This is a genomic window from Thalassotalea atypica, from assembly GCF_030295975.1.
GTDB lineage: Bacteria > Pseudomonadota > Gammaproteobacteria > Enterobacterales > Alteromonadaceae > Thalassotalea_F > Thalassotalea_F atypica.
The window spans coordinates 2595215-2652885 of record NZ_AP027364.1 but is presented as its reverse complement, the minus strand read 5'-3'; the positions used below and the strand labels follow the sequence as shown (position 1 = coordinate 2652885).

Sequence of the window (57671 nt, the reverse complement as noted above, 5' to 3'; positions counted from 1 at the left end):
TTTTAGGACTTTAAATTTTGCACCATTAGATAAGGAAAAGCCGAAGTAAGCATCGGTGAGACTCCTATACTCAGCTTCATTATTAAGATCAAAATCAGCTTCTAGGTGGAACATGAATTGTTGACTCAAGTGAGCCTTAAATCCAAATCGGAAACGACGCCAAGTACTATCATCATATGAGTTTTCATCGACCCATACCGCATCACTTTGTAATCGGCCAGAAAGCACGAGCTTTTGATCTCCTTGCTGGTATAAGGTGGCATTTTGCCAAAGAGAATCAATATCATATTTTTTATGCTCTTGGCTTGTGGCATAAGGTGTAAAAGCACTCACTAACGTGAGCAACACTGTTGAAATAGCAAATGTAGTTTTGTTCATTTTTATCGACAACTTAACTAAAAAATAAATATAAGCGCTAACATTGGTCTACGCTGTTTAGTAAAAAGTGATGACGGAATTATTATAAGACACGCATACTTTTGAGAGTGAGGAGCTTAAGGGGGATATGTGAAAGTTTTATGACAATACATGCTGAACATGGCCTCTATAAAGTATCAATTTGTAATCGGTACGATTCACTGGCGAATATTATTCCAGGAATAAGTACAGCTTTTAACGATTTACTCATTGAAAAAGGCTTTGTTTTTCGAGCGGGGAGTGGGACTACATATTGTAAAGTGACAATGCATTAATAAATCAGAATTAGAAAAAAGCGCCCATACGAGCGCTTATTTTCTAATGCTTTAAAGGTTTAAAACTAAATGCTGTTGGTCACATCAACCGACAGCTTTAACATTTGACCAGGCTGAAGATAGTTTTTACGACTCAAACTGTTCCATTTCTCGATGTCACTGATGCGGACATTAAATTTATCCGCAATACGCGCAAAGGAATCGCCACGACGTACTTTATATCGGATATTGCGCATCACGATTTGTTCAACTGGGCTAGCCGATGATTGTGTCATTTTGGCTTTTTGCCAGATCACGAGCTTCTGTCCTGGCTTGATATAGTCCCTTGGCGCCATGCCATTCCATTTCGCGATACTTTTTGTGCTGACTTTATAGACACGGCTGATATCCCATAGGGTGTCGCCATTTTTCACAAGATGGGTCAACTTAACGCCGCTTCTTTCTCTGCTTTGTGTTTTAGCTAACCGCTTATCTTGGGACAATATGTAATCATCAAGCGCCTGTGCGGCAACAGGGATCAATAAATGTTTGCCGGCACGTATGTTGGTGCCCTTGACATTATTTACCTTGGCAACAAGCTCTGGTGTGGTGTGAAATTTATTGGCAATCTTAATTAAGCTATCACCATTTTTAATTTTGTAGCGTTGCCAAGATAAACGATCTTTGTCAGACAGCTTTGCCAATCCAGTGGTAAATTGTTCAATTTTAGATGTTGGTAATAGTAAATAATGTGGCCCATCTGGATCAGTTGCCCAGCGATTAAAACCTGGGTTTAAACGTTGAATTTCTGCTAATGATAATTCAGCAAGGCGAGCCGCTTTGGCTAAGTCTAATTGAGACTTGATATCGACCTTAGTGATGACTTCACGGTTTTCAATTTCGTAAAGCTTTAAGTCGAACTTTTCTGGTTGTTTGACAATTTCTGCCAGTGCTAACAGCTTGGGAACATAGGCGCGAGTTTCTTTAGGTAAATCCAACGACCAAAAGTCAGTAGGCTTATTTTTGCGTGCATTATTTCTCATCGCACGTTTTACGCGGCCTTCGCCGGAATTATAAGCCGCAAGTGCTAATAACCAATCACCGTCAAAATATTTGTGAAGGTATTTTAGGTATTTAACAGCGCCCTGTGTTGATGCGGCAACGTCACGTCGTCCGTCATACCACCAGTTTTGCTTCATGCCAAAGCGTTTTCCTGTTCCCGGAACGAATTGCCACATCCCTGATGCTCTGCCATGCGAGTAGGCAAACGGGTCAAAAGCACTTTCAACGATGGGTAACAAGGTCATTTCTAGAGGCATATCATTGGCCTCTAACTCTTGCACTATATAGTGCATGAAAGGCTCCGCACGTTTTGCCACACGATCCAAGTAATTAGGGTGCTTAACATACCAGTTGCGCTGAGCGTCAATACGTTTGTTACTTGGAATATCAAAGCTTAGATTTTGACGTATATGCTGCCAAATATCGCTTGAGATATGAATGTCATTATTGTCTAGGTCAATGTCAACATCGGCTACAGGGTGAATCACCGCAATAGACTCATCCGCTAAAAGCGCTTGATTGATTTCAATTGGATCCGCTAGATGTTCAGTAGCAACGATTTGAGCTTCCTCTTCAGCTGACGGGAAAGTGGTTGACTGACAACCCAATAATAATAGCGATGCTGAGAGCGAAAGAGATAAATACTTCATATGGTTTCTATTCGGCGAAAAGTTACAAAATTTTACGTGTTTGAAAAATGAATTCAAGTGTTTGCGGTATTTTTGCTGCGATTAAAAATTATCTTTCCATGCTCTAATCGCGGCAAACACTTCAACACTGTTGTTAAGTGTTTGCTGGCTATAGCTATTCGCCGCCATGATTACGTCTTGTTGTTCGCAGCGTAAAAACGGATTGATCGCATTTTCTAACTGTATTGTTGAAGGTAATGTGATTTGATTTTTGGCCCTAAGCGCTATGACCTGCTCAAAGTAATTTTGCAGTGCTTTGTTATTCGGCTCGACGGCGATAGCGAAGTGTAAATTAGCTTGCGTGTATTCATGAGTACAGTAAACAGGGGTGGATGCAGGGAGCACCTTTAGCTTAGCTAATGATTGATGCATTTGTTCGGCAGTTCCTTCAAATAAGCGACCACAACCGCCAGAGAATAAAGTATCGCCACAAAACAATGCTTGCTCATGAACGTAGGCAATATGACCTGAAGTATGACCGGGTAAATCAAGGATGGAAAACTCGATTTCAGTACTTTCGTTTGAGGTAGTGTTCGTAAACGCCAGTGAGACCAAGTCACTTTCTGCTAACTTAATGTCGCACGCAGGAATATTCTCTGTTGCAGGCCCATACACTTTGATGTCATGACCACATGCTTTAGTGTAAGCCTTTAAGGCGACGACGCCACCCGTGTGATCCGGATGGTGATGAGTGATTAAAATTGCGTTTAACGATAAGCCATTTTGCTTTAAATACTCAATGCAAGGCTCAGCTTGGCCTGGGTCAACAAGTGTAACTTCGGCACAACCTTGTGGTTGCAGTGCCCAAATATAATTGTCAGAAAATGCTTTGATTGGCAGTACGTTTAACGGCATAGGGTTTACATTCATCGTTAGGTTTACCATTATTATATATAATAATGCGATTAGCCTGAAACACTAAATGAAACCAGCACTTGCCTTTCGACAACCACATCACCCAAACCATTGGCACGAATTGCCTAATGGAGACGTTATTCGCGCGTATATCGATCAAGCGCTTGCTCCTTGGTTACCAAAGTTTTTTGGGTATCATTTTCTAAAAATAGGTGCACTGAGCAGTCAACTGTCGACGCAAGGTTGCAGCATTAAACATCAGTTTTCTGTCGGCCAGCTTAACGAAAAGCCAAGTGTGATAGCGGACGTTGATGACTTACCTTTTATCGAACACAGCGTTGATGTCTCACTGTTAAGTCACGCCTTGGAATTTTCGGTAGATCCACACCATGTATTACGTGAAGCAAGTAGAGTGCTGATCCCGAATGGCTATCTGGTGGTAACCGGTTTTAATCCAGTAAGTTTAGCTGGACTCAATCGCATAACACCTTTAAGGCGGCACCACCTGCCGTGGAACGAGCACTTTTTTACACCAATGCGAGTTAAAGATTGGTTGCAATTAATGGGTTTTGAAATATTGGATGATATTAGAGGACTCCATACCAATTTAGTGGGTAATGTTGGCGAAGGCGCTATTGGTCAAAAATGGCAGCGTTTTGCCGATAATTATTTAAGACCTTTTGGTAGTGTCTACGTGATTGTTGCTAAAAAGCGTGTTCTACCGCTTACTCCAATCAAGCCTAAATGGAAAGTTAGACCAAGTTTTCAACCTGTTAAGGTAACAACGATGAATGGTGCTAACTTATCTAAACATCAACAAAATGATACTAACGATCATTAAGTATTTCTTATTTATATGATGGTATAAAAAAAGCCGCGTAAGCGGCTTTTTCAATTGCATTAAGTTAGCTAATTTATCATTAGAACTTATATGAAGCTTTTAAGTAAGCAAAACGGCCTTGACCACTATGAACATTGACAACGAAGCCCATGAAGTCATGGTAAGCAAACGGTGGCTCTTCATCAAATAGGTTAGTTGCACCTAATGATAATACCGTGTTTTCAATACCAAAGTAGTTCATCGTTAAATCAACTGTTGTCATTGAATCAACCATGTTAATACCGTTTGAAGGATCGCGTACTGACGCTTCTTGCTCAAACTCATCTATGTAGTTCACTGCAACAGTTGCACTAAAGTCATCTTTAATCCAGTCAGCAGATGTTGTCCAGCGCATTTCAGGTTGTTCGAAACCACCTTCTTCTGTGCCTTTATAATCTTCAAATTTAAGTACGTAGTTTAAGACGTAACCAAATTTGAACTGACCATATTCAGTTTCCAAGTTGTAACGAACATCAACATCTAAACCAGATGTTTTAAGGTCGCCAATGTTTTGGAAGCCATCATTAACTTGAATCACTTCACCTGGATCCCCAGGAATGGCTGTCGGACGACGAACTACAATACTTTGATCTAAACCGAAGTTATCCATTACAAATTGCGTATCTGAATCAATGATGTCTTCAATATCGTAATCGTAGTAATCCACAGAGAAGTTAAGATCATCAGTTACGTTATATACAACACCAAAGTTATAACTTGTTGACTCTTCTGGACCTAGATCAGGGTTACCTTCAAATATCGCCGTGTACTCTTGTGGATCACACGCTCTGTCTTGATCACCAATTGCAGCACAACGCGCAGTATCAACTAAGTTTGGTGACTCATCAGTGCGGCCTAATCCTAGCTGATGTAGTGATGGTGCGCGGAATGCTGTACCGTATGAACCACGTAGGCTTAGGTCTTCAGTAGGCGTCCATAGGAATGAAACCTTAGGATCGGTTGTCGTACCAAAGTCGCTATAGTCTTCGTGACGTACTGCGAATTGGAATTCTAAGGTATCAAGTACAGGAACAATTAACTCACCAAAGATGGCTGTGTTGTCACGTTCGCCGTTTGCTTGAGTTGCCTCTGTACCAAAGACATCACCACGTAAAAATTGATCATCAGGATTATCACTGATCGCTTCTTCACGGTACTCAGCACCAATCGCCATATACATATCGCCATGCTCCATTTCCATGATAGGACCTGAGAACTTGATATCAAATGAACGGTTAGTTGATTTACCGACACGTGTGGTTGTGGTTTCGATGTAGTCTAAAGCTTCTTGAGTGTTGCTAGAAGGCTCGAACGGGTTCCATAAACCTGAATCAATCGCTTCTTGAATACGGCGAGAATTAGGGAAACCATCGACACCTCGTTCAACTGACTCATTCTTAATGTAGCTATATGCTGCTTCCCAGCTCCATGTGTCGATTTCACCACGTAAACCTACAATAGCGCGGTAGTAGTCAGAATCAACACGCTTTTCACGGTTGCCGATATCAACGGTACGACGACGCATGGTTAAGTCTTGCTGGTAGAACTCATGATCTGGCATGTCAGCGAACGGGTGATTAACGTTATCACCATCCATGAACAATTCGTTAAAGCTTGGGCTACCTGCACCTCGAACAATTGATTTAGAGTTCTGGCCGTTTAACTCAGCAAACGCTTCAACGTTGTCGTTAACTGTATATTTGCCCATGTAGTTCCAGCTGAAACGTTCCGCATCAGGGATCATCGTCATATGCGGCGCATAGTCATAACGACATAAGTTATTTGCCGGATCTGAGTCTTCAGGTGAACAAACATCGTTGCCAAAAGTGTCAATCAAACGGTTTGAAGGATCGGCTCTTAATGCGATAGTACCAGGAATACCTGATGAAGAGCGGAAATCTGTGGCATTGGCTCTGCCCGTTAATGCTTGTTGGTTAGCCGATTTTGAATAATCACGATCTGCGTATAAGACTTCTTCACGATCGTAATATTCCATAATAAAGGTATGGCTAGATTTGTCAGTTACGTTACCGAAAACTAAACTAACACTTTGCTCTTCACCACCTTCTTCTGTAGTACCTACTTTACCGGTAAGCTCTACACCTTCAACATCATCACGTAATACCACGTTGATAACACCTGCAACAGCGTCTGAGCCGTATGTTGCAGATGCGCCATCTTTAAGGATATCAACGCGCTTAATTGCAGATAATGGAATGTTGTTGATATCGACAAACGCCGTATCAATGCCTTTAGCGAACGGGCTCACTGATACACGGCGACCGTTCACTAAGATAAGTGTTGAGTCCGCCCCCAAACCACGAAGTGAAACTGAAGAACCACCGTTGGCAGTATCATCACTAGAGTTTGCTTGAGTAGAGAACGTACCTTGACCAGAAATGGGTAGTTTAGTAAATAAACTGATTAGATCGGTTACACCTGTTTTTGAAATATCTTCTTGAGATAAGCTCGTAACGGGTGATGGGCCTTCCATGCTGGTTCTTTTAATATGGGAACCAGTGATTTCAATTCTTTCTATCTCTTCTTCTTCGGCTGCGAATGCATTCATACTTTGAGAGGCAAGTAGTGCGACAGAAATACTAAGCGCGAGAGAATTACGCTTTGAGTTTAACTTTGTCATTTCCATATTTCCTTTTGTTTATAATTATGCGTCAAATCCTAGTTACAACCTCATTAACACGTCGTTAACATTTGCTACTGCGTTGTTATAAAAGGTAAAACATGACCCTAATTTTGTAACAGAAATCAAACGGTTGTGGAACACTTTTTCTGTTTCTAATTTTATGGAATTGTAAATATTTCTATCCGGTTTTTTTTTGGTTAAATCGCTAAGTAATTGATTTAAAAAGAAGATGATACGATTTTTTTCGTAAATAAAGATAAAGTAAAGAAGAATAAATTTGTTTGACTAGATGAAACTTTTTAACCGCGATTACATCTCGAATGTGTGATAATAATGCCAACGCGATTTTTATTGAGTAATTATTATGCAACGTTCTGAATTAGAAGCGTATTTAAATGAAGTGCTGCAACCCCACCTTATTAAAGATTTTTGTCCTAACGGATTGCAAATTCAAGGGAGTGAACAGGTAAATAAAATAGTCACCGGCGTGACAGCAACAGAAGCATTGATTGATGCCGCTATTGAACAGGGAGCAGATACTCTATTGGTGCATCACGGTTATTTTTGGAAAAGTGAAAACCCAACCATTACCGGGATGAAGTACAATCGAATAAAAAAACTCCTTGATCACAATATCAATTTGTTTGCCTACCATTTACCGTTAGATGTGCATCCTGAGCTTGGCAATAATGCCCAACTCGCAAAACGGTTGGAAATTGAAAACGTACTGCCACTAGAGTCAAATAATCCGCAATCGGTTGTTGTGAGAGGTGAGTTAGCCGAGCCAATATCTGCAAGTAAGTTTGCTCAAGTGATTTCCACTTCGCTTGCTCGCTCTTGTTTACATATCTCTTCACCCGATAATAAAGATATAAAAACCGTGGCGTGGTGCACCGGAGGAGGTCAAGGTTATATTGAACTAGCAGCCCAAGCCGGTGTCGATGCTTTTATTAGTGGCGAAGCATCAGAGCAAACCACGCATGTGGCTAGAGAGATGAATATTCACTTTTTCGCTGCTGGCCATCACGCCACTGAGCGGTATGGTGCGAAGGCATTAGGTGAACACCTCAAAACGAAATTTAATCTCAGCGTAGACTTCGTTGATATAGATAATCCGGTGTAAATTTTACCTATTAGTCGTATTTAGTAGGCTATCCATTGCCATGCTCTTCCCATCGCTTCATACCAGGCAATACTTGCCTTATATAGGTTATGACTCGATGGGAAATAGGATAGCCAGTGAATATCTGCATTAGGGTTTTTGACAAAATACCCTGCAGGCGCAGGAATTGCGTTTACCCCTTGAAGTTCAAAGTACTTTATCGCTCTTGGTAAATGGTAAGCATCAGTCACTAACACAACATTTTTACCTTTTACGCGCGGACCAATTAACTCTGCTTCTTCTTGTGTATCTTTCGGGTAATTTTCTGTAATAATTTTTCGGCCATCAATGCCTAAAGCAATGGCAGCCTGTTTGACTTTTTCAGCATTAGATACGGGGTCTTTAATGGAGTGACCAGAAGTGATGATGGTGGCCTCTGGGTGTAGCCTAGAAATTCGTAGGCCTTCGACTAGTCGTTGCAATGAACACGGTTTTAATTGACTTGTGACAGCCAGAGCATCATTTGATTGATGTCCACAACCTAGAATGACGATGTAATCCACGGGTTTGGCCGATAGAGAAAAACTTTCATAATTTTGTTCCATTGGAACGACTAACTGGTTAGAGATCGGCGGAGATGCGGTAACGATCAATAGTACAACGGCGCTAATGAGCGATTTAAATGCGAACTTGGGCTTACGCTTGAAAAATACTAATGAGAGAATTAATAATAAGATTGCCACATTAATTGGCATAACTAGCACGGAGACTAGCTTTTTAAAGATGAAAAAATCCATGGGTTGTGCAGTTATCCGTCTGATTTATTGATATGTGTAGAGTCTAATGAGCGACAAACTATAACAACATCTAGTCGTCAAAACAGTATATTATTCCGTTAATCATAGACAAATATTTCGCTTTGAAAGGTGAGTTGAAAATTTTCTTTTCATAGACGTCTAAAAGTCTATTGAAAAAGGTGCAACATTAAGGTTTAATAACCGCGTTATTAAGTTTTTACTTTATTTTATAAACTTTCTAACACCAGAAGAGGTGCGTTAGCCAGGTAGATAGTTTGAGGAACCACATTCCTATGAAAGCTATTGAGGGGGATCTAGCGCCGAGGAGGCATTTTCGTGTGGCGAAATGCGTCCGGTTGCTAAGGTTGAATCCTTAGGACTGTCACCGCTATTCACCCATACTGATAATATCAGATGTGGGTTAATAGAATTGGGTGGAGAGCTTCTGGCTGAAAATGTTCTTGTGTTTTTTGCTCGCGAAACGTTCAGTCACGCTCTTCCTTGTTGTATAAGCTTTAGGGAGAACCTACCATGAAAAAAATAGACTTTGTCACACCGTATCCGTTAATGAATTGTAGATGCAACTCAAGGAACGCTCATGCCTAATATTACTGTCGCCAAGTTTGGTGGAACCAGTGTCGCTGACTTTGATGCCATGCAGCGTTGTGCTCAGATTATCAAGTCGGATGCTAGCAACCGCGTCATTGTGGTATCGGCCAGTGCAGGCGTAACTAACCATTTAGTGCGGTTAGGGCAACAAAGTGTGCCAGCTGATGAACAAAATGAAATATTGGCGTCAATTGCTGAAATTCAAACGAACATCAGTCAACACCTTGAAAATAAGGTAGCGCTAGACGTCACTATCCATGAGTTTTTAGATCAGCTCGCCACTGTAGCGCATTGCCAGTCCGAGCAATATAACGCTAAGAATGCTGATGAAATATTGTCTTTTGGCGAAAAATTTAGCTCACTTCTATTTACTGAAGTGCTAAATAATGTTGGTTTAAAGGCAGGCTGTTTTGATGTTCGACAAGTGATGAAAACCAACAGTCTTTATGGCAAAGCGGTTGTTGATATCGAGCAATTGAAAGTAAATGCTATCGAGCAACTTGCTCCAAAACTGGACTCAGAAGTTATTGTCACTCAAGGCTTTATCGGTCAAGACGGGCTTGGTCATACGACAACTTTAGGTCGAGGTGGCTCAGACTATAGCGCAGCATTACTCGCTGAAGCGCTTGATGCGAACAATTTGTCTATTTGGACCGATGTCGTTGGTATTTTTACTACAGATCCTAGAATTACCGACCAAGCGCGTGCTATTAATGAAATAAGCTTTGGTGAAGCGGCAGAAATGGCAACCTTTGGCGCAAAAATTCTACACCCTGCGACGTTAATTCCCGCCATGCGTCATAATATCCCTGTCTTTGTCGGCTCGAGTAAAGAGCCAGAAAAAGGCGGCACACGTATTCAGCAAACGGTAGCGTCTAATCCCACTTATCGCTCTATTGCTTTGCGCCGTGAGCAAACACTGGTAACGGTTAAGAGCCCAGCAATGCTGCATGCAAGTGGTTTCCTTGCTAAAGTCTTTAGCATTTTAGCAAAACATGAACTCAGCGTTGATTTGATTACCACCAGTGAAATCAGTGTTGCGCTAACGTTTGATAACCCGACAGGGTCAACCCAATCATTAATTAACAGTTCGGTAGTCAGTGAACTGGAACAATTATGTGAAGTCAGTGTTGAACATGGCTTGTCTTTAGTTGCCGTTATTGGTAACAACTTACATGCCACTAAAGGATTAGGACGGAGCGTGTTCGATAAAATCAATGATTTTAACATTCGTATGATTTGCCATGGGGCTAGCCCAAATAACTTATGTTTTCTTGTGCCAGAAAATGATGCGAATACTGTCGTTGAACAGCTACACAACACCCTGTTTGCCTAATCAATAAACTATAAGCTGAATACAATAAGTGCCTGTTTCGGTCAAGTTGGTATTCAGCTTTGATTAATCTGCTTTATTATTTTTGACACCTTTGCGGCTTTTGTAGACAACCAATGCTATCAGTAAGAAAGCTAAAAAGAACAAACCAATCGTTGAATTACTTCTATCGGCTGCCACTTCGTCTGGGCTCAAGACAACATTGTTTTCATGTTTAAGGTCATAGACTTGATAAAACCCAGTATTGACGGGGATCGCTTTTATACTGACGGCTTTACCTAAAAGTTTCTCCGCATTGTCATCGTTACAATAATCGACTCTGAACTTTATGCTCAAATTATATGTATCTGAGGAGTCCTCCAAGCTAAGTGCTGCGGCACCATTTTGTGGGCAGTGTAATTTATAAATCACACCCTTAATAGTTTTTACATTTGTAAGCTCTTCATATGATTTGGTATCAAACGCACTTTTAAATCCAACGAATAGAAAAAACGCAGCTAACAACAATAGGATCGCTTTAATTGATTTACTCATAGTTATTCAGTTTTTATTTTAGAGCTGAGAATTAACTCTAGCGCATTGTTAAATATAACCACAGTATAATGTAAGTTGGTATAAACATTATTGATTTAGGGCAAGTTGCCGTGATGATAAATCGTTCAATAGCACTTCAATAATTTTCAAGAGTGATACGTATAACGCTATCAATCACTTAAGTTTTTCAACGTTGCGACTGAAAAGTGCAATTGGACAATATGGTTTAAAGCGCAATTATTAATCTACATCAAGTGAAGTGATAGGTTTAATTGATAGTTTTGTAGGAAGTGGTAAAAAATATAAAATCTAATAATGCAAAACCTCCAACAGATCCTAAATCAAGGCTTACAGGCACTCCATAATAATGAATTAATGGCTGCGGAGCAGAAATTCAATGTAGTGTTGACCGCCGTTCCTGGTGAACCTAACGCGCTATTTTTATTGGGCAACATTAGACAGCGGCAAGGGCTATTTGAAGAGGCCGTGGCTTTTTTCAAACGAGCACTAACAAGGCACCCTCAAAAAGCAGATGTTTATAATAGTTTAGGCAATGCAATGGGTAAACTTGCACAACCTGAGCAAGCAATTACATATTATTTGCAAGCGATAAAATCCCGTCCAACATTTGGCCTTGCTTATTTTAATTTAGGTCTGGCCTATTCATCAGCCAAACAACAACCTGAGGCGGTCGCCAGTTTAAAAAGGGCATGTGAGTTAATGCCAGAAAGCGCTAGTGCCTATTCAGCATTAGGCAGCGCATTACAAGCACAAGAATTATTTGATGAAGCACTGATTGCTTTTGATAAAGCGCTTGAAATTCAACCTGATAATCTTAACGTGTTGAACAATAAAGGGGTGCTACTGCGTACTTTACAACGTCCTGAAGAGGCCATTAGTTGTTATCGTCAAGCTATGGACTCAAATGATGATATTCCAGAGCTACATTTTAATATGGCGTGTGCATCTTATGATGCAGGTCACCCAAAGGAAACTGACGTGCATCTGCAAAAAGCGATAAACCTTAAACCGGACTATGTTGCTGCCCACGAAACGTTAAATAAAATGTTTTGGGAGCACGGCGACACTGATAGATTTACACAGTCTTTTCAGCATGCGATTAAGCAGCACGCTGAATGTCCAGAGCTGCGTGTTGCCTACGCCAATCAACTAAAAATGGCTAATCGTACAGAAGAGTCATTACAGGTATTAGTGACAGCAATAAATGAATTGGGAGAATTGCCGTCATTAAGCCATAGTCTTGGCTTGCTTTACGGTCAAACGGGTAATGCGGAATCTGCGGTAGAGCATATTAGCAATGCCGTAAAACAAGCGCCATTTAATGAACGTTTTCGTATTGACGCGGCAAACTTCTTAATTCAAGAACGCGAATACCACCAAGCGATGCAACATCTTGATGTTGCGCAGCGCCTTAACCCATTTGAGCAAGAGATGTGGGCATTTAAAGGTTTATGTTGGCGCTTTACTGGCGATGAACGTGAAGCTTGGCTAAATAACTATGATCAGTTTGTGCAAGCCAAAGTGTTAGACACGCCAGAGGGGTATGATAATTTTGAGCATTTTATTCATGATTTACAAAATGCTTTAATCAAAATGCACCAAACCGTTAAAACGCCATTAGATCAAAGCGTGCGTCACGGTACACAAACCCCCGGTCGATTATTGTACCAGCCAATCAAAGAAGTTATAGCTTATCGCAGCGTACTTGAGCGTAGAATCAAAGAGTACCTTTTAAGTTTACCTGATGATCCAACACATCCCTTTCTTAGCCGAAAAACTCAAGATTTTTATTTTTCGGGCAGTTGGTCCGTAAGGCTGAAAACAGAAGGCTTTCATGTTAATCACGTACATCCGGATGGCTGGTTTTCAGGCCCTACCTATATTGAAGTACCGAATGAAATAAGTGCTGATGATCCTAAAAAGGCAGGATGGGTAACGTTTGGTGAAACGGGAATGAACCTTGGTGAAGACAGAGAGCGAGTAGCCTTGTCTGTTTGTCCTCAGCCGGGGTTATGTGCTTTTTTCCCTTCCTATGTGTGGCATGGAACCAATCCGTTTCATAGCGAAGAGCACCGGATGACAACCCCATGTGATGTATTGCCTAGAATAGCAGTAGGCACATGATCTTGATCAGCTAAACAATTGATTTAAGGCTGGTTGTAAAACAACAAAAGGTGATCGCACAGCAAATAATGACGAGTGTGCATAATCGAGAATTAGCTAGTGTTGATTGATACCGGGCTTGAACCAGTGACTTGGCGCGGGTTGTAAAGAGTAGAAGGTGCTCATACCGTATACATTCGTCGCGATGTTTAGTTTTTAAAGGGATTTAATAGAATAAGTAGTGGTGGACGATACTGGGCTTGAACCAGTGACTTGGCGCGGGCTGTAAAGAGTAGAAGGTGCTCTCACCGTATACATTCGTAGCGATGTTTAGTTTTTAAAGGGATTTAATGGAATAAGTAGTGGTGGACGATACTGGGCTTGAACCAGTGACTTGGCGCGGGCTGTAAAGAGTAGAAGGTGCTCTCACCGTATACATTCGTCGCGATGTTTAGTTTTTAAAGGGATTTAATGGAATAAGTAGTGGTGGACGATACTGGGCTTGAACCAGTGACCCCCGCCTTGTAAGGGCGGTGCTCTCCCAACTGAGCTAATCGTCCATTGAATAACCGATAAACTTACTTTCAATGGAAAAAGTAAGTGGTGGACGATACTGGGCTTGAACCAGTGACCCCCGCCTTGTAAGGGCGGTGCTCTCCCAACTGAGCTAATCGTCCATTGAATAACCGACAAACTTACTTTCAATGGAAAAAGTAAGTGGTGGACGATACTGGGCTTGAACCAGTGACCCCCGCCTTGTAAGGGCGGTGCTCTCCCAACTGAGCTAATCGTCCGAATTTTCATTCGAACAGAGATATGGTGGACGATACTGGGCTTGAACCAGTGACCCCCGCCTTGTAAGGGCGGTGCTCTCCCAACTGAGCTAATCGTCCGTCTCTGTGGGGGCGTATTATAGGGAGATCATAATTACTGTCAACAGAAACAAAGCGTTTTTTTTCAAAAAATTGCAATATTTAATTTGGTTGCTTCAAAACTCGACAGCTTGCTTGAAAAGTAAACTTTATTAGGTCTCAGGAAAGATAATAGGGTGTATTCATCTTCAACGCCTGATAAAATACGCGCCAAATTTTAGACTTCTTTTCGCCATTTACTCTAATACTGAGTCAGTGGCTGTATAACACGAGATATTTATGACTTTAACAACTCGATTTGCACCAAGCCCAACAGGTTATTTGCACGTTGGTGGCGCTCGTACTGCGCTGTATAGCTGGTTATATGCCAAGAAAAATGGTGGTGACTTTATATTACGTATCGAAGACACTGATTTAGAGCGCTCTACGCAGGCATCAGTGGATGCGATCATGGACGGCATGAACTGGTTGCAACTGGAGTGGACACATGGTCCGTATTTCCAAACTGAACGATTTGATCGCTATAAAGAAGTGATTGCTCAATTACTAGAATCTGGTCATGCATACCGTTGTTATTCTACTGCTGAAGAAGTTGAAGCAATGCGTGAAGAAGCTAAAGCTAAAGGTGAAATTGAAAAATACAATGGCTTATGGCGCGATCGCACAGATTACCCAGAAGATAAGCCTTATGTGATCCGCTTTAAAAACCCGCTTGATGGTAACGTAATCATTAAAGACATGGTTAAAGGCGACATTACTATTAGCAATACTCAGCTTGATGATTTGATTATTGCACGTAGTGACGGCACGCCGACTTATAACTTAACGGTTGTAGTAGATGATTGGGACATGAAAGTGTCGCATGTTGTACGTGGTGACGATCATATCTCAAATACGCCTAAGCAAATTAATATTCTTGCAGCTTTAGGTGCAGAGATTCCAGCCTACGCTCATATTCCAATGATATTAGGTGATGATGGTAAGCGTCTATCTAAGCGTCATGGCGCCGTAGGGGTTATGCAATACCGTGATGATGGCTACTTGCCTGAAGCATTATTAAACTATTTAGTGCGTTTAGGTTGGTCTCATGGCGATCAAGAAATTTTCTCACGTGAAGAAATGATTGAACTATTCGACCTTACTGGTTGTAACCGTGCACCGTCAGCGTTCAATACCGAGAAACTAATTTGGGTTAACCAACATTACATGAAGACGATGGATCCTGAATACGTTGCCTCTCATCTTGAGTGGCACATGGCGGATCAAGGAATTGCAACCGATAACGGGCCAGCACTTAGCGAGATTGTAAAAGTACAAGCAGATCGCGTGAAAACCTTAAAAGAAATGGCTGCTATTTCGACTTACTTCTATCACGACTTTACTGAATTTGATGAAAAAGCGGCTAAAAAGCATCTTCGTGGTGTCGCACAAAAACCATTGGAAGTAGTCAAAGCTAAGTTGGCTGAATTATCAGAATGGAAAGCTGAAACAATTCATGAAGCAATTAATTCCACAGCGGAAGAGTTAGAAGTAGGCATGGGTAAAGTGGGGATGCCACTTCGTGTTGCTGTAACTGGCGGTGGTAACTCGCCATCGTTAGATATTACACTAGAGCTATTGCCTAAAGAGAAAGTACTTGCGCGAATAGACATGGCGTTAGCCGTTGTTGCTGAGCGCATTGCAAACAGCTAGTTGTAGTTTCAATTTTTGGATATTAAAAAGCAGCGCATTCGCTGCTTTTTTTATGGCAAAGAAAGCGAGCTTACTATTGTATTAGCTCATTGCGCACCAGTCCGCGACGAATGTTTTTACACAACTTTCCTAATCGCGTGATATCGCCCAGTAATGGCGTTTCACCATGGGCTAATTTACTTTCCCAGTCCGACAACTCTGTGTCTGCAATTTCTAATAGTTTTTTCGGACACCCAACACATTTTCCGGCACAAATTTGTGCTTCAGGTAAGGAAAAGGGAAATTCAGCTCTTACTTGCAATATAAGCGTTTGCATTGCGACGTCAGTAGATGGTTTTTTATGTGGTTGATAAGAGCTTATCATGTCAAAATATCTTAGCTAGTTAGAGTTTATACTCTACACTCTACACTTGTTGTTCAGTTATTACCAAGCCAACATGTTAATAGCTTGTGTTATATCAAAAGAAGTAATCAATTTTCTAGAGTTTTCAGGACAAAATTCGTTAAAAATATAAAACCATTAGCTAATGTCGAACAATTAAAGGTTATAATAGTATGGTTATTATTATTTGTAGACGGAGTAGGCATTGCAATTTTCAGATTTTGGTTTAGACAGAAAACTACTAGCGACCATAGAACATTTAGGTTTTACTGAGCCAACAGAAATCCAACAACATGCTATTCCAGCTGCTTCCGGTGGTCATGATTTAATTGCTTCTTCTAAGACTGGTTCAGGCAAAACCCTTGCTTTTGTCCTGCCAGCCATGCAGCGTTTGCAAACTCAAAGAGCGCTATCTAAAAAAGACCCTCGTGTGGTTATATTAACGCCTACTAGAGAGCTCGCTAAGCAAGTCTTTGCTCAGCTTCGTTTATTTACGGCCAATACTAATTTTAAAGCCGTATTGATTCTTGGTGGTGAGAACTTTAATGATCAAGTAAAGACACTTGAAAAGGATCCACATTTTATCGTCGCGACACCAGGTCGCTTAGCGGATCATTTAAAACAAGGTCATTTCTATCTTAATGGGTTAGAGTTGTTGATCTTAGATGAAGCGGATCGCATGTTAGATTTAGGCTTTGCAGAACAACTAGATGCTATCAATAGTGCAGCGGATCATCGCAAACGCCAAACTTTGTTATTCTCAGCAACTTTAGATCATGCGCAAGTGAATGAATTTGCTATGAAGCTGTTGAAAAGCCCTAAGCGTATTGCGATAAATTATGGTCATACAGAACATGAAGACATCACTAAACGATTTTATTTGTGCGACCATCTTGATCATAAACAAGCCCTACTAGAGCATTTCTTAAATACTGAAACCTATCAACAGGTCATTATATTTACTGCAACTCGCAGTGATACGGAGCGCTTAGCGATAGAGCTTAACAAGCATGCGTTAAATGCCGTTGCGCTTAGTGGCGAGCTGAACCAAAATCAACGTAATCAAATCATGGACAGCTTTAGTCGCGGCCAACAAAAAATATTAATCACAACAGATCTTGCGTCACGTGGCTTGGATTTGGTGAATGTTTCTCACGTGATTAACTTTGATATGCCAAAACACACGGAAGAGTTTGTTCACCGTATCGGTAGAACAGGCCGAGCAGGGAGTAAGGGTGATGCAATTTCTTTGGTGGGACCGAAAGATTGGCTGAGTTTCAAAAATGTTGAAGGGTTCTTGCAGCAAAAAATTAGCTTTGATCAGGTCGAAGGAATGGTCGCAAAGTTTAAAGGCTTAAAACCTAAAAAGGTGACTAAAGCCAAGCCGAGTAATACCAAAATAAAAGCAGAAGGTAAGCAAGGTAATGTTAAGGCTAGACGTATTAATAAGAAAATGATGTTCACGGCGCAAGATGCCGGCGATTTGCCCGTTATGCGTAAGAAAAAGACTGTTCCAATTGATGAAATAGATACGGACAACGAAGGCTAGTTAATATAATGATTGAACAAAAAAAAGAGCTTCAAGTGAAGCTCTTTTTTTTATTCATAGACATTTGATGATGTGTTATTCATCATCAAAATTGAAGTGTCTATCAGAATTTAATTGTTTCGCTTTTTCTCTGATTTCTTCAATATCCATATCATTAGAAAGCATTGCGAAGATCTTAAACACTAACGCCATTTCATAAGCTGTAATGTCTTCTTTGGGCTCAAAATTTTTAGCAACACGTTCAAGTAAGTTGATGCGGTAGCTTTGGTGATCTACTTCATCTTCTTTCTCTCTTAGTAAGGTAAATAAACTCATAACTATTCCTTAAAGTTTTTTGATTATTTTGAATACAAAATAATCAAAAGCAAAAAAAAAATAAAAAGCACTTAGCCAAGGGCTAAGTGCTTTTGTATTACTCTAGTGAGCCTTCAGCTTCAATTTCAGCCAGCTTACGGTACTTAATGCGGTAAATAAGCATGTAGAATACCGGTACAGCAAATAGGATTAAGAAGGTTGCTACTGCTAAACCTACCATCATTGAACCTGCCATCGCAGCAAAGAAAGCATCTTTAAGTAGTGGAATCATACCTAAGATAGCAGCGATTGCTGTTAACGATACTGGACGAACCCTTGATACAGCTCCATCGAAGATAGCTTTGTAAGATTCAGCACCTTGGTTTTGATAAATGGTGATTTGGTCTACCAATACAATACCATTACGACACATCATACCGGTTAAGCTTAGCGCGCCAAGTAACGCCATGAAGGTAAATGGCATATTGAAGGCCAATAAACCACCGACAACACCAATGATAGAAAGCGGTACAACAAACCAGATAACCAAACCTTTCTTCAACGAGTTGAATAGGATTATCGTTAAGATAAACATAATCAAGTAACCAGCAGGAATTGAGCTGAATACTGATTGCTTAGCGTTTGTTGATTTTTCGTGCTTACCACCCCATTCCATTGAGTAGCCAACAGGTAAATTTTTCTCAAACTCTTCAGCTGCTGGTAACATTAACCTACGTACTGATGCCGATGTAGCTTCTGACGTTACGTCGTAGTCAGCCATAACAGTAATCGTACGAACACGGTTACGACGAACAATGAACGGGTCTTCGAATGCTGTTTCGAAGCCATCTACCACTTGTGAAATTGGCACAAAACCTTGTTTCACTGGACTCCAAATGTTTAGCTCACCAAGGTTTGACATTGTTACACGTTGATCAACCGGTGGACGAGCAACAACAGGCATAGTGTTTGTGCCTTCTTTGAACACACCAATAGTGCGACCAGAGAAGTTAGCTAGAATGGTTTGATCTAGGCTTTTCTTCGTGATCCCTAAACGACGAGCTTTCATTTCGTTGAATTGTGGACGAATCACTTTCGAACGTTCTAACCAGTCGTCACGCACTGATTCAGCACCTGGCGCTGCACGCATGAAATCTTTTGCTTGTTCAGCAAGTTGACGCAATACGATTGGGTCTGAGCCGTAGATACGTAATTCAATAGCACCTGGCGTTTGTGGACCAACGGAATAACGCTTAGCCGTCAATTGCAGAGAAGGGAACTTCTCAGGTGCATCTTGACGAATTTTTTTAATCACAGGTACAACATCATCAGGTGTACGAGTCGATATGATTAAGTTAGCGTAGTTGTCGTAGTGTTTTTCAGGCTTGTAAGAAAGCATGAAGCGCACGTGACCACCACCAACAGACGCAGTTGTTTGCGTAATTTCTTCGTATTCCGATAGGAATTCTTCTAGTTCAACTACTTTTTCTTTCATGGTACGAATATCTGTACCAAAGCCATCGCGAACATCAATTTGGAATTGAGCTACAGTTGAAGCAGGGAAGAATTCTGGCTTCACAAGCTTGAATGACTTAGCAGAGATAACCAATGCAACAATCATTAAGATAGTGAATACCCAAGGGAAACGCATACACTTATCTAATAACCATTTGAAGCCAATGAAGATAACACCACCGTATGGGTCGTGGGCTCCGTGTTCTTCGGCGTGGCCATCGAATTCACCGTCTTTGTAGAAGATTTTACAGAAGTAAGGTGTAATGGTTATCGCAGTGATCCAGCTTAAGAATAATGAGTAAAGTAATACCCAGAATAGTGAGCCAACGATTTCACCAGTACTGTCAGGTGATAAGCCAATTGGTGCGAATGCAAGAATCGCAATGACTGTTGCAGACAATAGTGGGTATTGTGTTTGCTTAACAATAGCAATCATCGAGTCCCATTTATTCCGGCCTTTTTCCATGCCTATTATCAGGCCCTCGACTACAACAATTGCATTGTCGATCAACATACCTAGGGCGATAATAAGTGCGCCTAGTGAAATACGTTGTAATTGAATGCCGTGAGCGTCCATTAAGATAAAGGTACCGGAAATAGTAACTACAAGAATGAAGCTGATTAATAGACCTGCTTTACGGCCCATTGTAAATAACAGGGTAAAGAAAATAATGACACAGGCTTCAAGTAAGTTACCTAAAAAGCCAGTAACTGACTTATCTACTTGTGATGGTTGGTCGTAAACAAATTCATATTCAATGCCGTGTGGACGAATTTCTTCTAACTCTTCCATACGTGCTTGAACTGCTTTACCAACAGTTACAACGTTAACGCCAGGCGCAAATGAAATACCCATAGAAATGGCATTCTGACCATTTATAGTGATGATACTAGTTGGCTTATCTTGGAAGCCTCTGTACACGTTAGCGATATCAGAAAGGTATAACAAAGTCTCTGAACCTATTGGTGTAACAATAATGTTCTTAAGGTCATCAAGGGTTTGGAATTCACCAGTTGGGTGGAAACGAATAATTTCTTGACCGATGTGAATGTCTCCGGCCATTGAAATGGTATTTTGTGCTGAAATGGCATTAGCCACATTAGTAAAAGTAATACCTTGATTAGCAATTTTAGAACGATCAATTTCAATGAAAATTTGTTCTTGTTGCTCACCTTTAGTTGCAATTTTACCAACGCCAGGTACAAGCAGTAATTCACGTTTTACAAGTTCAACGTAATCACTTACTTTGTCTAACTCATAGCCATCCGCGTAGACTTGCATCATCATGCCAAAAACGTCACCAAAATCGTCATTAACAAGGGGCTTTTTTGCGCCAGCCGGTAGGTATACAGATGCATCACCTACTTTACGACGTAAGTCATCCCAAAATTGCTGAACGTCTTTCTTTTGAGCATCACGAGGTAAGTTAAACTCGATATAAGATAAACCATTACTTGAGAATGAATTGATGTAGTCAATCATTTTCATGTTTTGTAAACCGGTTTCGATTACATGCGTAACCTCTTCTTCTACTTGTTGAGCAGAAGCACCAGGATAAAGTGTGACAACGACAGCATTTTTAATGGTAAAGTCAGGATCTTCTAACTGACCTAAATTGAAAAAGCTGCTTATACCACCAAATAATAAGATAATCGTAACCATCCATGCGATTACGCCATTTCTCATGAAAAAGCCAGCGACACCGCCACCTTGTTTCTGAGAGACAACCTCTGGAGTATTAGGAGTGCTCATCGACTAGATTCCTCTTTGTTTAGTCCATTGACGAACTTTGGTGTTTTCTATTAGAGAGTGAACACCAGCTGCCGCAATAACATCACCAGCTTTTAAACCACTAGCTACTTTAATGCCTTGATCAGTTAAACCTTCAATGGTGACTGTTTGCTTATGAACGGTCATTGACTCTTGGTCTATTTTCCAAACAGCATATTGCTTGTCTGCTGGGTCTGACGCAGAAGGAGAGAATACTGATTCAACCGGTACTAATGCATATTGGTTTAATCCTTCAAGTACTTGATCTAATTCAATTTCTACATTTGCTGTCATACCCGGTACAACATTGATGTCTTCAGGATTACTCATTGACAATACAACAGTGTATGAACGTGATTTAGGATCAGGCGTGTGGTCCATTTCTTTGAATGTAGCCGTAAATGCTTTATCTTTGTGTGTAGGCGAAGACGTGAAAGTGATTTGCGGCTTGTATTGATTTGCATTTGTTTTAACGCGACTCAAAATAGATTCAGGTAGTTGGAACGTGATATCGATACCATTTTGTGCATGTAAACTAACTACTGGATTAGTCTGTGCAAGTAAATTAGGGATCATTTCACGGTTTTCAAAGTTCACTTTAGACACAACGCCGTCATACGGAGCTTTCAGTACTGTGTACTTAAGGTTGTTTTGAGCTGCTTCAAGTGTTGCTTTTGAAAGTGCCATTTGAGCAAGTGCTAAGTCGTAATCTGCTTGAGATGTGAGTTCAAGATGAAGCATACGTTCTTGACGTTCAAATGTTTTTTGAGCCAAGTCGTAAGAAGCTTGAGCTTCATTGACCTTTACTTTGTAATCCGTCGGGTCAATACGAGCAATGATATCGCCTTTCTTAACAGTATTACCAGCTACAACGTTAATCTCAATTAATTCCCCGCCAACACGAAACGCTAGGTTTGATTCATTAGAAGGTGCAACTAATGCTGGGAAGTTCTGGATATAAGAGCTTGATGCTGATGTTACTGTAAAAAACTGAACTGGCCTTACAACTTCTTTTACCACTTCTTGTTTTTCCTCGCCGCACCCTGTTAGGAATGCCATCGAGACGGCTACTAAAGCCGTTGCAATTCTCGGTGTTGATTTCATTGTTTACCCCAATAAATGTAAAGAAAAATTATATACAACAAAGATAGGTTAAAACGGGGTTTTATTCGATTCGTTCAGCGTAATATTTTGTTATTTTTTGTTTGTTACATTTAGGTCGAATCAATGGATTTTGAAACAATAAAGGGCCTAGATAGTGGTAATAATTCGTCCTGTTCTAGTGTAATTTACGCTCTAAATTAGGCGAAATGTAAAGAGGTTTACTTTTACTATTTGAATAGAGAAATATAGTAATATCTATTTAAGTCTTTGTTTATTTGTTGTTTTCTGTGTGTCCGGGTTTTTCGTATGCTGAATGGCTATTATGTGCCTTCATAGAAAACCTTCCAGATGAAATTGCTTATTTAATCAATTGGTTAAAGCCGACTTTCCCCATTGAGCAGTGTAATTAAGGTCGATAAACTTGTAACCGACTGGTTACAGTTTGGTTCGGGGTTAATTCGTTCGATATTTAGGGGAGGACGGATGAATAATTCAGGCTAAGCTGTTGATTATTATTCGTTTTAAATGTTCCTTGATCTGTATCAAGTAAAGTTCGACTTTTCATTTTCACTTCATTCAGCCGATTGAATTAGTAACAACCTTGCATCTTTGTCAACTGCAAAGGATATTGTTGCTTTAATTGCGTCTGCAAGCACCTTTATTATATGGATGCGCATAATGCCCCTTAGCTGTTAGAATGAGCAAATTATTTTGTTAACTTCTGGTACAAACCACCTTTGCAATCAGTTCAACGTTTATATCAATATCGTAAAAGTATTAGTACTAAGCCATTTAATGCACGCGGAAAGAAAGTTAACCGTTGTGAACATTGTCGTGTTGCTGTAGAAAATTGCATCTGTTGTTTGGTTCATAAATCACATTCAAAAGCCGGTTTTTTGTTGCTGATGTATGATACTGAAGTGTTAAAACCTAGTAATACCGGACGATTGATCGCTGATATATTTGATGATACTTATGCGTTCTTGTGGCAAAGAACGCAGGCTGAAAAAGCACTAACTGATCTTTTAAATGATACGTGCTGGCAGCCAATGATAGTTTTCCCTGGTGAGTATGCAACTTCAGAAGAACAAGTTTTTGTTAATGAATTGCCATGCTTAACTCAAATTGAACGTAACAATGTTGAAACCAGAAAGCGCCCATTGTTCATATTATTAGATGGCAGTTGGCGTGAAGCAAAAAAAATGTATCGAAAAAGCGATTATTTACGAGGTATTCCCGTCGTGTCGTTCGATCCTAAACTGTTACAATCCTCGAGTACTCACAAATATGTTCGTAAATCAGTGAAAGACAACCAATTGGCAACCGCAGAAGTTGCTGCCAATATGCTTGGGTTGTTAGGAGAGAATTATAATGCGAAATTGCTTGCTTTGTGGTTTGATGTATTTAATTACCAATACCAAAAAAGTGTTTGTCAAATCAATCGGGGCAATGTTGGTGCGATAGAAGACTTTACTGACTTTTTAAAGAAGAATAAGTGATGATTAAATCCCTTAGGTTAACGATAAGACCAATTGAAGCTTCGGATTGTGACTTTCTAATAGTGTTGTTGAATGAGCCAGATTTTCTAACTCATATAGGTGATAAAGAGGTGCGAACCACTGAAGATGCGATGCGTTACATGAATGAAGGACCTTTAAATTGCCAACAAGAACATGGGTTTAGTTTAATGACGGTACTGCTTAATGGCGAGCTGCCAATTGGTTTGTGTGGTTTATTAAAGCGTGATGAGTTGGAGTATCCTGATTTGGGCTATGCATTTTTAGAAAAGTATTACCGTCAAGGCTATGCGTATGAAGCAACAAGCGCTGTATTAAAACATTTTCAACACATATCTCCGTTGCTTGCGACAACTGGTGAGACAAATAAAGCATCTCAGTCTTTACTGATCAAACTAGGCTTTGAACAATTAGAGCAAACAGATGAATCGAAAGCACAACAAACAACTACCTTTAAGCTAGTGAGATAACTCGGTTTTGAAACTGACGTTTTTTGAGGGATGATTATGGCGGGTTTAATCGAGATTGGTGTTCTTTTACTAGTAACTTCAAATATTGCCATACGGTATCTACCCGTGACAGCCTCTTTATTTCAGGATGGGTGACCAACCAAAAGCTCCGTTCAATGTTGACGTTATTCGAAAATATTTTAACGAGCTCAGGATCAGTATCGCCAAGGAAACAAGGTAAAACACCTATACCTAGGCCTGATTTTATCGCACTAAATTGACTAACAATGCTTGTGCTTTGAAACTTAGGTTTGATTTCATTATTCACATTTTCACTTAGATCTTTTATGTAAGAAAGCTCTCTTGTAAACAACAATGTATCGACATAACTTACCCAATTGTACTGTGAAAGTGTTTGCACACCAGCGTGTTGATCTATTGTTGCAGCAATTTTTTTATTGGCGTATAGCTGTAGTTTGTAGTCGGTCAGTTTAGTAACAATCATTGAGGTACTTTTAGGCTTTTCTACCGCGATGGCTATTTCAGCTTCATTGCGACTGATTTTCACGTCCCGTGAAAAATGTAATAGATCAATTTGGATGTTTGGTGCTTGCTTAGACAAATTCACTAACTTAGGTGCGATGAAATAATTACCAAATGCCTCTGTAACACCAATTCTGACTTTACCAGAATTGTCAGCATTGTTTTGTTTTATGTTGTCAAAGGCATATTGTGCATCTTGCTCCATTCGTCTTGCGGAAGAAACTAATTGCGCACCATCTTTTGTCAATCGGTGGCCTTCTGTGGTTCTTTCGAATAATTGCGTTGCCAGTTGTTCTTCTAGTTTGTGAAGACGTCTAGAAACAGTCGATGTATCTATTGATAACCGATTTGCTGCTTCAGAAAGTCGCTCAGTACGAGCAACCTCTAAAAATATTTTAATATCATCCCAATTCATCCAATTATTTTAACAGTAAAATCATACTGTTGTAAATTTGCAATATACATTGCGTTAATGCACCTTGTTAATCAAGGCCAGTAATACTAATTTAACGGCATTATTCAGCTTTACCGTCCAAAATTCAGCGGCGGTACTACATGAGGCTAAGCTATGAGCATTAAAGAAATTCCTCTCATTATTAATGGTGAGAAAGTTCAATCTAAATCAACAGAGTGGTTAGATGTATTAAACCCTGCAACACAAGAAGTGGTTGCTCGTGTACCTATGGCAACTAAAGAAGAAGTTGCAGCAGCGGTTTCAGCGGCTCATGAAGCGTTCAAAACATGGTCTAAAGTTTCTTTGACAAATCGGATGCGTATCATGCTTAAATTCCAAGAGCTTGTACGTAATAACGTTGAAGAGATTGGTGCATTGATTACTGAAGAGCACGGTAAAACCTTACCTGACGCGGAAGGTGAAGTAGGTCGAGCGCTAGAAGCGATTGAAAATGCCTGTTCAATAACACGTTTGCAGTTAGGCGAAATGGCTAACAATGCCGCGACAGGTGTTGATACCTACACACTAAATAAACCACTAGGTGTAGGTGTGGGTATTACCGCATTTAACTTCCCTGTAATGTTAGCTGCGTTCATGTTTCCACCGGCCATTGCTTGTGGTAATACTTTTGTATTAAAGCCGTCAGAGCAAGATCCGTCATCTACAATTCGTTTTGTTGAATTAGCGATTGAAGCAGGCTTACCAGCTGGTGTTATCAACGTTGTACACGGTGGTCCTGATTGTGTAAATCAGTTGATTGAAGCTGACGAAGTTAAAGCGGTTTCTTTCATTGGCTCTACTCATGTGGGTACACATGTTTATAACCACGCAAGTAAACATGGTAAACGTTGTCAATCAATGATGGGGGCTAAAAACCATATGGTGATTATGCCTGATGCCAATAAAGATCGTGCAATAAACGACTTGTTAGGCTCTGCGTTTGGTGCTGCTGGTCAACGTTGCATGGCAAATCCTGTGACAATTCTAGTGGGCGAAACACGCAATTGGTTACCTGAAATTGCTGAACGTGCTAAGCAGATGACAGTTGGTCCTGGCACACAACGTGATGCTGATTTAGGTCCGGTGGTTTCACCACAAGCCAAGCAACGTATTATTAAGCTATTAGACTCAGGTGTTGAGCAAGGGGCTACCTTGTTAGTTGATGGTCGCGACTGCGTTGTAGAAGGTTATGAAAAAGGTAATTTTGTCGGCCCAACGATGTTCACTGATGTGAAAACAGACATGGATATTTATACGCAAGAAATTTTTGGCCCTGCATTGTGTGTATTAGAAGCAGAGACATTAGATGAGGCAATCGAAATCATTAATGCAAACCCTAACGGTAACGGCACATCGTTGTTTACCTCTAGTGGCTGGAACGCACGTAAATTTGAAAATGATATCGATGTCGGTCAAATCGGTATCAACGTGCCGATCCCTGTCCCTGTTGCTTATTTCAGCTTTACGGGCTCACGCGCGTCAAAATTAGGTGACTTAGGTCCAAATGGTAAGCAAACTATTAGCTTCTGGACACAAACAAAATCAGTCACCACTCGCTGGTTTGAACCTGATCATCAGGATGGATCAGAAGTACATACGACGATAAGTTTAAAATAACGTAACTGATATCAAGAAAAAAGCGCCAATTGGCGCTTTTTTTATTACTTTAAATAGTGACTAACAGCTATTTTATCTTATTCAGTAACTGTTGAGCTTTGCCTTTCTCTGCAAAGTTGCCTTGCATTCTAAGGATTTTTGTTAACTCAACTTTTGCATCTTCTAATCGACCCATTTTTTGTAATGTGAATCCTAAGTGATACTGAATTAAAGGGTTGTTAGCGTTAATCGCTGTCGCTTGACGTAGTTTGTCTAATGAGCCACTAAAGTCACCATTTAATGACAATACCCAACCGTAAGTATCTAAAATATCAGGGGAGTTTTTTTCTAACGCAAAAGCTCGTTCAATATATGAAAGTGCCTTTTCTACATTACTTTCAGCATAAATATTAGCAATGTTGTTAAGTACATATGCTTGCATTGCAGAAGCTATATTTTCTATCGCTAGGTAGTGCGGTAATGCTTTTTCAGGTTTACCGTTAGCGAGGTAAAAATCAGCGATTAAGTTCTGAATGAATACGTTTTTTGGCTTCGCTTTTGCTATTTTGCTTAGTGTTGATTCAAACGAGTCAATATTTACCCCTTGTTGAGCAAGCATATACATTTTTAGTAGAGCGCCAGTAAAGTTCTCATCAATCCTAAGTGCACTGTTGAATTCCTTATACGCTTTTTTGTATTGTTGTTTTTGAATGAAAAACAGCCCGTATGTATAGCGTAAATTAGCATCATTACTTTGTTGAGATGCTAGAACATCTAATTCAGCTTTTGATTCATCAATTCGATTCAGTGTTAACAATAACTTTGCTTTTTGTAATTTATAAAATCTATTATTAGACTCTTTCTTTATCGCAGCATTAATACTTGACAGCGCATCATTGAAAAAGCCGGCTTCGATTTGCATACTACTTAATTGATAAAAGTCTTGAGCGGATTCCGCAAGTCCCAAAACTTTTCCTAGTTGAACATTTGCTTCTTTGTATCTACCAAGCTTTGTTAATACTTTGGCTTGGTTGGATATGTACTTGCTGACCAAAAAGGAGTTTTTGGTCAATCGCTGTGCTTCTTCAAGCGCCAATGTGTAGTTACCTTGGTTGTAATAGATACCAAATAGAATGTCAGAAGCGATTAGCATCCTAGGTTTTCGTTTTAAGATCTCAGTAAGAATTTCTGTCGCCTTTACATTATCGCCAGTATCTCTTTTTAATTTGGCAAATAAGATTAATAAGTCATTGTTGTTCTCATATGATTGGATCATAGGCGAGATTATGTCTATTGCTTCACTATATTTCCTAAGTGCTGCAAGGGCAGTAGCTTTATTGTATTTTGCTGCAAAATGTTCGTTATTTATGGTCAGTATTTTGTCAAAGTAAGAAATAGCCTCTTGCCATTGTTGCTGTTTAGAAAGTACCACACCTTTAAAAAGTAAATATTGCGTTGCTTTGTCGTCAAGAGTGAGTAACTTGTCTGCAATCGTATTGGCACTTTTATAGTCAGTAATTGATACATACAACTTGGCAAGATTTAGTTCGTAAGCGCCGTTAAACTTGGTTGGACGTTTTTGTTTAAGTAGCTCGATTGCTTCATTGGCTCTCTTGGTCGAAACTAAATAATTTGCTTTTGCTTTCACAATTAAGAGGTTGTTTGAATAATAGCGCTCTAGCTCATTAAGCAGGCTTTTAGCTCTATAAATTTTATTATTCTTGAGGTAGATGTTGTAAAGATTAAGCGCTAGAAATAAATCTTTCTTGATTCTTGGTTCAAACCGCTCTAACAAAGCTTCAACTTTCTCTTGCTGCTTTTGTGATTGATAAATTTCAACCAACATATTAATACCAGATAGATCTTCTGGCCTGGTATTAACATAATAAATGAGATCTTTTTGTGCTTGTTCAAAGTTGCCCTGTAAAAAAGCTGCAGCGCCAGAAACAAAAATAATAGAAGGGTTATTGTTTTTTTGCACGTCAGTCAGTAGCGATAACCTAGAGCTAATTGACTGAAGTAATACTTGTGCCTGTTCATTTTGCTCATTATTAATGAGCAATCGACTTTTTAATAGCTCAGTATAAGTATCAAAAGGGGTTTCTTCTAAAATCTTATTTGCAAAGTTTAGGGCCTCATCTAACTTATTTAACATGGCATACTGATTGGCCAATGAACGCATAACGACTGGATCTGCCGGATTTAGCTCATAAGCTTTTTGAAAGGCATATAATGCTTTTGTTCCTTGTCCTTGAGCGTTGTAAAATTCCCCATTTAGTTGCCATACACGGTTATTTTTAGGTGCAATGCTTAGTGCTTGTTCAAGATACTGGCTAGATTCAATAAATAATCGCTGATTAAGATAATATGACGCCAGTGAAGTGATGGTGCTAAGTCTTTTGGGATTCAAGTTGTATGCGTGTTGTAAAGCCAGTAAGGCATCATTGGGTTTCTCTAATCCTTGATATGCATTATTACTAAGTAATAACATTTTAATTTTGTTCTCAGTATTCAAACCTGAAGATTGAGCTAATGTTAAAACTTGCTCAAATTTATTATGAAACAGTAAAGCTCGAGCCATTTCATAAACAAAAGGATTGATATCTGCACCTAGATCTATCGCATCTCTGAATTCTTCTATCCCTTCATTAAATAGACCTTTGCGCAATAAAACTTTGCCCATTAATATTTTCGCCGGCAAGTTCTCTTGATTTTCTGACAGAGCATTTTTAAGGTGAATATATGAAGCACCTACGTCATTTTTATCGAACGCTATTAGGGCATTTTCATAATAACTTTCAGCGCTTAAAACGCTACTCACGGAAAATAAAAGCGAAAGAAGAAGTATTTTTTTATGCATATATACGGCTATTTAGTGTGTTGATAATGAATGAGGTATAGGTTTAGTATGACTAAAATTAAAAAAGATGGCTATAAGCCATCTTTTTTAAATTCAAACTTTGGAGTATTAAGATTTACGTCGCTTAGCGGACAAGCCAAATAATGCTAACGCTAATATTGCCATTGTTGAAGGCTCAGGAATTGTTGAACCGCCACCGCCACCACCAGGTGACGTAGTAAAGGAAATTCCAGCAAACTTAAAGCCATCGTTATTTGCCGTCGCTCCGCCTACACTACCAAACATTGTATGATAAGCTGACACAACCCATAGTGAAGAGCTGGCATTTACATTTACATCAGCATAATAGTTATTTCTAGAACTGTCATTATCATAATTGATACTCATTCTAGATGAACTAAAATCACTACTACCGGAGCTTGCATTTGGTGTTGATAGTAGACTAGAAAAAGTTTCCCCAGTTAAATCACTTGGGACTTCGTTTTTATCTAAAGCTGCGATAGAAACCTGTGTATCATTTTCATTCCATAACCAGCTAGAATATACATTCTCTAGCTCAACTTCTTGTGCACCAAAATCAAGTACATAAAAGTCATAATCTAGATATGAACCATCAGGAGTATTGTCAGCACTGTGTTCAGGAGAGCCCCCTCCTTCATACTGATTTTGTAAAGACCAACCATTGCCGTTGCGATCGAAATCAGTAGCTCTGCGAATATCGTAACCTGAACCATTATCTATATTAGACCAACCAGATACGTTGACAGTAATACCACCAGCATCAACTGAAAACTGATTAAAATTGGATCCAGGCTCGCCGCTACTGTAGGTCGTTCCGTCAACATTTATTGTGCCAAAAGATGCCGTAGTTGTACCTGCCATCGCCTGCAAAGGCAACATAACCAATCCTGCGATAATCCATTTTTTTGGACTTACAAACATAAATCTCTCCAAAGATTTTTTAATAAACTGCGTTTACCAAATATTTATCACTATATCGCTCAAGAGAGCAAGAAACATACCTTTAATTTTAATCTATTATTTAACAATGTGTTATGCATAGTTATTAATGGTTAAAAAAGGTGAGTGTAAAGAAATTAGACACAGTGTAATTTGTTGTCATTATAATCACAAATCTTGCGCTAGATGGATTCTTTCTTCATTATATTTTTATCAGTCTGGTTTGCGCAATGAATGTTAACTATTATCTATGTTCAATATTTTACTTGAATATCATTGCTGTTAATTAACTTAGTAATATAGCGCAGATTATCAACCGTTTAACGCATCTGGCATTTCTTGAATCAGGGAAGATGATAAAACAGTATTATAGGAAGCTTCTGTATATATAAGTTAAAGGCTTCACAAATTTAAATTGCAAACAGTAATTCAAACCAACATTTTGCTTTCATGCGTTATCACGATAGCGCCTAATAAGAACAAAGGTATAAAAGATGAAAAAATCTCTTACTTCACTGATGCTCACTGCAGCAATTTATGCTTCAGGTGCAACGGCATCAGTTGATACTGATTTATTATCAGGAATTAAAACCCGTAACATTGGTCCCGCTGCAACCAGTGGCCGAATTTCTGATATTGAAGCGGTTATTTCAAACCCCAACATAATATATGCTTCAGCTGCTTCTGGCGGCGTATGGAAGTCTGAAAACGCAGGTTTGAATTGGACCGCTATATTTGAAAATGAAGATTACGCCTCTACAGGTGCTTTGGCTATTAACCAAGCAATTCCTGATATTATTTGGTTAGGTACAGGTGAAGGTAATGTCCGTAATTCAACATCAATTGGTGGCGGCATTTATAAATCAATGGATGCAGGTAAGACTTGGCAGAAAATGGGGTTAGAGTCTACAGAGCGTATTAACAGAATAGCACTACACCCGACTAACCCTGACATTGCTTATGCTGCGGCTATGGGCGAGTTATGGTCGAGCAATGAAGACCGTGGTATCTACAAAACCATTGATGGTGGAAAAACTTGGCAGAAGATTTTGTATGTCGATAACACAACAGGTGCCAGCGATATCAAAATGGATCCAACCAATCCCAATAAACTATATGCTTCAATGTGGCAGTTCAAACGTTGGCCTGATAAGTTTGAATCAGGTGGTCCAGGATCTGGATTATATGTTTCTATCGATGGCGGCGAAACCTGGTCACAAAAAACATCTGCTGACGGCTTACCAGAAGGGGAGTTAGGTCGTATTACCTTGGATATTGCCGAAAGCTCACCGAATACTGTTTATGCGCTAGTTGAAGCAGAAAAAAGTGCTTTAATGCGCTCAGATGATGGCGGTAGCAGCTGGCGCGCTGTCAACAGTGAAGTTGGCGTTGCTGATAGACCTTTCTATTATTCTGAAATAGAAGTGGATCCGAATAATCCAGATATCATTTACAACATCGCGACTATGATCAGACGTTCAATTGATGGCGGTAAAACGTTTACGACTGTTGATAAAGTTAACTGTTGTGCCACAGGCAACACTATTCATATTGATAACCATACTTTATGGATTAACCCTAAAGACTCAGAACATTTAATTTTAGGGAATGATGGTGGTATTGCTGTGACTCAAGACAAAGGTGATAGCTGGCGCTTTGTGCAAAATTTAGCGATTTCTCAGTTTTATCATATTCGTGTCGATGACGCTGTTCCTTATAATATTTATGGTGGCTTACAGGATAACGGTTCATGGCGTGGGCCGTCGGAAGTCTTCCACACAGGCGGTATTCGTAACCTTCATTGGCAAGAAGTCGGCTTTGGTGACGGTTTTGATACCATGCCTTTCCCTGATGATGTCACCAAAGGTTATGTGCAATCTCAAGGTGGGTATTTAAATCGTTATGATCTTAACACCGGTGAGCAAAAACTGATCCGCCCAGCGCCTGCGAACCATGACAGTGAATTGCGTTTTAATTGGAATGCGGGCTTAGCCCAAGACCCGTTCAATGATGATACTATTTATTATGGTAGCCAGTTCGTGCACAAATCCACGGATCGCGGTGAAACATGGGAAATTATTTCAGGTGACTTATCAACAAATAACCCAGATTGGCAGCGCTATAAAGAATCTGGTGGTTTAACGCCGGACGTTACCGCAGCTGAGAATCATACAGCCATAATTGCAATTGCTCCAAGTACCATTAAACAAGGTGTCATTTGGGTTGGTACTGATGATGGACGAATCCATGTTACTCAAGATGGTGGCAAAACATGGAAGAGCGTAGAAAACAAAGCGCGTAAAGTGCCTAAAAACGCCTTTATTCCTCATATTCAACCTTCACTACATAATGCGGATGAAGCGTTTATTGTGTTTGACAACCACCGTCGTGGCGACATGAATCCGTACATCATGAAAGCATCTAAATATGGTAGCAAGTTCACTAACCTAACAAGTAAAGATATCAAAGGTTATGCACTTTCTGTCGTGCAAGATCATGTTGATGAAAATCTACTGTTTCTGGGCACAGAGCTAGGCTTATATGCAACAACTGATGGTGGAGATTCTTGGTTTAAATACGACCAAGGCGTACCAACTGTTTCAGTGATGGATATGGCCATTCAACAGCGCGAGAATGACTTAGTACTCGGTACACATGGTCGTTCAGTGATCGTAATTGATGACTACAGCGCGTTACGTGGTTTAAACAAAAAATCATTTGAGCAATCATTAGCTTTATTGAATACAGGTGATGGTCAGCAATACGTTTCAAGTCGCGCGACGTCTTCACGCTTTTGGGGGGATGCCGCCTACGTCGGTGATAATGAAGTCTACGGTGTTACTGTTAATGTGATGGCGGCAGGAGAACATTTGGCTCACCCGGATGTCGATAAAGAAAAAGCTCGTAAGTTAACCAATGCTGAAAAAGCAAAAGCGAATAAAGATAATGAAAAAGAAGAAAAACCATTGTCTGACAAAGCACGTGTAACGGTTAAAGATGCAGAGGGTAAAATAGTACGCACATTCGTTACTAAACTTAAGCAAGGGGTAAATCGCATTGTTTGGGGATTAGAGTCAGATGGTCGAGGCCGTATGCCAGGACAAGAACCAAAAGAAGACAAGGATATTCTTCCTGCTGGACCGGAAGTGGTACCGGGCACATACACATTGCATATTAAGTTAAATGATCATGAGTTAGAAACAACAGCGAAGGTATTACAAGATCCACGTTATAACGTAACGGCTGCTGATATGCAGATGCGCTATGAAATGGAGCACAAAGCCGTTGGTTTATATGACACCTTAACAAAAGCCGTTCATGCTTTAGTTGATAGCAAAAAAGACGTCGAATTGATTCAAGGCATGGCCAATAAAGCCCTTGAAAGTGTCAAGGAAAGTAAAGACGAGCACCCAGCAAGTAAGTTAGCTAAGTCAGCGGATGAGCTCATTAAGAAAATAGGCGAACTTGATAAAAACTTACGTTCAATCCCAAAAACAAACGGTATTGTTGATGAAAGTTATAAAGTGAGTTCGCATATCTTTATGGCATGGGGATATGCAGGAAGCCGTTACGGTAAACCATCACCGACTGCAGAAATTTATTTAGAAAAGGCAAAGATAGAATTGGGTAAGGGTGTTGGCAACGTAAATACCTTTATTGAGAAAGACTTAGAGGAGTTCAAAAAGCAATATCAAGCGTCAGGCTTAGGACTGCTTTCTACAGCTCAACCAATCACCTTAAACTAGTTAATATGTAAATTGAACACAAAAGCCTGAAACTTGCCTTGCAGTTTTAGGCTTTTTAATAATAAGAGAACAACTAAGGAATAACAGATGAAATTATTACCTTCACTTCTTGCCGCTTCGATTGCGTTCGGGCTTACAACCCCAGCTTTTGCCGCTCAATCAGACAAGAAGGTTGATGCCGAAATATACAAAAATATTAAATTGAGAAACATTGGGCCAGCAGTGACTGGTGGACGTGTCAGTGATTTTGCCTTTAACCCAAATAACCCTGCGCAATATTATGTTGCAACTGCAGCCGGGGGTATTTGGAAAACTGATAATGCAGGCACGACATGGAAGCCCATATTTGATAATGAAACGAGCTTTTCGTTAGGTGATATCACCATGGATCCGAATAATACCCAAGTGATTTGGGCGGGATCAGGTGAAAACAATTCACAGCGCTCAGTAGCCTATGGTGACGGTGTTTATAAGTCAGAAGATGGTGGCAATAGTTGGAATAATGTCGGTTTAAAAAACTCAGAACACATTGGTGAAATTTTAATTGATCCACGCAACTCTGATGTTGTCTACGTTGCAGCGCAAGGACCACTGTGGAATAAAGGCGGTGACCGTGGTCTTTATAAAACTATCGATGGCGGTAAAACTTGGGAAAAATCACTGAATATTAGTGAGCACACAGGCGTCAGTGATATTGCCTTTGATCCACAAAACCCTGATGTAATTTACGCTACTTCTTATCAGCGTCGCCGTCATGTTTGGACGTTAATCAACGGTGGGCCTGAGTCGAGCATTCATAAATCTACCGATGCTGGTAAAACATGGACAAAAATAAACAAAGGACTACCAAGTGTTGAGCTTGGCCGTATAGGCATTGATGTGGCACCAAGTGACGGCAATATTGTTTATGCCATTGTCGAAGCGCAAAAAGGAAAAAGTGGATTCTATCGCTCAATTGACGGTGGTGCGAGCTGGCACAAACAAAGTGACTATGTTTCAGGTAGTCCACAATATTATCAAGAAATTGTTGTTGATCCTAAAAATGCCAATAGAGTTTACTCATTAGACACTTATTTAATGGTCTCTGAAGACGGCGGTAAAACATTTACTAAAGCGGGCGAAGCTGACAAGCATGTTGATAATCATGCTTTATGGATTGACCCTAATAATACTAATCACTTAATTATTGGCAGTGATGGCGGTGTATATGAGTCATGGGATAGGGCTAAGCATTGGACCTTTAAAGACAACATGCCGCTCACTCAATTCTATAAAGTGACTGTAGACAACGACTACCCGTTTTATAACGTTTTTGGCGGTACACAAGACAATGCGTCTTTAGGTGCTCCACATAGAACTACGACCAATTCAGGAATACAAAACAGTGATTGGTTGTTTACCCAGTTTGGTGATGGCTTTAAAACGGTTATCGATCCGAAAAACCCAGATATTATCTATTCGCAATATCAACATGGCGGCCTAGCTCGCTATGATAAAAAATCCGGCGAACGAGTTCAAATGCAGCCTGTGTCACCAGATAAAACCGTAGCGCAACGCTTTAACTGGAACTCACCAATTTTGATCAGTCCTCATAATAATGAGCGACTATACTACGCTTCACAGCAAGTGTTTAAAACGGAAAACAGGGGAGATGACTGGCAAGTGATCAGCGGTGACTTATCAAGAAACACTGATCGCAATAAACTCAAAGTCATGGATAAAGTCTGGAGCGTTGATGCGGTCGCGAAAAACCAATCTACGTCTTTTTACGGTGCGGTGATCGCGTTAACAGAATCTAGCTTACAAGAAGGGTTATTGTACTCAGGTAGCGATGACGGCGTAATGCATGTCACTAAAGATGGCGGTACAGAATGGACTAAGCTAGATTGGCCATCAAAAGTGCCTGACAATTCTTATGTCAGTGATTTAGAAGCGTCGATGTTTGATAAAAATACCGTGTTTGCCACATTTGACAATCACAAACGTGGTGACTTTAAGCCATATGTTTATCGTAGTGATAATAATGGCAAGAGCTGGAAGAATATTACCGGTGACATGCCTACTCGCGGGACGGTTTACACCATCGCGCAAGATCATGTAAATAAAGATTTATTATTCGTCGGCACTGAGTTCGGTGTCTTTTTTACACAAAATGGCGGCAAAAATTGGACCCAGTTAAAATCTGGTATGCCAACAATCACGGTGCGTGATATTGAAATTCAACGTCGAGAGTCTGACTTAGCTATTGCGTCTTTTGGCCGTGGTTTTTTCATCCTTGATGATTATTCGCCACTTCGTGAAAGTGCAACGGATGTTAAAAAGCGAGATGCTACGCTGTTTCCTGTTCGACGCGCCTTTCAATTTATTGAGCATGATCCACTAGGCTTGCCAGGCAAAGCAATGCGGGGTGCTGATTTTTACTTCGCTGATAACCCCGAATATGGTGCGACCTTTAGCTACTTCGTAAATGAAAAATTCACTTCATTAAAGACGCTAAGACATAAGCAAGAGCAGAAGTTGACCAAAGACGGCGACGATGTTTCGTACCCATCTTGGGAGGCATTAAAAGAAGAAGATTACCAGCAGAAATCTGAACTGATTTTTACCGTGCGTGATAGTGAAGGCAACATGGTTCGTCGAATCAAACAGCCGGCAAAACAAGGTTTTAACCGTATTCACTGGGACTTACGTTACCCAGGATTTGAACCCATTAACGCAAGCGGTGACAACGATTCAGGCTGGTTAGTGGTGCCTGGGACTTATCAAGTGTCAATGTCGAAAGTGGTTGATGGCGTAGAAACAAATTACGATCAGAGCCAAAGCTTTGATGTGGTTTCAATTGATAATCGCACTTTCCCAAGTACCGATCGTAAGGCTGATTTAGCGTTTGATATGAAAGCAGGGCGTTTACAACAAGCTGTTTCTGGGGCAAGAAAATACCTAGGCGAGTTGGATAAACGCATTAAGCATATTAACGCAGCAACGACAGAAACGCTGGGTTTAGCGCAAGATACTATTGCATTAGCCCATCAAATGCAGCGTGATTTAAAAGATATTAAATTAACGCTCAATGGTAATACTGTTGTCTCTAAACGCAGCGAGCCAACGCCTACTTCGGTTAGCGGCTATATTGGTTACTTGATGTGGAGTCGTAGTGAAAGCACGAGCCCAGTCAACGAACAACAAAAGCTACGTTTTAAATTGGCCAGTGAAGGTTATAGCGATGTATACCAGCGTATAACCCAGTTGGCGGAGTCAGTTAAACTGACTGAAGACGCGATTGCAAAAGCTGGTGGTAACTGGATGCCAGGCATGATGCCATCGTCTGGGAAATAGCTTTCACGAATTAGTCTACGTTGTTGTTCATGTTACAACGTAGACACAATAGTGAAATGTAAAATAATAAAGCGCCTTAGGGCGCTTTATTATTTTATGGGCAGTTAAAATCATTCATTTTCTACAAAGTTATTGATAAACTCTTTTCGTTTTTAGTTATTCAATGATAAGTCAATGAAATTCAGTCCCCTTGTTCAAGAATTAATAGAGTCTTTTAAGTGTTTACCAGGTGTTGGCGCCAAAACAGCACAGCGCATGGCGTTTCATTTATTAGAGCGTAATCGTCGTGGTGGGGAAAATCTTGCGGAAAAGCTCTCACAAGCGATGGAACATGTAGGCCATTGTCAAAAGTGTCGAAACTTTACTGAACAAGCTTTATGCGATATTTGTTTGAGCCCCAAGCGTCAGCTTTCTGAACTTTTGTGTGTTGTTGAAAGCCCAGCAGATGTGATTGCCATAGAGCAAACCGGTGAATTTATTGGCCGCTATTTTATTTTAATGGGACATTTATCGCCTATTGATGGCATAGGTCCAGACGACTTAGGTTTAGATTTGCTAGCTGCGGAACTAAAACAAGGGCAAATTAAAGAGGTGATTTTAGCTACAAACCCTACTGTAGAAGGTGAAGCGACAGCACACTTTATTGCTGAAATGAGTAAAGATCTTGGTGTGAAAATTTCTCGAATTGCCCATGGCGTGCCAGTCGGTGGAGAGCTAGAGTTTGTTGATGGTAATACATTGTCGCATGCGCTCTCAGGCCGTAAAGATTATTTAAGTTAAACATACTACAATCGTATACTAGAGCGTAACAGAATAATATCCTTGGGGGGCAAGGTAGAACTGTTAGTAAATTAGATAGAGATAGCAGGGTACCTAAGCACGTCTTATCCAAAAAAAATCAGACTTTTTGGATTCACTCCTTTGACTTGCTGCATCCCTTAAATTTCATCAACCATTAGTTGTCGATGTAAATAGGCATTGCTCTTTCGCGCATTACTCTTTTTCTAATCATCGTGAAGAATACTCAATTAAGTTAGCCCCTATAACTGGACAAACTCTACCACTTTATTAACTGTATAGTGTTTGCTATTGATAAGCAGACGTATAAATGTCGTTAGTCACTATTCAGAAACGCCTATTTTAAGGCCGTTAACCCGACCCGTTATTAAAGGAAAAATTCTAACTATCAGCTAATATATAGAGTGAAAAATAATAATTAATTCTACATAACTCGATGCAGATCCTAATGATAAAGGAGAATTGACATGGCTAGTTGTTTTAAGAATTGGTTAAATTGTATGAGAGCGTGTTCACGGCTACCAGGCACTGCAAATCAAATAGCCTGTGCGGCAGACTGTGACCTCGATTTAGCAAGATGTGTAAGAGATTCATTATTTATGTCATCCTCTGCTGATGCACTGGTCTTGGCGCGATCGATAAGATCCGGTTTCCCAATTCCTCTAGAGCTTTTGGTGCAAGATGAAAGCAGTGGTGAGAGTAATACGGAGTTTAATCTTGGCGACATGGTTGATAAAGCGTTTGAAGACAAACCGTTAAGTGAAATTGCCGATGCTTCAGTTTCTGCAATTATGGGGATTTCGGTTGCTGATGCCAAAGTCCTTGAAAAGGCTTTTAATATAAAGACGGTACGGGATTTTGCCAATCATGACTTTGTTCGATATGCGCGCAGTATTGTTGCTCAGGCAGATAACAATGGGTGTTAAGTTACACTTTTAAAGTCAACATAGAGAAAAGCCTAGGGATGCCCTTAGGCTTTTGGGGTTAGTATCAACGCTATGATTCTTGCAGAAGAATAACTAAGGCTTAGAGAATGATTAAATCAACAATGGTTTGAGCAGCAGCGAACGTATATTAAGTTGCTAAGCCTCACCAAAAAAGCCCTATAGATATAAAGGCTCATTTCACCTGAATATCCATTTCATTAAATTTTTTCTTGAATTCAACACCACTATCCCCATATCTGAATTAACTTGCAAACTAGCAGTCGCTAGTTTGCCAAATCAATTTAGTTTATCGTTTATATAGGAGACGTTTCAGATGTCTGAGACAAGTCAAAAAGAAGTTCATGGCTTTCAAACAGAAGTAAAACAATTACTTCAACTTATGATCCACTCACTTTATTCAAATAAAGAGATTTTTTTACGTGAACTCGTTTCTAACGCTGCCGATGCTGCGGATAAATTAAGATTTAAAGCCTTATCAAACGCTGACCTTTATGAAGGTGATGGCGAATTAAGAGTACGTGTTAGTGCAGATAAGGACAACAACACGGTAACCATTTCTGATAACGGTATTGGTATGACACATGACCAAATCGTTGAGCACTTAGGTACGATTGCAAAATCAGGTACTGCGGAGTTTTTCTCTAAGTTATCTGGTGATCAAGCATCTGACTCACAATTAATTGGTCAATTTGGTGTAGGTTTCTATTCTGCATTTATTGTTGCGGACAAAGTGACTGTGCGTTCTCGTGCTGCTGGCGTCTCCGCGTCAGAAGGCGTTGAATGGTCAAGTGAAGGTGAAGGTGAATTCACTACCGCTAAAATCGAGAAATCAAATCGTGGTACCGATATTATTCTTCACTTAAAAGAAGATGAAAATGAATTTGCTGATGACTGGCGTTTAAAATCAATTGTCACTAAATACTCAGATCACATTTCAGTGTCTGTTGAAATGTTAACCCCAGAAATTCCTGCTGTAGAAGCCGTAGAAGAAGTGAAAGATGACGAAGGTAATGTCACTACACCTGCGATTGAAGCACGCGATGCTGTGCCAGCAACTTGGGAAGCAGTAAACAAAGCAACAGCGCTTTGGACTCGTGAAAAAGCAGATATTTCTGAAGATGAATATAAAGAATTTTATAAGCATGTTTCACATGATTTTGGTGACCCATTGTTGTGGGAACACAACAAGGTAGAAGGTAAAACGGAATACACAAGCTTATTGTATATTCCAAGTAAAGCACCATTTGACATGTATAACCGTGAAAAACAGCATGGCTTAAAGTTGTACGTTCAACGTGTATTTATCATGGATGATGCTGAGCAATTCATGCCAACCTACCTTCGTTTTGTGAAAGGTTTATTGGACTCAAATGATTTACCGTTAAACGTTTCTCGTGAAATTTTGCAAGACAATAAAATCACACAAGCCATTCGTAAGGGCTGTACAAAACGTGTGCTGAAAATGCTTGAAAAGCTAGGCAACAAAGACAAAGAGCAATACCAAATATTCTGGAATGAATTTGGTCAGGTGTTAAAAGAAGGCCCGGCTGAAGACATGTCAAACAAGGAAGCGATTGGTAAACTATTACGCTTTGCTTCAACCAATGAAGACTCTCCAGTGCAAAATGTATCATTAACTGAATACATTGAGCGCATGAAAGAAGGCCAAGACAAGATTTATTATGTTGTTGCAGATAGCTTCGAAGCGGCTAAAAACAGCCCTCACTTAGAAGTTTTCCGTAAGAAAGGCATTGAAGTGTTATTACTTTCCGATCGTATTGATGAATGGTTGGTCAGTCACTTAACCGAGTTTGGTGAAAAGCAATTACAATCTGTTGCTCGTGGTGGTCTTGATCTTGGTGATTTAGAAGATAAAGAAACTAAAGAAGCGCAAGAAAAACTTGAGCAAGAGTTCGACTCTGTGACTAAGCGCATGAAAGAAGCATTAGGTGAAAAAGTTAAAGAGGTGAAAATATCTAATCGCCTTACAGACTCTCCGGCAGTGATCACCACAGCTGAAGATGACATGAGCACGCAAATGCAAAAATTAATGGCGTCAATGGGACAAGAAGTACCAGAGACAGCACCGATTTTTGAAATCAATGCAGAGCATGAGCTTGTTAAGCATGTATCAGATGAGCAAGACGATACGTTGTTCAATCAATGGGTTGATGTGTTATTTGAACAGGCAACATTAGCGGAACGTGGTAGCTTAAAAGATCCGGCTTCATTTGTGGCTCGATTGAATAAGTTAATGTTATCGTTAACCAAGTAAGATGTAATTCATTTTTCTTAGAAGGCGCCGTTTGGCGCCTTTTTTAAAACTAAGTTATCCAGCTAAACGGGTTGTCACTCGCCAAGTCAAAATAACATGTGTGGTTTACCTCAACAGGTTAGAGAAAAACTGGTCAAAAAATATTTAATTGTATATTTCTGGGCAACCAGTTCTGTGTCTTTAATTAGACATTAGTCTAAAAACAAGGGTTTTAAGCGCTTTTTTTGTTGTAACGTGCGAATTGTTACTTGTTTGGTAACAAGTGAACTTGTATAGTGTCTTTCTTTTTTATCAACCTTCACAACCGTATAGGCATCTCTTTATGCGCATTATTTTGTTAGGGGCTCCTGGTGCTGGTAAAGGCACTCAAGCACAATTCTTAATGGCCAAATTTGGCATTCCACAAATTTCTACTGGTGACATGCTTCGCGCTGCTATAAAAGCTGGAACGGAACTCGGTAAAAAAGCCAAGGAAGTCATGGATGCTGGTCAGCTAGTCTCTGATGAACTCATTATTGGACTTGTCAAAGAGCGTATCGCTCAAGACGATTGTAAAGGTGGGTTCTTACTCGATGGTTTCCCTCGTACTATTCCTCAAGCCGATGCGATGAAGGAAAATAGTATTGACGTAGACAACGTGATTGAATTTGATGTACCTGATGAAGTCATTGTAGAACGTATGGCAGGTCGTCGAGTTCACTCTGGCTCAGGCCGTGTTTATCATCTTGTTTATAATCCACCTAAAGTGGAGGGTAAAGATGATGAAACAGGTGAAGATTTATCTATCCGCCCAGATGATGAAGAAGCAACGGTTCGTAAACGTTTAGCAATTTATCACGAGCAAACTAAGCCACTTGTTGATTTTTATCAAACGGACGCACAAGCAGGTAACTGCAAGTACATCACCATTGATGGTACGCAACCGGTTGAGCAAGTAAGCGAAAAATTATCAGCTGAATTATCGTAAGTTTTTACAAAGCTGAAATAAAAAGCCCAATCACTGGGCTTTTTTTGTGCCTACTATAAATTGATTGCTACTATCGCGATTTTTCAATCGTCGAATTTTACTTTGTATTATTTTAATGACAGCTTCCTATCAACAGAGAAATGGTCACTAGCCACCGGTACGTTAGCGAGTAATACGATCCCCAAAACAATATGTAGGTCAAAAGCTGCTAGGGCGATATCAGCATATTACTGCAGCTATGTTAAGTATGCTTAGCCCAAGTGCTGACAGAAGAGTTAATAGGCTTATACATAATAATACAGGTAAAATTAAGTCTGCGACGGTAGCGAGTTGAGTGGCTAATTCGAAAGAGAGCAACGGGACTTGATATTCATATTCGAATAAAAACAAGGTTTAATCCCAGTCTTTTACTTTTGTTAGACCTGCTTTGAAAAATATCCAGCCTATGTAAAGCTGAGCGCTTAACAGCACCAGCGAAATTGAGCGGGGGAGTATTTCAAAAAATGGATTGTGTAAATGTCTAATCTGGACCAGTGTGTTCATTAATACTTCTATGAAAATAAGGCACTAACAAAGCTTATACAAGACGCGGTCTTATATATTGGATATCAGTGTTTTGGTTTCATTTGATGTGTACTTTTGGTTGTTAATTAGCGGCAATGGCTATCAGAATAGTCAACCAACGCCGATGATTACGTGTTCTTGAACTGCTCTAGGTAGCCAAGCACTCAAATTGAAATCTGTGTGGCTGACCCTATCCATCGCCGTTGCTAAATCTGTGTTGTTTAGTAGTGATATGTACCATTGGTACTCTGCTTTTGATATATAGACCGATCTTACGTCATATTCTGCCCGATACACCGCGATAAAAAGTCCATCTTCATCCATTTTCTCGAAAGCGGCTCGTAGTAATTGCTCAAACGCTTGCTGTTCAAAGGTAACATTATTGGCAAAATAATCTTTTATTTCTAACACTGGGTAGCTAGAACGATATATTGCAAAACCGCTGTTTAGCTTGAAAAATAACTCACTTGCATCTTTTTGTTCCAATTTACCTAAGCTTTGCAAATCGACAAGTTCATCTTTAGCTCGTGCACAGCGATGTATCATTAAATCTAACTGCGCAACATCAGCTAAGTAGGGAAGTGACTCCAGCAAGGCTTGCTGGCTAAGAAAATCGGGTAATTTTTCTCCCCATTCTCCCCAGTCGGCATTTGTTTTGTAATGCTGTGCCAAATACTTTGCGCTGGCGACAGCGAAATTATCCTCTAAAACAATTTTTACCGTTGGATATGTAATCCCTAGCGCCCGTAGCGCATTGGCATGAAGGTTGTTTTGATAAATTGCTAACCCTTTTTCATCATATGAAGATTGTGCTGAAGTATTAAAAATGTCTGCTAACAAGGTTTGTTGAAAATTAATTAACGACATACTAATACCTTTGATGCAATTGTCTTTGCTTTTTCGGCCTCAGCAACCAAGGTTGTCCAGTTTGGTAAATCTAAATCCCATTCAATTAATGTGGGGATTGGCCCAAACCTAATGATTGCTGAATGAAACAAAGTCCAAACATCATCTGATACAGGTTGGCTATGATCATCAATGACCAATTCTCCTTGATTTACTGAGCTACAGCCAGCTAAATGTATTTCACCAACAATATGCTTCGGAATTGAATTTAACCACGTGGTGGCTTGCATTAGTGGTTCGTGATCTTGCTGATTTACAGCGTTAACCATGAGGTTATTTAAATCGACCAGCAATTGACAGTCTGTATTCTCACATAAACGAACTAGAAACTCAGTTTCAGACATAGTAGAGCCTGCGGGCATGATGTATGCAGACAAATTTTCGACTAAAATTGTACGCCCCAGAGTGCGCTGAATCGTGTCTATATTCTTTGACATCACAGCTAAACTTTCTTCATTGAAAGGAACCGGTAGTAAATCCCCTGCGTGTACTTGAATGTCGCCCAGTTGTCCCCAAGAAAAACTCGCATGATCAGAAATGAGTAGCGGGTTCAATTGTTTGACTAGTTGACTAAACTTACTGATGTGCTCACTGGGAATAGCTTGCACTGACCCTAAGCCTAAACTTGTAGCATGCAGGCTGATGTCATATTGCTGCTGAATGTCACATAGTAGGGCTTGACTAATCCCGCCTTCTGCAAAAAAATTCTCGGCATGTATTTCAACAAAATCAATATCAGCAGGAAAAGACAGTGCGTCATTGTAATGCTGATGCCTTAGCCCAACACCAATGAGAGGAAGCTTGGTATTGGAGCTGTCGTCTTGATCAAGACAACTTGTTACAGTTTGCAATGACATCACTATATTTTCCTGAATTACTGATAATGCTTAGACTTTTGTTGTCGCTTTGAATTTAGCTTTTGCTTCTTTACGCAGCATACCGCCAAGGCTTTCACAGCTCCCCTTGTTCACTAAACGCCACTCGCCGATATCATTATCAACGGTTGATTGGCCTGCACATGAATGGGTACCTGCTAAGTTGCCACAATCATTTTGTCCTGCTGGCGTGATGCCGTAGCAACGCTCTTTTGCTGCTCTTTTTCTGTTGTTTTCTCCTGCCTGCGCAGTATCAATAGCGCCGATTGAAACGGCAGCGAATAATGCGGCAGATAAAGCTAAATTATGTTTCATAGGTAAAACTCCTAAACTACTATTTATTAAATCAAGCAACAATTGCTCAATACTCGATAAATGTTTGCTCAATAAAAGACCTGATCTTCTTAGATTAATTTCACTAAACTAAAGTTAGAAAAATATTTGAATTATGCATAATCGCTCTTTTATTTTACTAAATAATTGATTGCTAGGTATATTGGGTTACTCTACATCTAACAGTTGTTGTGGTGTTTTGTCTTTAATTGTTAGCCAATTTTGCTCAGACATCGCTAGGTATTTTTGCGTATCTTGTTTCCATTTATTTTGCACGTCCTTGTTTAGATTCAAATAAAGTTTGTCTGCAATAATTTTCCAAGCTGTTGGGTCTGTATCGAATTTCTTGTCCATGGCAACACCAAAGGCACAGTAGCCACCGTATTGTGGTGCGTATTTTTGCGGTGAGCTTTTAAATGTGTCTCTGTTTTGGGCTGTATTAAAGCGATAAATTGCGCCTTTATATGTTGCAGTATATTTAGCCATGCCTTGAATGGGCTTGCCGACAGTGAAATACGCCACTGGATCATAGCCTTTTATTGCTAGATCGTTTTCATCAGCGTTCATATCGATATTTGCAGCAAAAGAAATGCTTGATAGTACAAGTAAAGATGTAGCTAATAGCGTTTTGAATATTGAGTTTCTTGTCGTCATCGTCAGTTCTCTTTCTTTGTGAATGTAAGTACGATGAGAATTTTAATGACTCGTTGATTGGCTTCGGGCTAATATCGTCTTAGATTTCGTGCAATTCGTCTAAAAAGTGCAATATGGATCAACTTTCACAAATAATTTCCAAATTTTCGATACAAGCTGGTGTGTTTTATACCGGAAAGTTGTGCGGTCTGTCTTCGTTTGAACAAAATGCAATTGAAGGGCATATTCATGTGCTTAAATCTGGACGCTTGAAGGTCACCGGACTATCGATAGGGGATAGAGTGTTAACAGAGCCTAGTATTATTTTCATTCCTCGGCCTCAGTCGCACCGCCTAATGGCTGGTGCTGACGACGATGCAGAGCTGGTTTGCGCTACATTACAATATGGTATTGGCAATATTAACCCTGTTACACAAGCTTTGCCTGATGTGCTTGTTTTACCATTAGCAAGAGCTCCGCAGTTATTGCAAAACCTAAATTGGGTATTGTCAGAGTCAACGTCAGCTAAACAGGGACATCAAGCGATCATGGATCGCTTGATGGAGGTTTTCATCGTTTCTATGCTTCGTCACCTGATTGAACAGAACAAAATGCAAAAGGGCTTGCTGGCAGGAATGGCGCATGGCCAACTGAGTAAAGTTCTTCAAGCGATTCAGGAAGAGCCAGGACATTCTTGGACACTAGATGAAATGGCAGATATTGCACTTATGTCGAGGGCAAAATTTGCCGCTTTGTTTAAGAACGTTATAGATAAAACCCCAAATGACTACTTAACTGATTGGCGAGTGAGTGTGGCACAAAAATTGTTGCTCGACGGAAAGCCTGTCAGCCTTGTTGCTCAATCTGTCGGTTATGACAGTCCGTCTACGCTAAGCAGAGCGTTCCAGAAAAAATGCCAATTGTCACCTAAAGCATGGTTAAAAAGAATGAATGAGTAGGCGATGTCATATCCTAACAAAATCTATCACTTTTAACCTTTTCTATTTTTATAGAATTCTAGTAACTTCAATACAAATTAAAAATAATAAGGAAAATATATGGTTAGTTTAACTATCACTGGCTTTTATGCGGGCTTAATCGCCTTACTTTTTATGGTTTTATCTATGAAAGTGATCCGACTGAGGTTTAGTAAAAAAATTGGTATTGGCGATGGTGGTGACAGTGAGCTTTCAAAAGCAATCAGAGTACATGCAAACTTTGCAGAGTACCTACCTTTAGCGCTGGTTTTAATGGCAGCCTTTGAAGTTAATGGTGGTAGTGAAATGTGGTTGCATGTTGTTGGCGCTTTATTATTCGTTGGCCGTGTATTGCATGCGATAGGCTTGTCTCAAAGCAAAGGAACCTCTGTTCAACGTGCAGCAGGTACATTGGCAACGCAAGCAGTTATGGTTGGAGTTAGTGTGACACTAATTATTAATTTTATCAGTTAACTTTCGAAAAATAAGGAGCGTGTAAATACCAACCACGCTCTACTTTTATTAAGCTTTTAACATGCCAATATGTGGGATGCCATCTTCTAAATACATTTCTGTCACTTGCTTAAAACCGTGTTGTTGATAAAGCTTTGCTAAATGCTCTTGTGCCGAAATTTTAATGCTAGACGTGTTAAAATGTTCATTACAAGCATTAATACCTAGTTTAATTAATTCATGTCCTAAGCCGCTACCACGTGCCGCATTCGCTATCAGCACTCTTCCAATACTGATATGATTTTTGTAAGTAGTTCCTTTGGGTAAAACTCTCAGGTAAGCATGCATCTTTCCATCACCTTCGTTGTAACCGAAGAGATGCAATGTCTCAGGGTGGCGATCTAGATCATCTAAATCAGGGTAATAGCAGGTTTGCTCAACAACAAATACATCGATACGAAGTTTAAGGAAATCGTACAATTCATCTGTGGTTAGCTCTTTAAATGACTTGGTTATCCACTTCATAAATACTCTTTTTGACTGCTGGTTTAATAGCGCCTATTCAATCATGAAGCCATGGATAACTCAATAATATTGGAACGTAAAATTAGCTGGCGTGTTGATATAGTTTTTCTAGGTATCCTTGGTATTGTTTATTGTCTAAATACTCAAGAATTTCTGTTCTAAATTGTTGTATGTCGAGCCCAGGAAATTCGCTGACAAGGACATTATTTAACTCTGATGACTTTAGAAATAACAAATAGCCGAGCGGCAAAAATTGCGGCTCAAAGTCGCCTTGATAAATAGTTGCTCTAATTTGATGACGGGAGTAAAAATGCTGTTTACCGTAACGTTTTTCTAGTAAGGGTAACAGTTTAGTGCCGTACTTTTTCAGTGACCAATATTTAAACATCGCCTCATCCTTAGCTAGTCATAATTGCATTTTATCCAAATGCAGGCGAAAAATTATACACCTTATCTTAACTGGTGCAATGATTTTTCGTTGCTGCGCCTTTGAATTAGCCTTAATGATTGAGTATATTCATTTGCTTATGGTCAATAAAAAATCCTGCTTGGGTATAGGCTTTCTTAATAGCACCACGTTGGCGCATGAGGGCTAAACCAGCATTTATTGCTTTAAACGCTTGAAGTCCATGTGGATGATGTTTACTTATCACGAAATGGCGACTGTCTTTAAGTTCAATCGCAACACCTTCGACCGGCACAAGGTGAATGTTATCCAATGTAAAAGTTTGATCTTCACTTGAATGAAACGGCATTAGCATTAAATCAATCCACTGCATATCAACCATCCTTGCCATACTTAACCATTCGTCTTCTCTAATGAGTTTTTTAAAAGGCAATTCCGATAGGGTTTGCCAATCAGTGCGCCACTTAGGTGTAGAAACCGCTGTAAACTGTTTCAGATCATTTAGTTCACTGATGGCCAATACAGCTGTGTTGTTTGTACTTGTGTAGATGCCAGCAATATACTCTCCCTTTTTAATCACCGGAGAAGAAATATACAAATGCTTAGATAGAGCATTGGCATCTGAAAGCCAGTATGAGTCGAAGCTAATCAGTAACTTACCGCGTTCTAATAATTTGGTATTTCTAAAATTGACTTTACCGGGAATGTATTTAAAAGAATGGGTAAAACCTCCTAATGCTAATGCTTGTTGAGCAATGATCATGTCGACAACGTCGCGTCGTATAGTGTGGCCTGAAAAATTATCAATATTGATAACATTTCTACCGTCAATAAACTCTTGGTAATCCACGTAAACATCATCACGGATATAAATCAGAATATCATCGGCTTTGCTTGATGAAATACTAAGACAATATAAAAATACAAAAACATAAGTTCGCATTTATCTAGGCCAATTAGACCACAATAATTTGAGTATAGGATCTGCTATTAGAAAAACTCAACTTTATAACTGATCCTTATTTCTTGTTTCTTATTTTTTGTGACGTTTAACAAGTACTTCCATGACTTCGTTAAGCCTCACGTTTTTATCCTGTAACAGGACTAGGGTGTGGTAAAACAAGTCAGCACATTCGCCGAGCAAATCATCTTTGGTTTCAGCAACAGCAGCCAGCGCAACCTCAACGCCTTCTTCACCGACTTTTTGTGCGACTTTTGTCGTGCCTCTAGCAAGCAGTCTTGCGGTATAGCTTTCATCGATCGGATCGTTTTTACGCTGCTCAATGTAACGTTCTAAATACGAGAGAAAATTTTGTTGACTAAGCAATTGCTCGGGAAAGCATGACTCTGTGCCTAAATGACATGCTGGGCCTTGTGGTATGGCTGAAATGAGCAGACTGTCTTGGTCGCAATCGGTTAATACTTGTTTAACGTTTAAAGTATTTCCTGATGTCTCGCCTTTTTGCCATAATCGCTGTTTTGAGCGACTAAAAAATGTCGCTTTTGTACATGATAAAGTAGCCTTAAGTGCTGCTTGGTTCATGTAGCCTTGCATCAATACGGCGCCTGTGGCTTCATCTTGTACAATCGCGGGGATTAAATTATCCATTTTTGACCATGCAAGGTCATTTAGATTTTCCAATGTAACTATCATTCTTAAACCTGTTTATTGGGCGTATAAGCACGAAGTTTAATGCCTATTCGCGTTAATGCTTATTTCAGACGCATAGCGATATGATTGTTTTTTAGTTGATTTTTTAAGTCGATGATATCGATAACACCTTTGTGAAAAACACTAGCCGCTAGGGCACCGTCGACATCAGCTTTTTTAAAAACATCTTCAAAGTGGCAAATTTCTCCTGCACCGCCTGAGGCGATAAGTGGAATATGGCAAATCGAACGTGCTTGTTCTAACTGCACTAGATCATAGCCACTGCGCACACCGTCTTGGTTCATACAATTTAGGACAATTTCTCCAGCACCACGTTTTTGGACTTCTTGAATCCAATCGAAGGTTTGCCATGACGTTTTTTGCGTACGGCTTTCATCACCAGTAAATTGATAGACCTGATATTGTTGGGTGTCTTGATCAAAATAGCTGTCTATACCAACCACAACACATTGAACGCCAAAATGATCGGCAAGGCGCTCGATAAGTGAAGGATCTTGCAGAGCGGGTGAATTAATGCTGATTTTATCCGCCCCCATCATTAATATATCTTTAGCGTCTTGCTCTGACTTAATCCCGCCCGCGACACAAAATGGGATATCAATGACTTCGGCAATTCGGCTGACCCAGCTTTTGTCTACAACCCGCCCATCAGCGCTGGCGGTAATATCGTAAAAGACGAGTTCATCAGCGCCTGCTTGGGCATATTTTTGCGCCAAAGGAACGATGTCACCAATGAGTTCATGATTTCTAAACTTTACCCCTTTAACGACTTTGCCATCTTTAACGTCTAAACAAGGAATGATGCGCTTGGCTAACATGAACTCTCTCCAGCTGTTGCTCGGTTATTTTCAGTTTTAGGCCAGCACGCGATTGCTTGTTCTAAAGTGAATTTTCCTTCGAGTAATGAACGTCCTAATATCACGCCGTCAACACCGGTTGGCAGTAAAGCTTTGATATCATCTAACGAGCCGATACCGCCGGATGCTTGCCATTTTATTGTCGGATATTGCTGACAAAGCTCACGATAAAGTTGGACATTGCTGCCTTGCAACGTGCCGTCTTTACTGATGTCAGTACATAACACATGAATTAGGCCAGCAGCGATGTAATCATCCAGTAAATTTTCTAAATTTACGCCACTGTCTTTTATCCAGCCATGTGTTGGCAGGGTTTTATTCCCGTTCGTATCAATTTTTACATCTAGCGCGAGGACAATTTTCTCTCCACCAAATTCGACTATCCATTCTCTGATTAACTCGGGTTGTTTAATCGCTAATGAGCCGATGACAATGCGATTTGCGCCTAAATCAAGTAGCTGCTGAACGTCCTCTTTACATCGCACGCCGCCGCCAACTTGGATGATCATGCTTGGGTGATTGACCAAAGTTTTTAGCAAACTAAGTTGGCGTCTATTGCTGTCTTTCGCGCCATCAAGGTCGACAAAATGCATAACAGTCGCACCTGTAGAGGCGTATAAATCTTGTCGCTCTTTAGCCGTATACTCATAATTGGTTTTTTGCTGGTAGTCACCTTGGTATAGCCTAACCACTTGACCGTCAATTAAGTCTATTGCTGGGATCATCATGGTTTACATCTCCAAAAAATTTTTAATAATCTTGCTACCATTTTCTCCAGAGCGCTCTGGGTGAAATTGACAGCCAATAAAGTTGTCTTTAACAATTGCGGCGGAAAATTCGCTACCATACTCGCACGTAGCTCCCGTATACTGGCTAAGTGGCGCGGCAAAACTATGGACGAAATAGAAATAATCACCGGCGTTAATACCTGCAAAAATAGGGTGGTCAATCACTGAGGTTAAGGTGTTCCAACCCATATGAGGCAACCTATTTGATTTTGCGTCAAGTGGCTTAATTTCAGTAGGAATTACGTTAAGGCAGTCGATTTTTTCGCGATGTTCGCCCACAGTGCTTTCATAAGAAGCTTGAGTCATCAGTTGCATACCAAGACAAAAGCCTAAAACCGGCTGAGTTAAGTTTTTTATGCAATCAACCAATTGTTTTTCTTTGATATTTTTCATGGCGTGTTTAGCATTACCTACGCCGGGTAAAATTACTTTATCTGCATTGTTAATGATTTTGACATCATCTGTAATGATTGCATCAAAACCCAAACGTTTAATGGCAAAGCGTACTGATGATAAATTGGCACAGCCAGTATCTATGATGACAATTTCATTGTTGCATTCTTGTGTACTTAACGTTGTCTGTTTTTCAGTCGACATTATTCCATAGCTCCTTTACAACGTGCCTTTTGAACTGGGCATAGCGTCACCTTTGACTTCAATCGCTTGGCGTAGCGCACGGCCGAATACTTTAAACAGACTTTCAACTTGGTGATGGCAATTACCTGTTGATGTTGATAAGTGCAATGTAATTGCCATGCTATCAGCTAACGAGCGGAAGAAATGCGATACCATTTGCGTTGACATCGTGCCGACTCTATCATCAGTAAAATTGGCATCAAACTCTAGCCAAGGTCTACCAGATAAATCGATGGCACATTCAGCGCGACATTCATCCATGGGAAGAACAAAACCAAATCGTCCTATGCCTCTTTTATCACCTAAAGCGGTTTTAAGTGCTTGTCCTAGTGCTAATGCTGTATCCTCCACACTGTGGTGTTCATCAATATGGTAATCGCCCGAAACTTCACAATTAAGTGAAAACCCGCCGTGTGTAGAAATTTGCTCTAGCATGTGATCAAAAAAACCAAGGCCAGTGTTGATTGTGGCCCCTTGACTGGCGCTACTTGCGTCAAGATTTACTGCAATAGTGATATCAGTTTCTTTAGTGGTGCGGGTGACAGAGGCTGTTCTGGGTTTTGTCAGTAATTGCTCGGCTATCGTTAGCCAATTTAATGTTTGACGATCATACTTAATTCCCTTTATCGCCATATTTTTAGCCAATTGGATATCGGTTTCACGATCGCCAATGACAAAAGAATTAGCAAAGTTCACTTTGCCTTGTTGTAGGTAGTCGCTGACCAAGCCGAGTTTGGGTTTACGGCAACTGCAGTTATCTTCATCAAAGTGGGGGCAAAGTAAGACATCATCAAATTTTATTCCTTGAGAGGAGAACATTTCCATCATTTTATCGTGTGGAAGATCGAAGTCAGCTTGGGGATAGCTACTGGTGCCTAAACCGTCTTGATTTGAGACCATAACTAAGCGATACCCTGCATTTTGTAGTTTTAATAAAACCGGGATGACGTTTGGCTCAAACACCAGCTTCTCCAAACTGTCGACTTGCTTATCAGACACTGGCTCCTCGATTAATGTTCCGTCTCTGTCGATGAATAAAATATTTTGTGTTGACATGAAATTAAGATCCTTGGTTTGCTGAAGCGTTATTATTTAACGACTCACTTGCTTGGTTATCATTGATAATGTCGTTTATTGCTTTCATTGCGCTATCGAGCTCTTGTTTACTGCCAATACTGACACGTAAGCAGTTTACTAAGCTTAATTGTTTTGACTGATCGCGAATGAGTATGTTTTGTTGCTTTAAGCCATTAAATAACAGCGCTTTATAAGGCGTGTTAAACAGAACGAAATTGGCGTCGCTTGGATAGACCTCGTTACACCACGCTTGTTGCTCAAGCCACTCGACAAAAAGTTGTTTTAAAGCATTGGTCTCTGACACTCTGGCTGTCATCTGACTTAAATTATTACTCGCTAACGCTTGGCTCGCAATTTGTGCAACAGGTGCTGAAATTGGGTAAGGTGCAATAACTTTAGATAACATGGTGATGATTTCAGGCGAGGCTAAAGCAAAGCCGCAACGAAGGCCAGCTAAAGCAAATGCTTTAGATAGTGTACGTAAGACTATGAGGTTAGGATATCTTGCTAACCATGAGGTAACTGTATTTTCTGAGCAAAACTCAATATATGCTTCATCGACGACTACAATGGCGTCATCGACAAACTCGTCCAGTACGGCTTTAATTTGGGTCTGCGGCAGTAAATTACCTGTTGGGTTGCCCGGTGAGCATAAAAAGATCACTTTGGCTGTGCCTTTTTGGGCAATAATCTCTTCAATATCTAATATCTTGTCGACAAGTGGAACTTTAACAATCCCCGCGCCGTGATTTTCTGCGCTGATCGCGTACATGCCATAAGTTGGCGGACAAATCAGAATACTGTCTTGATAGGCCTTACAAAAGGTACGAATGATCAACTCAATCCCTTCATCTGCGCCTCGAGTGGCCAGAATATACTCAACAGGCAACTTGCAATAGTCGCTGTAGGCTTTCAACAAGTTCTCAGGTTGAAAGTCTGGGTAACGGTTAATACACTCTGCAGATAATTGATAATTACCGTCGCCGGGTGCTTCGTTGGCATTAAGCCAAATTTTTCTGTTGAAGTTGTTAGTTTGACCTGTAACTGTATTATCCGTCTTTTGTAGCCTACGTGCAGATTGATATGGGATCATGTCAATTAACTCTTCACGAGCAAGTTTGTTGATCAGCGATTGTTTTATGTTGGTAGTCGTTGTCATTATCAAATCCTACTTTTCTAGCCTTATTGTGACAGCGCGCTGGTGGGCGTCTAATCCCTCGGCATTTGTTAGCTCAATAATACAGTCCGCTAAGTTTGCTAATCCTTTTTTACTGATTTCTTGGACGGTGTAACGGCGAGAAAAATCAGCTAAAGACAGACTGCTGACTACTTTTGAGTAGCCATAGGTTGGTAATACATGATTAGTACCACTGGCATAATCCCCGGCAGACTCTGGCGTATATTGACCAATAAAGATAGAACCGGCATTTCGTAATTTACCAATCCATTGTTGTGGATTTTTAGTTTGAATAATTAAATGTTCAGGGCCATATAGGTTTGAAACTTCTACAGCTTGGTCTAGTGAACGGACCAATATAAAACGGCTTTTACTTAACGCTTGAATTGCGGTATCGCTTCGACTAAGTGTATTCAGCTGTTCCGACAGTTCTTTGTTTACGGCGCTCAATAGTTGCGAACTGTTTGAAAGCAAAATGACTTGGCTATCTGTCCCGTGTTCAGCTTGTGACAATAAATCTGCTGCAACGTAAGCAGCGTTTGCTTGTTCGTCGGCGATAACAAGTACTTCTGAAGGACCTGCTGGCATATCAATCGCAAAGCCTGGAATTTGTTGTGAAAGTTGTTTTTTGGCTTCGGTGACAAACTTATTGCCTGGACCAAATACTTTATTTACCGATTCAATAGATTCGGTGCCAAGGGCTAAAGCGGCTACCGCTTGTGCTCCACCAACAGCGTATATTTCCTCTATTTCACAAAGGGAAGCTGCGGCCAGTACTTCTGGTGCAATGTTACCGTTTGCATCCGGAGGAGAAACCAGCACCTTTCGTGAGCAGTTCGCAAGCTGAGCAGGAACCCCCAGCATTAGCACCGTTGACGGAAGAGGGGCAGTACCAGCAGGAATATATAAACCGACCGATTCAATCGCTTCTGTTTTTAAAGTGCAGATAACACCTGGGCAGGTTTCCACCGTGATGTCTTCCTGTCGCTGGGCTGCATGGAAACGCTGAATTTGATCATAGGCTTGTTTAAGTGCAGTGAGCCTCTTCGGAGATAGGCCATCAATAGCTTGCGTTATCTGATCTTGTCCAATTTTAAGATTAGCCAAATTTGCACCATCAAAGCGTTTAGTTAGTTCTAATAGTGCCTGGTCGCCTTTGCCTTTTACTTGATTGATGATGTTGCGTACTTGAGTCTCCAATAACGCACTTTCATCCATTGCCGGGCGACATAATGTATTTTGTCGTTGCTTATTATCGAGCTTTGCCCAATCGGTAATTTGGAGAGCTTTAAACTCAAGTTTTGTCTCATTTGTATTATTCATGCTACTTGCTCACATTAACCCATCATTTTTTCGATTGGCATCACTAAGATCGAGTTACACCCTAGCGCTTTTAGGTTTTCCATGGTTTCCCAAAAAAAGGTTTCAGTAGCAACCACGTGAACTGCAACCAAATCTTCTCTGCCCGCTAACGGAAGTACAGTTGGTGTTTCTTTACCAGGCATTAATCTACTGACTTCGTTTAGTTTATTTTTAGGCGCGTGTAGCATGATATATTTACTTTCTTTTGCTTTCATTACACCTTGTATGCGAGGAAGCAGGGTATCGAGTATTTTTTGTTTTTCTTCATTGATGGTGTTGGTTGATTGAATGAGCGATGCTTTAGAGCGGAAAATCACTTCCACTTCTTTTAATCCATTAGCTTCAAGTGTCGCGCCGGTAGAGACTAAGTCACAAATACCGTCTGCTAAGCCAACGCGAGGCGCTACTTCAACCGAGCCCTTGAGCATACAAAAATCCACTTTTATGTTGTTTTCTGCAGCAAAGCGGTTGAGTAGTTGTGGGTAGGTTGTCGCAAATCGTAAGCCATGTAGTGACTCAATACCCTTATATTGGAACTCTTCTGGCATGGCGATAGATAATCGACATCCCCCAAAGTTAAGCGTGGTAGTTTTAGCGTAGCTTGCATTGCCACCCAAAAGCTCTCGTTCAAGTGCTGCTTCTTCTAAGGTGTTGTCACCCACGATGCCCAAATCACAAACGCCGTCCATAACCAAGCCGGGGATATCACTAGAGCGGACACGCATAATATCTACAGGCATATTGGCTACGTGTGCGAGTAAACGACGATCTGTGACGTTAAGTTTTAGACCACATCGTTTGAGAAGGTTTTGCGTTTCCTCACTTAAACGACCTGACTTTTGCATTGCGATGGTTAATCTATTTTTCATGGCCAACTTCCTATCTTAAATCCAATTAATAAACGTTAAAAAAGCAAAAACCCCGAAGGAGTTGGACTCTTTCGGGGTTCTTGAATTAGATTTAGAAATTCGTTCACCGCTGAAAGGTCCATAGCCCCTCAGCGAATAAACCTGAGCAGCTAATCGATATGATGATGGTGATGAATAGCGCTGAGGTTTAAAAACATGTCTTGTTGATCCTAATAATTTGTTTTATTTTCTAGCAAGTTGTTTAGTAAAACCACGATATGATTGTTTTTTGTTTTTATATAATCGGGCTTCAAATTACTAAACTTCGCTTAGTTGCTAATTACCATACGGCCAAAATTTGTATAGCGCAAGCCTATTTTATTAATCTTTTATGACTTAACGCTCTAAGTTATGCATCCCATGCAATGTTGACCGATAAACTTAAAGTTTTTACGGTTTTGGTCGATAATTAGTTATAGGGTCTGAAAAATTCAATGTAGCCCATTATTGTTGAACAAGCGATAGGTAAATGATATGGACATATTTACAACTCAATTGACGCGGGTTGTACCGGTGAAAATTAAGCCTGAGAAACTTAAAGTTAAAGGCTTAGCTAAAGATGCGAAGACCAGAAAGTTAGATCAAGAAATAGATC

The 57671-nt window shown here is 40.1% G+C and carries 46 protein-coding genes, 4 tRNA genes and 1 riboswitch (2 of these 51 running past the window's edge); of the genes, 18 read left to right on the top strand and 32 right to left on the bottom strand.

Going from position 1 to position 57671, the window contains the following annotated elements; all coding sequences use genetic code 11:
* The 3 genes from QUE03_RS12130 to gloB form a co-directional block, all read right to left on the bottom strand.
* Nucleotides 1-378 carry the 5' portion of a porin family protein gene (locus QUE03_RS12130; protein WP_286261793.1) on the bottom strand. Its footprint begins 726 nt before the window's first position, so 378 of the gene's 1104 nt are visible here — the first part of the coding sequence; the start codon lies at nt 376-378; its stop codon lies beyond the left edge, outside the window.
* A 379-nt stretch (nt 379-757) separates the two neighbouring features.
* Nucleotides 758-2383 carry a LysM peptidoglycan-binding domain-containing protein gene (locus QUE03_RS12125; protein ID WP_286261791.1) on the bottom strand — a complete coding sequence of 542 codons (1626 nt, stop codon included), beginning with the start codon at nt 2381-2383 and terminating at the stop codon, nt 758-760.
* A gap of 81 nt (nt 2384-2464) precedes the next feature.
* A complete protein-coding gene (gloB, locus tag QUE03_RS12120) occupies nt 2465-3292 on the bottom strand; it encodes a hydroxyacylglutathione hydrolase (protein WP_286261790.1) in 828 nt (275 codons plus the stop codon).
* A gap of 52 nt (nt 3293-3344) precedes the next feature.
* Here gloB and QUE03_RS12115 point away from each other — a divergent pair, with 52 nt between their 5' ends.
* Nucleotides 3345-4118 (top strand): class I SAM-dependent methyltransferase, encoded by a 774-nt coding sequence (locus QUE03_RS12115; protein ID WP_286261787.1) that lies wholly within the window; start codon nt 3345-3347, stop codon nt 4116-4118.
* 79 nt (nt 4119-4197) lie between these two features.
* Here QUE03_RS12115 and QUE03_RS12110 read toward each other — a convergent pair whose 3' ends face one another.
* Nucleotides 4198-6798, bottom strand: a complete 2601-nt coding sequence (locus tag QUE03_RS12110) for a TonB-dependent receptor plug domain-containing protein (RefSeq protein WP_286261785.1) — start codon at nt 6796-6798, stop codon at nt 4198-4200.
* A gap of 367 nt (nt 6799-7165) precedes the next feature.
* Here QUE03_RS12110 and QUE03_RS12105 point away from each other — a divergent pair, with 367 nt between their 5' ends.
* Nucleotides 7166-7924 (top strand): Nif3-like dinuclear metal center hexameric protein, encoded by a 759-nt coding sequence (locus tag QUE03_RS12105; RefSeq protein WP_286261783.1) that lies wholly within the window; start codon nt 7166-7168, stop codon nt 7922-7924.
* 20 nt (nt 7925-7944) lie between these two features.
* On the opposite strand, the gene QUE03_RS12100 is transcribed toward QUE03_RS12105, so the two are convergent.
* Nucleotides 7945-8700 carry an ElyC/SanA/YdcF family protein gene (locus QUE03_RS12100; RefSeq protein WP_286261781.1) on the bottom strand — a complete coding sequence of 252 codons (756 nt, stop codon included), beginning with the start codon at nt 8698-8700 and terminating at the stop codon, nt 7945-7947.
* A gap of 240 nt (nt 8701-8940) precedes the next feature.
* Nucleotides 8941-9153, top strand: a riboswitch (Lysine riboswitch).
* 145 nt (nt 9154-9298) lie between these two features.
* Here QUE03_RS12100 and lysC point away from each other — a divergent pair.
* Entirely contained in the window at nt 9299-10645 is a 1347-nt protein-coding gene (gene lysC / locus QUE03_RS12095; protein ID WP_286261779.1) for a lysine-sensitive aspartokinase 3, read from the top strand.
* 63 nt (nt 10646-10708) lie between these two features.
* Here the strand turns inward: lysC and QUE03_RS12090 are convergent, their stop codons facing one another.
* Nucleotides 10709-11176 (bottom strand): hypothetical protein, encoded by a 468-nt coding sequence (locus tag QUE03_RS12090; protein WP_286261778.1) that lies wholly within the window; start codon nt 11174-11176, stop codon nt 10709-10711.
* A gap of 315 nt (nt 11177-11491) precedes the next feature.
* Between QUE03_RS12090 and QUE03_RS12085 the strand changes: the two genes are divergently transcribed.
* On the top strand, nt 11492-13321 hold the full coding sequence (locus QUE03_RS12085) for a tetratricopeptide repeat protein (RefSeq protein ID WP_286261776.1): 1830 nt from the start codon (nt 11492-11494) through the stop codon (nt 13319-13321).
* Between the two features lie 463 nt (nt 13322-13784).
* On the opposite strand, the gene QUE03_RS12080 is transcribed toward QUE03_RS12085, so the two are convergent.
* The 4 genes from QUE03_RS12080 to QUE03_RS12065 form a co-directional block, all read right to left on the bottom strand.
* A tRNA-Val gene (locus QUE03_RS12080) sits at nt 13785-13860 on the bottom strand.
* A 41-nt stretch (nt 13861-13901) separates the two neighbouring features.
* Nucleotides 13902-13977: transfer RNA gene (locus QUE03_RS12075), tRNA-Val, on the bottom strand.
* A gap of 41 nt (nt 13978-14018) precedes the next feature.
* Nucleotides 14019-14094 (bottom strand) — tRNA-Val (locus QUE03_RS12070).
* Nucleotides 14095-14117: 23 nt separating this feature from the next.
* Nucleotides 14118-14193 (bottom strand) — tRNA-Val (locus QUE03_RS12065).
* A gap of 258 nt (nt 14194-14451) precedes the next feature.
* Here QUE03_RS12065 and gltX point away from each other — a divergent pair.
* Nucleotides 14452-15864, top strand: coding sequence for a glutamate--tRNA ligase (gene gltX / locus QUE03_RS12060; protein ID WP_286261774.1), 1413 nt, complete (start codon nt 14452-14454; stop codon nt 15862-15864).
* Nucleotides 15865-15937: 73 nt separating this feature from the next.
* Here the strand turns inward: gltX and QUE03_RS12055 are convergent, their stop codons facing one another.
* Nucleotides 15938-16228, bottom strand: a complete 291-nt coding sequence (locus QUE03_RS12055) for a hypothetical protein (RefSeq protein ID WP_286261772.1) — start codon at nt 16226-16228, stop codon at nt 15938-15940.
* Nucleotides 16229-16451: 223 nt separating this feature from the next.
* Here QUE03_RS12055 and QUE03_RS12050 point away from each other — a divergent pair, with 223 nt between their 5' ends.
* The gene (locus QUE03_RS12050) at nt 16452-17795 is read left to right on the top strand and encodes a DEAD/DEAH box helicase (protein WP_286261770.1); all 1344 of its coding nucleotides are present in this window, start codon (nt 16452-16454) and stop codon (nt 17793-17795) included.
* Between the two features lie 75 nt (nt 17796-17870).
* On the opposite strand, the gene QUE03_RS12045 is transcribed toward QUE03_RS12050, so the two are convergent.
* The 3 genes from QUE03_RS12045 to QUE03_RS12035 form a co-directional block, all read right to left on the bottom strand.
* Nucleotides 17871-18110, bottom strand: a complete 240-nt coding sequence (locus QUE03_RS12045; RefSeq protein ID WP_286261768.1) for a hypothetical protein — start codon at nt 18108-18110, stop codon at nt 17871-17873.
* Nucleotides 18111-18207: 97 nt separating this feature from the next.
* Nucleotides 18208-21357, bottom strand: a complete 3150-nt coding sequence (locus tag QUE03_RS12040; protein ID WP_286261766.1) for an efflux RND transporter permease subunit — start codon at nt 21355-21357, stop codon at nt 18208-18210.
* Nucleotides 21358-21360: 3 nt separating this feature from the next.
* Nucleotides 21361-22479: an efflux RND transporter periplasmic adaptor subunit gene (locus tag QUE03_RS12035; RefSeq protein WP_286261764.1), complete on the bottom strand. Its 1119-nt coding sequence runs from the start codon at nt 22477-22479 to the stop codon at nt 21361-21363.
* Nucleotides 22480-23216: 737 nt separating this feature from the next.
* Between QUE03_RS12035 and QUE03_RS12030 the strand changes: the two genes are divergently transcribed.
* The gene (locus QUE03_RS12030; protein WP_286261761.1) at nt 23217-23978 is read left to right on the top strand and encodes a tRNA-uridine aminocarboxypropyltransferase; all 762 of its coding nucleotides are present in this window, start codon (nt 23217-23219) and stop codon (nt 23976-23978) included.
* Nucleotides 23978-24466, top strand: a complete 489-nt coding sequence (locus QUE03_RS12025; protein ID WP_286267831.1) for a GNAT family N-acetyltransferase — start codon at nt 23978-23980, stop codon at nt 24464-24466. Before QUE03_RS12030 ends, QUE03_RS12025 begins: the two co-directional genes overlap by 1 nt.
* A 34-nt stretch (nt 24467-24500) precedes the next feature.
* Here QUE03_RS12025 and QUE03_RS12020 read toward each other — a convergent pair whose 3' ends face one another.
* Complete coding sequence (locus QUE03_RS12020) at nt 24501-25403, bottom strand: LysR family transcriptional regulator (RefSeq protein ID WP_286261759.1); 903 nt, start codon at nt 25401-25403, stop codon at nt 24501-24503.
* Nucleotides 25404-25556: 153 nt separating this feature from the next.
* Between QUE03_RS12020 and QUE03_RS12015 the strand changes: the two genes are divergently transcribed.
* Nucleotides 25557-27059 carry a CoA-acylating methylmalonate-semialdehyde dehydrogenase gene (locus QUE03_RS12015; protein WP_286261757.1) on the top strand — a complete coding sequence of 501 codons (1503 nt, stop codon included), beginning with the start codon at nt 25557-25559 and terminating at the stop codon, nt 27057-27059.
* A gap of 67 nt (nt 27060-27126) precedes the next feature.
* On the opposite strand, the gene prsT is transcribed toward QUE03_RS12015, so the two are convergent.
* Complete coding sequence (prsT, locus tag QUE03_RS12010) at nt 27127-29898, bottom strand: XrtA/PEP-CTERM system TPR-repeat protein PrsT (RefSeq protein ID WP_286261755.1); 2772 nt, start codon at nt 29896-29898, stop codon at nt 27127-27129.
* A 108-nt stretch (nt 29899-30006) separates the two neighbouring features.
* Nucleotides 30007-30840: an exosortase-dependent surface protein XDP1 gene (xdp1, locus tag QUE03_RS12005; protein ID WP_286261753.1), complete on the bottom strand. Its 834-nt coding sequence runs from the start codon at nt 30838-30840 to the stop codon at nt 30007-30009.
* 512 nt (nt 30841-31352) lie between these two features.
* Between xdp1 and QUE03_RS12000 the strand changes: the two genes are divergently transcribed.
* The 6 genes from QUE03_RS12000 to adk all read left to right on the top strand — a co-directional run bounded on the left by QUE03_RS12000 (nt 31353) and on the right by adk (nt 42927).
* Nucleotides 31353-34604 carry a WD40/YVTN/BNR-like repeat-containing protein gene (locus QUE03_RS12000; RefSeq protein ID WP_286261751.1) on the top strand — a complete coding sequence of 1084 codons (3252 nt, stop codon included), beginning with the start codon at nt 31353-31355 and terminating at the stop codon, nt 34602-34604.
* An 87-nt stretch (nt 34605-34691) separates the two neighbouring features.
* The gene (locus tag QUE03_RS11995; protein WP_286261749.1) at nt 34692-37940 is read left to right on the top strand and encodes a VPS10 domain-containing protein; all 3249 of its coding nucleotides are present in this window, start codon (nt 34692-34694) and stop codon (nt 37938-37940) included.
* 174 nt (nt 37941-38114) lie between these two features.
* The gene (gene recR, locus QUE03_RS11990) at nt 38115-38720 is read left to right on the top strand and encodes a recombination mediator RecR (protein ID WP_286261747.1); all 606 of its coding nucleotides are present in this window, start codon (nt 38115-38117) and stop codon (nt 38718-38720) included.
* 485 nt (nt 38721-39205) lie between these two features.
* The gene (locus QUE03_RS11985) at nt 39206-39664 is read left to right on the top strand and encodes a hypothetical protein (RefSeq protein ID WP_286261745.1); all 459 of its coding nucleotides are present in this window, start codon (nt 39206-39208) and stop codon (nt 39662-39664) included.
* A gap of 334 nt (nt 39665-39998) precedes the next feature.
* Entirely contained in the window at nt 39999-41960 is a 1962-nt protein-coding gene (gene htpG, locus QUE03_RS11980) for a molecular chaperone HtpG (protein WP_286261743.1), read from the top strand.
* A 322-nt stretch (nt 41961-42282) separates the two neighbouring features.
* Nucleotides 42283-42927 carry an adenylate kinase gene (gene adk / locus QUE03_RS11975; RefSeq protein WP_286261741.1) on the top strand — a complete coding sequence of 215 codons (645 nt, stop codon included), beginning with the start codon at nt 42283-42285 and terminating at the stop codon, nt 42925-42927.
* Nucleotides 42928-43602: 675 nt separating this feature from the next.
* On the opposite strand, the gene QUE03_RS11970 is transcribed toward adk, so the two are convergent.
* The 4 genes from QUE03_RS11970 to QUE03_RS11955 form a co-directional block, all read right to left on the bottom strand.
* On the bottom strand, nt 43603-44358 hold the full coding sequence (locus tag QUE03_RS11970; protein WP_286261739.1) for an HvfC/BufC family peptide modification chaperone: 756 nt from the start codon (nt 44356-44358) through the stop codon (nt 43603-43605).
* Nucleotides 44349-45254 (bottom strand): MbnB/TglH/ChrH family RiPP precursor modification enzyme, encoded by a 906-nt coding sequence (locus tag QUE03_RS11965; protein ID WP_286261736.1) that lies wholly within the window; start codon nt 45252-45254, stop codon nt 44349-44351. The genes QUE03_RS11970 and QUE03_RS11965 overlap by 10 nt, the downstream gene beginning before the upstream one ends.
* A 30-nt stretch (nt 45255-45284) precedes the next feature.
* Nucleotides 45285-45587, bottom strand: coding sequence for a BufA1 family periplasmic bufferin-type metallophore (locus QUE03_RS11960; RefSeq protein ID WP_286261733.1), 303 nt, complete (start codon nt 45585-45587; stop codon nt 45285-45287).
* A 186-nt stretch (nt 45588-45773) separates the two neighbouring features.
* On the bottom strand, nt 45774-46259 hold the full coding sequence (locus QUE03_RS11955; protein ID WP_286261731.1) for a YHS domain-containing (seleno)protein: 486 nt from the start codon (nt 46257-46259) through the stop codon (nt 45774-45776).
* 113 nt (nt 46260-46372) lie between these two features.
* Here QUE03_RS11955 and QUE03_RS11950 point away from each other — a divergent pair, with 113 nt between their 5' ends.
* Entirely contained in the window at nt 46373-47197 is an 825-nt protein-coding gene (locus tag QUE03_RS11950) for an AraC family transcriptional regulator (RefSeq protein WP_286261729.1), read from the top strand.
* 99 nt (nt 47198-47296) lie between these two features.
* Nucleotides 47297-47689 carry an MAPEG family protein gene (locus QUE03_RS11945; RefSeq protein WP_286261727.1) on the top strand — a complete coding sequence of 131 codons (393 nt, stop codon included), beginning with the start codon at nt 47297-47299 and terminating at the stop codon, nt 47687-47689.
* 48 nt (nt 47690-47737) lie between these two features.
* Here QUE03_RS11945 and QUE03_RS11940 read toward each other — a convergent pair whose 3' ends face one another.
* From QUE03_RS11940 to hisG, 11 genes are all read right to left on the bottom strand, one after another.
* A complete protein-coding gene (locus QUE03_RS11940; RefSeq protein ID WP_286261725.1) occupies nt 47738-48193 on the bottom strand; it encodes a GNAT family N-acetyltransferase in 456 nt (151 codons plus the stop codon).
* A gap of 82 nt (nt 48194-48275) precedes the next feature.
* Nucleotides 48276-48581, bottom strand: a complete 306-nt coding sequence (locus QUE03_RS11935; RefSeq protein WP_286261724.1) for a DUF6559 family protein — start codon at nt 48579-48581, stop codon at nt 48276-48278.
* Between the two features lie 112 nt (nt 48582-48693).
* Nucleotides 48694-49542: a hypothetical protein gene (locus QUE03_RS11930; RefSeq protein WP_286261722.1), complete on the bottom strand. Its 849-nt coding sequence runs from the start codon at nt 49540-49542 to the stop codon at nt 48694-48696.
* A 90-nt stretch (nt 49543-49632) separates the two neighbouring features.
* Nucleotides 49633-50253, bottom strand: coding sequence for a bifunctional phosphoribosyl-AMP cyclohydrolase/phosphoribosyl-ATP diphosphatase HisIE (gene hisIE / locus QUE03_RS11925; RefSeq protein ID WP_286261720.1), 621 nt, complete (start codon nt 50251-50253; stop codon nt 49633-49635).
* A 59-nt stretch (nt 50254-50312) separates the two neighbouring features.
* The gene (gene hisF, locus QUE03_RS11920) at nt 50313-51089 is read right to left on the bottom strand and encodes an imidazole glycerol phosphate synthase subunit HisF (RefSeq protein ID WP_286261717.1); all 777 of its coding nucleotides are present in this window, start codon (nt 51087-51089) and stop codon (nt 50313-50315) included.
* Entirely contained in the window at nt 51083-51856 is a 774-nt protein-coding gene (gene hisA, locus QUE03_RS11915; RefSeq protein WP_286261715.1) for a 1-(5-phosphoribosyl)-5-[(5-phosphoribosylamino)methylideneamino]imidazole-4-carboxamide isomerase, read from the bottom strand. The genes hisF and hisA overlap by 7 nt, the downstream gene beginning before the upstream one ends.
* 3 nt (nt 51857-51859) lie before the next feature.
* Nucleotides 51860-52513: an imidazole glycerol phosphate synthase subunit HisH gene (gene hisH / locus QUE03_RS11910; RefSeq protein ID WP_286261713.1), complete on the bottom strand. Its 654-nt coding sequence runs from the start codon at nt 52511-52513 to the stop codon at nt 51860-51862.
* 15 nt (nt 52514-52528) lie between these two features.
* Nucleotides 52529-53608 (bottom strand): bifunctional histidinol-phosphatase/imidazoleglycerol-phosphate dehydratase HisB, encoded by a 1080-nt coding sequence (hisB, locus tag QUE03_RS11905; protein ID WP_286261710.1) that lies wholly within the window; start codon nt 53606-53608, stop codon nt 52529-52531.
* A gap of 4 nt (nt 53609-53612) precedes the next feature.
* Complete coding sequence (hisC, locus tag QUE03_RS11900) at nt 53613-54788, bottom strand: histidinol-phosphate transaminase (protein WP_286261708.1); 1176 nt, start codon at nt 54786-54788, stop codon at nt 53613-53615.
* Between the two features lie 9 nt (nt 54789-54797).
* The gene (gene hisD / locus QUE03_RS11895; RefSeq protein WP_286261705.1) at nt 54798-56129 is read right to left on the bottom strand and encodes a histidinol dehydrogenase; all 1332 of its coding nucleotides are present in this window, start codon (nt 56127-56129) and stop codon (nt 54798-54800) included.
* A 14-nt stretch (nt 56130-56143) separates the two neighbouring features.
* Entirely contained in the window at nt 56144-57037 is an 894-nt protein-coding gene (hisG, locus tag QUE03_RS11890; protein ID WP_286261703.1) for an ATP phosphoribosyltransferase, read from the bottom strand.
* A 513-nt stretch (nt 57038-57550) separates the two neighbouring features.
* Between hisG and QUE03_RS11885 the strand changes: the two genes are divergently transcribed.
* Nucleotides 57551-57671 carry the 5' end (the start) of a hypothetical protein gene (locus QUE03_RS11885; protein WP_286261701.1) on the top strand. 164 nt of this gene lie beyond the right edge of the window, so the window shows 121 of its 285 coding nt (coding positions 1-121); it begins with the start codon at nt 57551-57553; its stop codon lies beyond the right edge, outside the window.

Bases quoted from the DNA above. Each gene is read 5' to 3' on its own strand.
- QUE03_RS11960 (WP_286261733.1), bottom strand. From the start codon at position 45,587: ATGAAACATAATTTAGCTTTATCTGCCGCATTATTCGCTGCCGTTTCA.
- QUE03_RS12020 (WP_286261759.1), bottom strand. From the start codon at position 25,403: ATGAATTGGGATGATATTAAAATATTTTTAGAGGTTGCTCGTACTGAG.
- gloB (WP_286261790.1), bottom strand. From the start codon at position 3,292: ATGAATGTAAACCCTATGCCGTTAAACGTACTGCCAATCAAAGCATTT.
- QUE03_RS12105 (WP_286261783.1), top strand. From the start codon at position 7,166: ATGCAACGTTCTGAATTAGAAGCGTATTTAAATGAAGTGCTGCAACCC.
- QUE03_RS12100 (WP_286261781.1), bottom strand. From the start codon at position 8,700: ATGGATTTTTTCATCTTTAAAAAGCTAGTCTCCGTGCTAGTTATGCCA.
- QUE03_RS11965 (WP_286261736.1), bottom strand. From the start codon at position 45,254: ATGTCATTGCAAACTGTAACAAGTTGTCTTGATCAAGACGACAGCTCC.
- QUE03_RS11940 (WP_286261725.1), bottom strand. From the start codon at position 48,193: ATGAAGTGGATAACCAAGTCATTTAAAGAGCTAACCACAGATGAATTG.
- gltX (WP_286261774.1), top strand. From the start codon at position 14,452: ATGACTTTAACAACTCGATTTGCACCAAGCCCAACAGGTTATTTGCAC.
- QUE03_RS12015 (WP_286261757.1), top strand. From the start codon at position 25,557: ATGAGCATTAAAGAAATTCCTCTCATTATTAATGGTGAGAAAGTTCAA.
- lysC (WP_286261779.1), top strand. From the start codon at position 9,299: ATGCCTAATATTACTGTCGCCAAGTTTGGTGGAACCAGTGTCGCTGAC.
- hisD (WP_286261705.1), bottom strand. From the start codon at position 56,129: ATGAATAATACAAATGAGACAAAACTTGAGTTTAAAGCTCTCCAAATT.
- adk (WP_286261741.1), top strand. From the start codon at position 42,283: ATGCGCATTATTTTGTTAGGGGCTCCTGGTGCTGGTAAAGGCACTCAA.
- QUE03_RS11970 (WP_286261739.1), bottom strand. From the start codon at position 44,358: ATGTCGTTAATTAATTTTCAACAAACCTTGTTAGCAGACATTTTTAAT.
- QUE03_RS11995 (WP_286261749.1), top strand. From the start codon at position 34,692: ATGAAATTATTACCTTCACTTCTTGCCGCTTCGATTGCGTTCGGGCTT.
- QUE03_RS12025 (WP_286267831.1), top strand. From the start codon at position 23,978: ATGATTAAATCCCTTAGGTTAACGATAAGACCAATTGAAGCTTCGGAT.
- htpG (WP_286261743.1), top strand. From the start codon at position 39,999: ATGTCTGAGACAAGTCAAAAAGAAGTTCATGGCTTTCAAACAGAAGTA.
- QUE03_RS11985 (WP_286261745.1), top strand. From the start codon at position 39,206: ATGGCTAGTTGTTTTAAGAATTGGTTAAATTGTATGAGAGCGTGTTCA.
- QUE03_RS12125 (WP_286261791.1), bottom strand. From the start codon at position 2,383: ATGAAGTATTTATCTCTTTCGCTCTCAGCATCGCTATTATTATTGGGT.
- hisG (WP_286261703.1), bottom strand. From the start codon at position 57,037: ATGAAAAATAGATTAACCATCGCAATGCAAAAGTCAGGTCGTTTAAGT.
- QUE03_RS12000 (WP_286261751.1), top strand. From the start codon at position 31,353: ATGAAAAAATCTCTTACTTCACTGATGCTCACTGCAGCAATTTATGCT.
- hisC (WP_286261708.1), bottom strand. From the start codon at position 54,788: ATGACAACGACTACCAACATAAAACAATCGCTGATCAACAAACTTGCT.
- QUE03_RS11930 (WP_286261722.1), bottom strand. From the start codon at position 49,542: ATGCGAACTTATGTTTTTGTATTTTTATATTGTCTTAGTATTTCATCA.
- QUE03_RS12110 (WP_286261785.1), bottom strand. From the start codon at position 6,798: ATGACAAAGTTAAACTCAAAGCGTAATTCTCTCGCGCTTAGTATTTCT.
- QUE03_RS12055 (WP_286261772.1), bottom strand. From the start codon at position 16,228: ATGATAAGCTCTTATCAACCACATAAAAAACCATCTACTGACGTCGCA.
- QUE03_RS12045 (WP_286261768.1), bottom strand. From the start codon at position 18,110: ATGAGTTTATTTACCTTACTAAGAGAGAAAGAAGATGAAGTAGATCAC.
- QUE03_RS12090 (WP_286261778.1), bottom strand. From the start codon at position 11,176: ATGAGTAAATCAATTAAAGCGATCCTATTGTTGTTAGCTGCGTTTTTT.
- hisH (WP_286261713.1), bottom strand. From the start codon at position 52,513: ATGTCGACTGAAAAACAGACAACGTTAAGTACACAAGAATGCAACAAT.
- QUE03_RS11945 (WP_286261727.1), top strand. From the start codon at position 47,297: ATGGTTAGTTTAACTATCACTGGCTTTTATGCGGGCTTAATCGCCTTA.
- hisIE (WP_286261720.1), bottom strand. From the start codon at position 50,253: ATGATAGTTACATTGGAAAATCTAAATGACCTTGCATGGTCAAAAATG.
- QUE03_RS12115 (WP_286261787.1), top strand. From the start codon at position 3,345: ATGAAACCAGCACTTGCCTTTCGACAACCACATCACCCAAACCATTGG.
- QUE03_RS12040 (WP_286261766.1), bottom strand. From the start codon at position 21,357: ATGAGCACTCCTAATACTCCAGAGGTTGTCTCTCAGAAACAAGGTGGC.
- recR (WP_286261747.1), top strand. From the start codon at position 38,115: ATGAAATTCAGTCCCCTTGTTCAAGAATTAATAGAGTCTTTTAAGTGT.
- QUE03_RS11955 (WP_286261731.1), bottom strand. From the start codon at position 46,259: ATGACGACAAGAAACTCAATATTCAAAACGCTATTAGCTACATCTTTA.
- hisF (WP_286261717.1), bottom strand. From the start codon at position 51,089: ATGTTAGCCAAGCGCATCATTCCTTGTTTAGACGTTAAAGATGGCAAA.
- QUE03_RS11935 (WP_286261724.1), bottom strand. From the start codon at position 48,581: ATGTTTAAATATTGGTCACTGAAAAAGTACGGCACTAAACTGTTACCC.
- prsT (WP_286261755.1), bottom strand. From the start codon at position 29,898: ATGCATAAAAAAATACTTCTTCTTTCGCTTTTATTTTCCGTGAGTAGC.
- QUE03_RS12085 (WP_286261776.1), top strand. From the start codon at position 11,492: ATGCAAAACCTCCAACAGATCCTAAATCAAGGCTTACAGGCACTCCAT.
- hisB (WP_286261710.1), bottom strand. From the start codon at position 53,608: ATGTCAACACAAAATATTTTATTCATCGACAGAGACGGAACATTAATC.
- hisA (WP_286261715.1), bottom strand. From the start codon at position 51,856: ATGATGATCCCAGCAATAGACTTAATTGACGGTCAAGTGGTTAGGCTA.
- QUE03_RS11950 (WP_286261729.1), top strand. From the start codon at position 46,373: ATGGATCAACTTTCACAAATAATTTCCAAATTTTCGATACAAGCTGGT.
- QUE03_RS12035 (WP_286261764.1), bottom strand. From the start codon at position 22,479: ATGAAATCAACACCGAGAATTGCAACGGCTTTAGTAGCCGTCTCGATG.
- xdp1 (WP_286261753.1), bottom strand. From the start codon at position 30,840: ATGTTTGTAAGTCCAAAAAAATGGATTATCGCAGGATTGGTTATGTTG.